Here is a 48,123-nt window from a genome sequence, read left to right as displayed (position 1 = left end):
GACGACACCAACGCCAAGATCCAGGCGCAGCTCAAGAGTGACCATCAGCACAGCCAGCTCAGCCTGGGCAACATCACGCGCATTGAAGACAATGCCGGCCGCAAGGATGCCAGGGGCGAGGGCTGGGAACTGAGAACCGACGGCCATGGCGTGGCGCGTTCAGCGAAAGGCATGCTGATCACGACGGAAGGCCGCGGCAGTGCGGCTTCGCACATGAAGGACATGGGCGAGACGGTGCAGCGCCTCACCTCGGCACGCGACCAGCACGAGACGCTGGCGGAGATGGCGCAGCAGGCGGGGGCGCAGGAGAAGCAGGGACAGCAGGCGGACATTGCGCAGATACTCAAGGCGCAGAACGAGGCGATCAAGGGCGGTGCTGCGCAGGAAGGCAGCTTCCCGGAACTGGCCCAGCCGCATCTGGTGCTGGCTAGTCCTGCCGGCATAGAAACCACCACCGCGCAATCGACGCATATTGCCAGCGATGAGCACACGGCCATCACTACCGGCAAGAGCCTGTCCATTGCCAGCGGAGACAGTCTGTTTGCCAGCATCACCAACACCTTCCGGCTGTTTGTGCAGAAGACGGGAATGAAGATGGTTGCCGCAGCTGGCGATATCGATGTGCAGACGCTTTCGGACAGTATCAACCTGCTGGCCAAACTCAATATTACGCAGACGGCCAACCGCATCACGATTTCAGCTAAAGAAGAGCTGGTGATCAATGGCGGCGGCAGTTACGTCAAATTCAACGCTGGCGGAATTGAAAAAGGCACCAACGGCAATTATGTTGCTCACGCCGCCTCGCACAGCTTGCCGGGGCCACAGTCCATGGGAGTCGATACGCGCGGTTTTCCTGCCGTCAAAGCGTACAACGAAACCTTCAGCTTGTTCGATCCGAGCGGCAAGCCAATGGGAAATATGAAATATAGCGTTACCGGCGCCAACGATGCGGCACATATAGCCGAAACCATGGCCCCTGGCAGTACTCCCAGAGTGCATACAGATGAGCCTGAAAAACTGAAGTTTTCGCTGAAGTGGGCCGACATATCAGCGATTGAAGCGCCGGACCAGGATGTATCCAACAATACCTCAAAGGATAACAATGGCTGATGCAACCACTGTTGAAGCAATGACCAATGACACACCGGAATCCTGTGTCAAGGTGACCTGCGATTGCAACACGATGTGGTCGTTGGCGCAGCAGTTCAGTTACCTGCGCTTGAGCACTCCTACGACACCTCATAAAGCCACGCTGGTGAACAACTATGCGATACGGGCACGACGTATCTCGGCTACCTACGCCAGATTTTATCTGGAACAGGAAGACGGAGGCCAGGCTGACAAGAAGGGTCGTTTTTACTGGATGGCACTAGGAGCGTTTGCGAGTAAAACCGTTGCCTGTACTCTGGAAGACTGGCGTGTCGGAACGCAAGCAGCTCTCCTGTCCAAGAAGACCAAGGAGGGTTTAGGCAAAGGTAATTTTTGGCTGTTCTGCGATATCAGTGGCTGGCATTGGTACTACAGCATGTACCCCGGTTCGTTTGATAGTTGCCTGGACAGCCGCAACAGTGACAACTTCGTCAGTGCTGTCAAGGCTCAGACCGAAAAGATGCCTTGGCAGGCGGAGGCTCTGCCTAAAATTAAACATTTGGCGGTCTCAAAAGAAATTAAAGCCGGCTTTGCAAAAGTGAAGAAGTTTGAAACCGAAACGGATGATGCAAAGCGCCGTGAAATCCAGTTGGCTCATTTGTTGGATATTGCCGACCACGAACAAGGCGTAATTTTGCAGCCGTTGATCTATGACGATCCTGACTTTACGTATTGGCTTTCGTTTCAACGTAAAACCTGGGTGCGTTGGGCTACGCCCAATTTGGAATTGGTGTTCAGCAGCGCCTGTTCAACTGATAAATCTGACCGAAAGTCCGTTGCTCCGGCTGACATCAAGCTGGAAGATTTCAAGAACAGAATGAAGTGGATTGGATCAGCTGCAGACAAATTTCATAAATTGATGGGGAAATTCCCGGAGCCTATGGAAGCTGAAATTCGCACAATGGCAAGCTGGGTCGATAAGGCAGATAAATGATTGGGGCGCACTTGTTTCGTTCGTTAAAATTTATTCTCGTTGGCTTGTTTCTATTGGCAGGCTGCGAGGAAAAAACAACCACATCCCCTGACAACATTGTAGAAAAGAAAGCTAACACCATGTCTCAACAAATCACGATCAAAATCGGCGAGCAGGGCTCGGACTTTTTAAAGCGTTACCCTGAGTTGGTCAAAGTTGAGCATCAGCCGGTAGGGATGGATTTTTACGAGATTGATTGGAATACTCTTCCGCATGGAGTTATTACGATTGAGCATGACAAGAATTCGTTTGTGATCGAAGACGTCTTGGGTATCTCTGCGGGTCAAGATTTGGGCGGCTTGGCAAATGAAGGGCTTTCAGAAATCGATATCAAGGGAGGCATCACGTCCTCTGATCTCATCGCGCATGACGAAGCACGAAGTAAAACCTATGCGCTGTTGCAGTCGTTGATAGGCAAGGGATGGCAGCCGATCACACCCATGAGCGATCCACGTCTAAAAGGCAAGGCGCGATTCGACTATGTGCTTGGCACAGATCAATTCATCGGGCTTGATCCGAGCTACACACCTACGTTAGATGAATGGATGCATATTGAGAGCAACACCTATTGGCGCTTTTATGCGAACCATGTTTACCTGACCGTGCGTTTTACCCGAGAGCGGACCTTGACCGATCCCGCCAAGCCTGGCGCCTACCTGCTTAGCTTTAACGTCAAAACTGACTTGGAAGAATTCCGAGGCTATGTGAAGCCCGAAGATCGCCAACACTGGAAAGAGCTGTTACCCGCTGTCCTGACGAAATTCGCTGCTACGCGTGCGCAAAAGGAAACTGAACTCAAGGCCAAAGGTATAGCAATTGACGAAACGTATCGAGATCCCCCGGTTCCGAATTGAAGCGGACGAACGCCGGGAACGGAGTAATCCCCCTTTGATGAGCAGCCCTATCAATGACGTTTAGAAAATTGCTTTCTAAAAATTGGATTCTTGGCGTATTGGCGCTATGGTTAATTGCCTCTGTGGCGACCGCATTCTGGCTTGTGTTTAATCCTCGGCGGAAAAATTCTTCGTAATATGCGCGCAGCCCTCTTAAAATTTCTACGTACGGCAGTTTTGATGCTGATCGCGTTTGGGATTTTTGCCGTAACGTATAAAGATCACGGTGAGAACTGGTTTTCACTATGGGTGGGGATACTTCTCATATTGAGTGCTTTCCTGCTTTTCGATTTTCGAGATATCGTGAAACTTCTTTTTTCGATTAATACTCCGGAAGGGGAATTCAAGATACTGGTACACACAGGCGCAATTTTCCTGGGGACTTTTTTTTATTTTGCAACCGCTTCATCAAAGGATTCAGCGTCCAAAATATCTCCTTGGGCCGCCGCGATTCTCGGACTGTTAACGGTGTATTTCTTTTCTTTTCTTTGGTGGCTGGTATTCGAACGTCCTTTTTCTGGCTCCAGCAAGAAGCGTAAGCCTCCAAAGAAGCGCAAGCCTCCAACCCCTTAGTCATACGGCGGCCCCTTGAGCTCAACCACATTCCCCTCCGGATCCGTGACATAAATCGACGGCCCTTCCCCTTCCGCTCCGTTTCTCGACGCAAGTTCGCCAGCCGCCACGCCATGGGCGGCAAGATGAGCGCGAATCGCCGCTTCATCGAAGGGCTCCACGCGAAAGCAGAAATGATCGAGGTTGCGCCCTTCCTTCCCCGGCGCCGCGCCGCCCGCGCTGCCAAGCTTGCCGCCGACCGGAATCAGGTCGAGCATGGCGCTGCCGGCGCGCAGCTGGACCAGGCCGATGTTGTCCAGGCGGCGGTCAACGGCGCAGCCGAGCGCATCGCAGTAAAAGTGCAGCATCTGATCAAGGTCGGTCACGCGCAATACAAGGTGGTCGATTTCACGGATGCGTATCATCTTGGCGCTCGCTCAAAAAACTTTATTGTAGATCTGCAGGCGATTTCACGCAGCTGCCGGTTTGCGGAACACCACCAGCTTCGACACGAACAGCTGCAGCACTTCGCTGCGCAGCTTGACCATGCCGCGGTCCGGGCGTGAGCGCGATGGCGTGATTTCGATGATTTCACTTTCCACGCGCAGGATATCGCCGGCGCGGGTGGGCTGCGGCCAGCTGATTTCGCCGCCGGCGCCGATGATGCCGTCCTGCAGCGGCATGCCGCTGGTGACCAGCAGGCGCATGGTGATGGCGGCGGTATGCCAGCCGCTGGCTGCCAGGCCGCCGAACAGGGTGTTCCTGGCGGCAGCGTCGCTCAGGTGGAAAGGCTGGGGGTCGAACTGGCGGGCGAACTCCAGGATCTGCTGTTCATCCAGCGCATGTTCGGCGCTGCTGAAGCGGTCGCCGGCTTTCAGGTCGTCCAGGTAGAGCCTGGGCTGCGGATTGGCGTTGTATTCGTTCATTGCGGATTCCTCTTGCTGTGATCAAGGCTTGCCGTCCTCAAGCGTCGGAGACAGGCAAGTAATTGCTGTTTGAATGTGTGCTACCGTACAGATGCAATCTTACATCCCGCCTAGAGTGAAACCATGATTGCGGATAATGATGCGCCGCAGCTTGGATGCCGCGGCGTCGCCTTCGTAGCGGCCGGTTCAACCAGGGATACCGTCAGGAGCTGGGAGGTCATGGAAGCTCAGTCAAAAATGCTGTTCATGCAGATGTCTTGCAACGCAATATACAATTCATAACGTTGTCCAATTATTATTTTTGATGGAGAAAAAAATGCAAAAAAAATCCTCATTCCCTTCCAAGGGCTTGGCAGCCGTTGCCGTCGCAATGGCCAGCCTGACATTCGCCGGTTGCACCACTACCATGCCGGGCAAGGACGCCAGTTCGCAAACCAGCCGCAACGACGTCAATGCCGGAGTGGATGCCACTTTGTCCAAACTGTATCAGACCGCGCCTGCTTCGCGTGAACTGGTAGCGCGCGCCAAGGGCGTCTTGGTATTCCCTGCAGTGCTGCAAGCCAGCTTTGTGATCGGCGGTGAATACGGCAAGGGCGCATTGCGCGTAGGCGGCCGCACTGAGGGTTATTACAGCACCACGGCCGGTTCCATCGGCTTCCAGGCCGGGGCGCAATCGAAAGCCATCGTGCTGCTGTTCATGACGCAGGACGCGCTCGATAAATTCCGCAACAGCAACGGCTGGACCGTCGGCGCCGATGCTACCGTCGCGCTGGCTAACATCGGCGCCAACGGCAGCATCGACACCAACACCGCGCAACAGCCGATCATCGGCTTCGTGACTACCAACGGCGGCCTGATCGCGGGCGTCTCGCTGCAAGGCGCCAAGATCGCCAAGATCTCGCTTTAATTCCCGCCTCTAACCTGGTTTGATACGGCATCTTCGGATGCCGTTTTTTTATCCCTTCACTGCGTCCGTACCGGATCGGCTAATCGCCCAGCAGTTCGGCGACCGGATGCATGCGGTCGACATGCTTGGCGATGACCTTGACGATGACGATGATCGGAATGCCCAGCAGCATTCCCCATACGCCCCACAGCCAGCCCCAGAACAGCAGCCCGATGAACACCGCCGCCGCATTCATCTTGGCGATGCGGCCGATCATCCAGGTCGTCACGAACGTGCCGATCAGGGTCGCAATGGCCAGTGTCGTGGCTGACACCAGCAGCAGCATCGAGAACGATTCGAACTGCATGAATGCGGTCAGGCCGGTAGCGACAGCGATCAGGAGCGGACCGAAGTACGGGATGACATGCAGGAAACCGCCCGCAACAGCCCAGGCGCCGGCGTTTTCAAGTCCAATCAGGCGAAACGCGATCCACATCAAGACCGCCAGCAAGCCATTCGTCACCAGCAGCATGAACATGTAGCTCTGGATCGACGTATTGATGTCGAACAGGATGTTGACGGCGATCTTCTTGTTGGAAAGCGACGGCCCGGTCAGCTTCACCAGCTTGCGCTTGAAGGTATCGCCCGACAACAGGAGAAAAAACACCAGGAAGATCACCATCACCACCTGGCCCAGGAACAGCATGGCACCCATCGAACTGGTCCATAGCCATTCGCCCAGCTGAAACGATGGCGGTGCGGGACTGGCTTGCCGTTTGGGATCCGGCTTTACGCCGGCAGCCTGGCCGGCGGCGGTCTGGATTTCGTTTGCCGCCGCCTGCATTTTCTGGATGGTGCTGGCCTGGCCTTGCGTCCTGGCCTGGATGCTGGCCATGGAGCGCGCCAGCTGATGGGCGGCGGTCGGCAAGCGCTCGACGATCGACTGGAACTCGCCGCGCAAAGAGTAGGCAACCTGCGCCAGACCAAGCAGCAAGGCCGCCATCACGATGCAAGTGCCGACCAGGCGCGGGATGCGGATGCGTTCCAGCGACGCCACCAGCGGATTGAGGGTGTAGGCGATGAAAATGCCGAATACCAGCGGAATCAGGAAACTCTGCGCCCATTGCAGCGCAAACACCAGCGCCAGGACGGTAAGCACCCTCAGGCACAGGTTACGTACATTGGTGGAACCGGTAGCGGAAAGCGGCGCCAGCGGCCCGGTCATCGGCGCATCCGCCGCCGTACTTGTTTCAGGAGCGGCGGCCGGGCTCGCGTCGGCGGGCATGATAGGTGGTTTCATGGGATATTTTCTGGCGCAGCTCTTCAAGGCAAGCCGATAAAAGCAGATTACCTGCCTGGACTGGAATGTTAAGTACGTCACCGCACAAAGCCCGTATTATTTTCTTCCAGTAGGTGCGAAACCGTGGCTCCATGCGTGATCATGCCGGCCTTCATTGCGATGGAAATGATCAGAAAGACAAGCAGGATTCCGGTCTTGCCGATGCAATTTCCCTGGCTATGGAAAAGAGGGTATTCTTTATTGTTAACGCAGCAAGAAGCGCAGCAATAACCATACAAAAAACAGCCTGCGCCGAGCGCATCTGCGCGCAGTCCCGATCCCACATCCTGGAGCTTCCTGCATGACCGAACCATCCGCGCCGAGCATCACCGGCTACCACGCCCACATCTACTTCGATGCCGGCACCCTGGCGCAGGCGCAAGCTTTGTGCGAAGAGGCGGCGCGCCGGTTTGCGCTGGCCATGGGCCGAGTCCACCAGCGCCCTGTCGGGCCGCATCCGGACTGGAGCTGCCAGCTGGCTTTCGATGCGCCGCTGTTTGGCGAAGTGATCCCATGGCTGGCCTTGCATCGCGCCGGCCTGGTGGTGTTCGTCCATCCGCTCACCGGCGACGACCTGCGCGATCATCGCGACCATGCGATCTGGATGGGGGCGGTGCGGCCATTGAAACTGTCGATATTTTCCGGGGAGCCGGAAGCGGCTCACGAACAATGAAGAGCGGCCTTATGAGTGATAGCCTGCAGCAATGCGTAGCGACGGCGCTGCTGGCCGCGCTGTTGATTCCCGGCATGAGCGCGGCGGCCGGGCGAGCCACCATGATCGCTCCCGATCGCGCCGACAAGCCGGGTTTCCTGGTGGTCATCGACGAACCCGGATATTACCGGCTGTCAGGCAACCTGAAAGTACCTGACGCCAACACCACCGCAATCGAGATCAACGCCGACAACGTGACGCTGGACCTCAACGGCCACGCCATCCAGGGACCGGTTCGCTGCCAGCAATTGCCGGCGCCGTGCTGGCCGGGCGGCAGCGGAAATGGTGTGCATGCGGTCAACCGCAGCGGCATCTCGGTCAGGAACGGCATCATCCAGGGCATGGGAAATTACGGCGTCTACCTGGAAACCAATGCGGCCAGCCTCGACCGGGTAGTGATGGCCAGGAACGGCCATGGCGGCGCGGTGCTGTTCGGCGGTTCGATCAGCAACAGCGTTGCCGAAGCGAATGGCGGCGACGGCATCTTCGGCGTCGATCTCAAGGTGCGCAACAGCATGATGCGCGGCAACCAGATGCTGGGACTGGCTGCATATGGCTATTCCACTTTCAGCAACAACCAGTTCAAGGGCAACAACGGCAACGCCGCGCAAACCAACCTGAAGCCAGCCGCCGCCGATCGCAATGTATGCAACGGAGCGGCCTGCCAGTAGATACTAACGGTCGACCCAGGCCATGCGTTCCTTGCTATAACGTTCCCCGGCCACCTGCTTCAAAGCGTCTTCCAGCAACGCGGTTTCGCTGGCGGACAGCATAACTTCGACCGCACCGGCGTTCTGCTCCAGGTAAGCGCGGCGCTTGGTGCCGGGAATCGGTACGATGTCGGCGCCCTGCTGCAGCACCCAGGCCAGCGCCACCTGGCTGCTGCTCGTCCCCTTCGCCGCGGCGATCTCGCCGACCACTTTTGCGGCCCGCATGTTGGCGTCGAAATTGTCGCCCTGCAGGCGTGGATCGCGATGGCGGAAATCGGATTCCGGATAACTCTCCGCGCGCTGCGCCGTGCCGCTCAGGAAGCCGCGGCCGAGCGGGCTGAACGGCACCAGGCCGATGCCGAGCTCGTGCAGGACTGGAAAAATATCGGCTTCCAGGTTGCGTTCCCATAGCGAGTATTCGCTTTGCAATGCGCTGATCGGATGCACCGCATGGGCTTTGCGGATATTCGCGGCGCCAGCCTCGGACAAGCCCAGGTAGCGCACCTTGCCTTCGCGCACCAGGTCAGCCATGACGCCGACCACGTCTTCAATCGGCACCGCCGGATCGACCCGGTGCTGGTACAGCAAATCGACGTAGTCGGTGCCGAGGCGGCGCAACGAACCTTCCACCGCGCGCCGTATATGGCTGAGCTCGCTGGTGATGCCGGTGGTGACGCCATTCTCAATCTTGAAGCCGAATTTGGTGGCCAGCACCACCTCATGCCGGCGGCTTTTGAAGACGCGTCCCAGCAGCGCTTCGTTTTCATAGGGGCCGTACTGCTCGGCGGTGTCGAAAAAATTGATGCCCAAGTCCAGCGCCCGTTCCAGCGTGGCGACAGATTCGGCTTCGTCGGCCGCGCCGTAGGCAGTGCTCATGCCCATGCAGCCAAGGCCGATCGCCGATACCGCCAGCCCGCTTGATCCCAGTTTCCGCTGCTTCATCGTGGTTCGCTCCGGATAGTGATAAATGATGCTTCCGGCCAGGACCAGTGCAGAGGCTTGACCGGGAAAAGCGCTACAAGTTAGTATAAGCGATGCTTACGTTATCCCTCTTCTCTCCCCGCTCCCGCGTCTGCGCACGTTGTTGCCGCTGCACGACGCCAATGCAGCGCGCCTGATTTTCCTCGCCCGCTGGCCTGTGCACGGCCAGGTTGTTTTTCCCTGGCGCCCTTAACTGGTTTTTAAAAAGAATCGCATGGAACTCCATCTGTACGATAGCTGGGAGCGCCGCGTCAGGCGCTTTGAAAGCATTGTCCCGGGGCGCGTCGGCTTGTACTGCTGCGGACCGACGGTCTACGATTACGCCCACATCGGCAATTTGCGCACCTATGTTTTCGAGGATTTGCTGCGCCGTACGCTGAGCTTTAACCATTACCGTGTGCAGCACGTGGTCAATATCACCGACGTCGGCCACCTGGTCTCGGATGCCGATGAAGGCGAAGACAAGATGGAAAAAGGCAGCCGGCGCAGCGGCAAGAGCGCGTGGGAAATAGCGGCGTTTTACAGCGCCGCATTCATGGCGGATTGCCGCGCCCTCAACCTGCTGGAGCCGGAGACCTGGTGCCGCGCCACCGAATACCTTCCCCAGCAGATTGCCTTTATCCAGGCGCTGGAAGAAAAAGGATATGCCTATCGCACCGGGGACGGCATCTATTTCGACACCAGCCGCCAAAGCGACTACGGCTACCTGGCCCGGCTCGACCGTGACGCCTTGCAGGCAGGCGTGCGCGTGGCGATAGGAGAAAAGCGCAGCCCGACCGACTTCGCCTTATGGAAATTCAGCCCTGCCGATGCCAGGCGCCAGATGGAGTGGGACAGTCCCTGGGGCCGCGGGTTTCCCGGCTGGCACATCGAATGCTCGGCGATGTCGGCGGCGCATCTCGGCAGCTGGTTCGATATCCATTGCGGCGGCGAAGACCATATCGCGGTCCATCACAGCAATGAGATAGCGCAGACGCAAGCCTGCCATGGCACGCGCCTGGCGAATTTCTGGATGCATGGTTATTTCCTGCAAACCGGTAGCGAAAAAATGTCCAAGTCGGGCGGCGATTTCCTGCGCCTCCAGTCGCTGGCCGAGCGCGGCATCGATCCGCTGGCCTACCGCTACCTGTGCCTGACGGCGCATTACCGCAGCCAGCTGGAATTCAGCTGGGACGGACTGCAGGCGGCGGCGACTGCCTTGCATCGCTTGCGGGAAGCGTACCATCGCTGGCCCGACGGGATGCAGCCTGACCAGGTTTTCCTGGAGCGCTTTCGCGATGCCGTCAACAGCGACCTAAATTCATCGCGTGCATTGACCGTCGTCTGGGAGCTGGTGCGCAGCGAGGGCGATGCCGCCGTGCGCAAAGCCACATTGCGCGCCATGGACCAGGTGCTGGGATTCGACCTGGACAACTGGCGTCCGTCCAGCCATGAAATTCCCGCAGCGGTAAAGGCGCTGGCCGGCCAGCGCCAGGCCGCGCGCGAAGCGCAGCAGTGGCAGGAAGCCGATCGCCTGCGCCAGGAAATCAAGGCGCAGGGATTTCAGGTGGAAGATGGCGTTTCGGACTGGGTGCTTAAGCCGGATAACAATTGAGCCGGAGCGCCGGCTGCCAGCCGCTCCGGGCAAGCCGGTTTACTTGGCCACCGGCATGGTGAACTCGGCGCCCTTGGCGATGCTGTCCGGCCAGCGCTGCATGATGCTCTTGTAGCGGGTATAGAAGCGGATCCCTTCCTCGCCGTAAGCATGGTGGTCGCCGAACAGCGAACGTTTCCAGCCGCCGAAGGAATGCCAGGCCATCGGCACCGGGATCGGCACGTTGATGCCGACCATGCCGACCTGGATCTGCCGTGAAAATGCGCGCGCCACGCCGCCGTCGCTGGTAAAGAGGGAAACGCCGTTGCCGAATTCGTGGGCATTGACCAGTTCTACCGCGCTGGCCAGGTCCGGCACCCGCACCACCGACAGCACCGGGCCGAAGATTTCTTCCTTGTAGATGGTCATTTCCGGGGTCACATGGTCGAACAGGGTGCCGCCGACGAAAAAACCGTTCTCGTGGCCGGCAACGCTGTGGCCGCGGCCATCGACCAGCAGCCTGGCGCCCTCTTCAACGCCCTTGGCGATATAAGCTTCGACCTTGGCCTTGTGCACGGCGGTGACCAGCGGCCCCATCTCGGAATCGGCCTGGTCGCCGTTGCCGATCTTGAGCGCGGCGGCGCGTTGCGCCAGCCGCTCCACCAGGCGGTCGGCGACGTCGCCCACCGCGACCGCCACCGAGATCGCCATGCAGCGCTCGCCGGCCGAACCGTAGGCGGCGCCGATCAAAGCATCGACCGCCTGTTCGAGATCGGCGTCCGGCATCACCACCAGGTGGTTCTTGGCGCCGCCCAGCGCCTGCACGCGTTTGCCGCGGCGTGCGCCTTCGGTGTAGATGTATTCCGCAATCGGGGTTGAACCGACAAACGACAACGCCTGTACATCGGGATGCGCCAGCAAGGCATCGACAGCCGTCTTGTCGCCTTGCACCACGTTGAAGACACCGTCCGGCAGGCCGGCTTGCTTGAGCAGGGCGGCGATCAGCAGGCTGGCCGAAGGATCGCGCTCGGACGGTTTCAGGATGAAGCAGTTGCCGCAGGCGATCGCCACCGGGAACATCCACATCGGCACCATCACCGGGAAGTTGAACGGCGTGATGCCGGCCACCACGCCCAGCGGCTGGCGCAGGTTCCAGTTGTCGATGCCGCCGCCGATATTGTCGGTGTGGCTGGTCTTCAGCAGGTGTGGAATGCCGCAAGCGAACTCCACCACTTCGATGCCGCGCACCACTTCGCCCTTGGCGTCGGAAAACACTTTGCCGTGTTCGCGCGTGATCAGGGCCGCCAGCTGGTCGTGATGCTGTTCCAGCAGTTCCTTGAACTTGAACATGATGCGGGCGCGGCGCAGCGGCGAGGTTTCGGCCCAGGCCGGGAACGCTGCGCGGGCGCTGGCGACGGCTTTGTCCACTTCCTGCGCCGAGGCCAGCGCAACCTGGGCGACCACGGCGCCGGTGGCCGGATTGTAGACGTCCGAATAACGCTCGGAGCGGCCGGCCGCCAACGCGCCGGAAATGAAGTGATTGACTTGAGGAGTGCTCATGGTAAGTCCCGATTATCTGGTTTCGTTGAGTGCTTCGCGCACTGTGCTGAACATGCGTTCGATTTCTTCCGGCTGGACGATCAGCGGCGGCGAGAAAGCCAGGATGTCGCCGGTGTAGCGCACCATCACGCCCTTTTCGTAACACTTGCGGAATACTTCGTAAGCGCGCGCGCCCGGCGCCTGCGGCCGCGGTTCCAGCTCGATCCCGGCCACCAGGCCGAGGTTGCGGATATCCTTGACGTGCGGCGCGCCGGCCACGCCATGGGCGGCTTTCTCGAACAGCGGCGACAATCCGCGCGCCCGCTCGAACAAGCCTTCGCTCTGGTACAAGTCGATGGCGGCAATGGCTGCGGCGGCGGCCACCGGATGGGCGGAATAGGTATAACCGTGCATCAGCTCGATGGCGCCGGCGGCGGCGGATTGCACCACGGCGTCGTGGATCTCGCGTTTCACCGCCACCGCGCCCATTGGAATGGCGGCGTTGTTGATGCCCTTGGCAAGCGTGATCAGGTCTGGCGTGACGCCGAAATAGGCGCTGGCGGTGGGCGCCCCGAGGCGGCCGAACCCGGTGATCACTTCATCGAAAATCAGCAGGATGCCGTGCTTGCTGCACAGCTCGCGCAAGCGCTCCAGGTAACCCGCCGGCGGAATCAGCACGCCGGTCGAACCGGCCAGCGGCTCGACGATGACCGCGGCGATGGTGGAGGCGTCGTGCAGCGTCACCAGCCGTTCCAGTTCATCCGCCAGGTGCCCGCCCCAAGCCGGCTGGCCGCGGCTGAAGCCGGCTTCGGCGATATTCAGGGTGTGCTGCAGGTGATCGACGCCGGGCATCAGGTTGCCCGAGAAGGCCTTACGGTTGCCGACGATGCCGCCGACCGAGATGCCGCCGAAACCGACGCCGTGATAACCGCGTTCGCGGCCGATGAAGCGCGTGCGCTGGCCGTCGCCGCGCGCGCGGTGGTAAGCCAGGGCAATCTTGAGTGCGCTGTCGACCGCTTCCGAACCGGAATTGGTGAAGAAAATCCGGTCCAGCCCGGCGGGCATCAGCCCTGCTACCTTGCGCGCGGCTTCAAACGCCAGCGGATGTCCCATCTGGAACGATGGCGCGTAATCCATGCTGCCGATCTGCCGCGTCACGGCGGCGGTGATCTCTGCGCGGCAATGGCCGGCGTTGACGCACCACAGGCCGGCGGTGGCGTCGAGTATCGGACGGCCGTCGTCGGTCTGGTAATACATGCCTTTGGCCGAGACGAACATGCGCGGCGCTTCCTTGAACTGGCGGTTGGCGGTGAATGGCATCCAGAATGCCGACAGGTCCTGATCCGATTGTTGTGTGTGCATGATGGGCTCGGTTGCGGTGATTGACGATGGTTGGCGAAGTTTCGCCATGGCGTCGATTATTGCAGCTACAATCCAGATTGTTAGATACACTTTGTACAAATTGCGGAAAGTGTACTGTTGCCGATAGCAATCTGTACTGAATACACTTGAGGGGCCTATGACTGACACCCAGGTTTCGCGTTTTCCCCCGCTGTTGCAGCCGCAGTCGGCGCTGAGCCTGGTCGAGCAGGTGGTGGCGGGCCTCGGCCGCATGATCGAAAACGGCAAGCTGCGGCCGGGCGAACGGCTGCCGTCGATCCGCCAGTTCGCGCTGCAGCAGGGAGTCAGCAACTCGACGATCGTCGAAGCTTATGAACGGCTGGTGGCCAACGGCTTGCTGATCGTGCGGCGCGGTTCCGGTTTTTTCATCGCCAAGCGCGAGCAGCCCGAGAGCAGCGGCATGCCTTCGATCATGCCCAATCCGGTGATCGATTCGGCCTGGCTGTTTTCCGAAGTGTTTGCCGACGAGCGGGTGCCGATCAAGGCCGGCTGCGGCTGGCTGCCAAGCAGCATGCTCGACGGCGAGGGTTTGCATGCGGCGGAGCGGCGCATCATCCGCTCGCCCGGCGCCCAGCAGGTGGGCTACGGCCATCCGTTCGGTTACGGCCCGCTGCGGCAGACGATCGCCAAATCGTTCGCCAACTGGTCGCTCGACATCGGCCCGGACCAGGTAATCACCACCCATGGCGTCACCCAGGCGCTGGACCTGATCATGCGCACCCTGGTGAAACCGGGCGACACCGTGTTCATCGAAGAGCCCGGTTATTGCAACCTGATCGCCATGCTGCGGCTGGCCGACATCCATGTGGTCGGCGTACCGCGCACCGTGAGCGGAGTCGACCTGGAGCGGCTGGAAGAGCTGGCGCAGATCCACCGGCCGAAGATTTTTTTCACCAACCCGGTACTGCAGAATCCGACCGGCACCACTTACACCCCGGCCTGTGCAATGCGGGTGCTGCAATCCGCCGAACGGCATGGCTTCTGGGTGGTGGAAGACGATCTGTACCGCGAGCTGGCGCAAGCCACCGATCCGATGCTGGCGGCGCTGGACGGTTTGCGGCGCGTGATCTATGTCAGCGGTTTTTCCAAGACCATCGCCCCCTCGCTGCGGCTGGGTTTCATCGCCTGCCAGGCGGACCTCGCCAAGGAATTTGCGCGCACCAAGATGGTCTTGACCCTGACCAATTCCGAAATCACCGAGCGGCTGGTGTACAACGCGCTGACCGAAGGCCATCACCGGCGGCACGTCGAGCGCCTGGCCAGCACCTTGCTCACCGCGCAGGCGCAGGTCAGCGCCAGGCTGGAGGAAGTCGGCCTGCTGCCGTTCGGCCCGCCGCGCGGCGGCATGTTTTATTGGGCCAGGATGCCGCATGCGGCGTTGAGCGCCAAGGCAATCGGCGACCTGGCCTTGCAGCAGGGCATCTGGCTGGCGCCGGGAGAATTCTTTTATGTATCGCAACCGGAACACGCCTGGTTCCGTTTCAATGTAGCTTTTTCGGACTTGCCCAAGCTGTCTGAGTTCTTCCGGAAACTGCCGGCCGGCGGTTAGCCGGCCCTTTTCGCCGACGGCCGAGGGCTAACCCGCCGCCGCTTCGCGTTTGCGGATGACGGTGACGCTTTCGCCGCCCGCGCCCCAGTTGTCGGTATCGACTTCATCGATGACGACGAAGGTGGTGGCCGGTTTCTTGTTGAGCACGCGCGCCAGTAACTCGGTGACGCCGGCAATCAGTTGCTGTTTCTGTTCCGCGGTGACTCCTTCGCGGGTGACGCGGATATTGACGTATGGCATGCTGGAACTCCTGGAGTAAATGGTTTGAGGGCGGGCATCGGCCCGCTTTTTTTTCGCCTGGAATTACCAGGTGCCGGCGGTGGCGCCGCCGTCCACCGGCAATGCTACGCCGGAAATGAAGCCGGCATCGGTCAGGTACAGCACGGCGTCGACCACGTCCTTGGTGCTGCCGGTGCGGCCTGAAGGCGACAGCGTGTTGAAGAAGGCCCGCGAATTTTCATAGTCGCCGTGCAGCGGCGTCTGGATGATGCCGGGCGCTACCGTGTTGACCTGCACGTTGGACGCCGCCAGTTCGATCGCCAGCGCCCGCGTGGCATTGATCAGGCCGCCCTTGATCAGCACCGGCAGCAATGCCGGCACTTTTACGGTCGGCTGCATTGCGATGTTGGCGCTGATGGTGACGATATGTCCGCTCTTGTTGGCGGCCATGTGTGCGGCAGCCTGCTGCGATGGATAGAAAAAGCCCTTCAGGTTGGTGCTTACCAGGGCATCGAGATCGTCCTCGGTATAGTCGCCGACCGGCTTGGCGATGAACACGCCGGCGTTGTTGACCAGGATGTCGACCTTGCCGAACGCCGCAATGGCGCGCTCGAACAGCGCTTTCGCCGTTGCCGGCCGGGCGATATCGCCGGCCACCGCCAGGAAATTGGGCGGATTGCCGAGTTTTTCGGCGGCCGCCAGCAGGCGCTCGATGGTGCGGGCGTTGCCGACCACGTTATAGCCGCGCTGCAGGTACGCCTCGGCCAGGGCGAAACCGATGCCGCTGGAGGCGCCGGTGATGATGACGGTTTTCCGGTTGCTGTTCATGGTGATACTCCTTGTGGTTAGGCGGGCTCTCTGGTCCCGATGTGATGCACTATACTTATGCGGTATTGGTAGATAAATACAGGTTTTCACAATTAACTTGATACACCATGTAATGAATAAGGCGCTTTCATGAAACGCAATTTCGACGACATCCTGCTGGGCAGCATCGAGCTGTTTTGCCTGGCCGCCGAACTGGGGAGTTTCACGGCGGCGGCGATGTCGGCCAGCGTCACGCCTGCGGCCGTGAGCCGGTCGGTGTCGCGGCTGGAGGAGAGATTGGGCGTGCGCCTGTTTGTGCGGACCACGCGCCAGATCCGCCTGACCGATAGCGGCCGCGTGTATTTCGAGCAGTGCCGCCAGGCTTTGTCGCAGCTGGTGGACGCGGAGCGCGAGGTGACCGGCGAGCAGGCGGCGCCGGCCGGGCTGCTGCGCATCAGCATGCCGACGCCGTTCGGCCACTATCGCCTGCTGCCCTTGCTGCCGCAGTTTCGCGCGCTATACCCGCAGGTGCGGATCGATGTCCACCTGAGCAACAGCAATATCGATTTTGCCGACGAAGGCTACGACCTGGCGATCCGCGGCCGTGCGCCGGAGGATTCCAACCTGATCGCGCGCAAGCTGGAAGACGCCGAGCTGGTGCTGGTGGCGGCGCCGTCTTACCTGCAGCGGTCGCCGGCGCTGCAGACGCTGGCCGACCTGGAGCGGCACGATTGCATCCAGTTCGAACGGCCCAGCACCGGCCGCCGCATTCCCTGGACTTTCATGGTCGACGGCAAGGAGGCCGATATCGTGACCGATGGCGGCTATTGCTGCTCGGAAGACGTGCTCGCCGTCGCCACCCTGGCGCGCGGCGGCGCGGGGCTGGTGCAAACTTACCGCTTCGTGGTCGAGCAGGCGCTGCAGCAGGGCGAACTGGTCGAACTGCTGCCGCAGTTCGGCGGCAGTACGCGGCCCTTCATCCTGCTGTATCCGCACGCCCGCCATCTGTCGCTGCGGGTGCGTACTTTCGTCGACTTCATGGTCAAGCACCTGGGCCGGACCTGAGGCTCCGGCACAAAAGCGGCGACAATAAAAAACCCGCGCACTCCTCATGAGGCGCGGGTTTTGTCATTTGCAACGCTCCCCGCATGCCGCCGGGAATGGACTGCATGCGATCAATTGCCTGTGTTTGTTTCAAGCGGATAGTTGGCGAAATTGATCAGGCCGGAGTTCCGGGCGTCAGCCAGTTCTGCGCGGACTTCAGCACGACTCTTGCCAGCAGTGCTGGAGACGGTGAACACGGGATATTGCGAACCGGCGAAATCGAGTTCTCCGGCAGCGCGGGCTTTTGCCAGTTCTGCCTGCACTTCAGCACGGGTTTTACCACTGGCTGTATTGCCAGTGGCCGAGCTTTGGGCGTTGGACGGCAGGAACACCGGATATTGCGAACCGGCGAAATCGAGTTGGCCGGCAGCACGGGCTTGGGCCAGTTCAGCCTGGACTTGAGCGCGGGTGAGCGGGGTGACGTTGTCGGAAGCGAATGAAGGAGCTGAAACAATTGCAGCCAGTGCCAATGCGGCGATCAGTTGGGTTTTCATGATGGTTCTTTCTTTTTAAGTGAATGACAAAGTGCCAAATGCAGCGGTCGCACAAGCGCATGAACTGACGGATAAGCATTGCTGCTGCACCGTCCTGGCTGCCGGCGAGGATTTGATTTGCATCTATCACTAGATAGATAAACCGGGAAAATAAAAAGCGTCTTTCATATTTGACGCTTTCCAGCCCACTAATCCACCGCCGGCAGTCCGGGCACGTCGTGCGATCCAGTTGTTGCTGAATAAAAACCAAACCTGGGTCGCTAACTGCTAAAAACAACGTGTCTGCAACTACTGTGATGTAACTATAGTTATCTACTGCTAGGTAGTCAAATAGAATTTAATAATAACGACAATTGATTTTCAAAAGGCAGGCAAGCCCATAAACGCCTTGATTATCTACCTTTCAGTAGATAATATATAGACGTAGCGTCTTTTTGATTTTAGATTCCACGTCCGTGCCGTCAGAAGTCAGAATATTGCCGGCCGGGGTATAAAAGACGTAGCATGGCAGCAGCAAGCGCGGCTGCCTGAAATCCGGCTGCCTTTGCCGGTATCGTGTATCGCTATCTCTTTATAGGTAAAAAAATCATGAAGGCCGTTTCCCCCGTACGCGAACAATTGCTGGAGCACACGCTGGTCTTGCTGGGTACGCGCGGCTATAACGGCTTCAGCTACCGCGACCTGGCCGAGCTGGTCGGCGTCAAGACTTCCAGCATCCACTATTATTTCCCGACCAAGGAAGACCTGGCGCTGGCCGCGGTGCAAGCCTACGCGGCCAATATCGGCGAAATCATGCGCGACATGGATGTCAATGGACCGCTCAAGGAGCAGGTCGAGAAATACCTGGCGCTGTGGCGCAAGAACCTCGGCACCGGCCGCGTCTGCCTGTGCGGCATGCTGGCGGCCGAAGCTACCAGCCTGCCGCAGAACGTGCTGACTGCCTTGCAGGCTTTCTACAGCATGCACGAAGCCTGGATCACCCAGCGGCTGGAACGCGCGGTCGCCGACAAGGGCGTCAAATTGCCCGCCGCGCCGTCGGTCTATGCCATGACGATCCTCGGCGCCCTGCAAAGCGGCCTGATTTCCGCGCGCCTGTTCGGCAAGCCTTGCCGGCTTGACGCGGCATCGGCAATGCTGCGCTCTGCCGTGACGCCGGAAAGCGGCAAACAGCAAGCGGCGACGGCTGACGCCGCCTTATCCTGATTCCAGGACGCCGTTCATGCAGATTGCCGTGAGCGGCGGCAAGTCTTCAGTTTTTTTCCGGATTTGCAATTTGGCATGTCTGCGGTTTGGCGCTGGCACAGGAATGTGTTTGCCGTAAATCCTTCGGCGTGTGGATGGTTATATTCAATAAAAACAAGCAAATGATTCAATGTCGCGCCTAATTATCAAAATCCTCGCTAGAACGGACAATGCCTCCATTGGTACACCGTTCAATCAACAGCGAGGATTTTTTCATGGCATCCGTACTTCTTCCCACCCGTCGCCTGCTGTCGGCCGCGGTCGCAGCACCGTTGTTCAGCCTGGCGGTTTGCAGCATGGCCGCCCAGGCCGACGACAGCAACCTGCCTGAACCGCATCATCTTGCCATCGCCGGCAATCCGGCCGACGCTGCGCCGCTGATCCTGGCGGCACGCCGCTACGCCGCTTTCTGGAACACCGGCGACGAGCGATATGCGCAGCTGGCGCTCGCTCCCGATTTCATCGACCGCACTTTGCCCGCCGGACGCCTGCAAGGCGTGGCCGGTCCGCTGCAGGCATCGCAAGGCTTCCGTAGCGCGGTGCCGGACTTGTCCATGGAGATCGACGACATGGTGGTCGCCGGCGACCGCGTCTCGCTCCACCTGCACTTCCGCGGCCATTTCAGCGGCCAGTTCGGCAAGCTCAAGGGCAAGGGCCAGGCAATCGATTTCCGGGCCTTCGACCTGTACCGGATAGCCGATGGCCGCATTGCCGACAACTGGCACCTGGAAGACAACCTGGCGCTGATGCAGCAATTCGGCGCAATCCAGCCTTGATCGCAGCATCGATCTTCACTTCTTACGGGAAATTTAATCATGTCTTCAGCAAACACTCTGTTCGACCCGGTGCAACTGGGCAGCCTGCAACTGGCCAACCGCATCGTGATGGCGCCCATGACGCGCGCCCGCAGTTCGCAGCCGGGCGATATACCGAATGCCATGATGGCCGAATATTATGCGCAGCGCGCCAGCGCCGGCCTGATCGTCAGCGAAGCGACCCAGATTTCGCGCCAGGGCCAGGGTTATTCCTTCACGCCCGGCATCTATGATGCGGCACAGGTGGCCGGCTGGCGGCTGGTCACCGATGCCGTGCATGCGGCGGGCGGCAAGATGTTCCTGCAGCTGTGGCATGTCGGCCGGGTCTCGCATGGCGTATTCCAGGACGGCGGCGCGCCGGTGGCGCCTTCGGCGATACAGCCGCGCGGTACCCAGGTCTGGATCGTCGGCGACGACGGCGTCGGCCGCATGGTCGATTGCCCGGTGCCGCGCGCGCTGTCGGTGGCGGAAATCCAGGATGTGATCGCCGATTTCCGGCAGGGCGCGGCAAACGCCATCGCCGCCGGTTTCGACGGCGTTGAAATCCATGGCGGCAACGGTTACCTGGTCGACCAGTTCTTGCGCACCGTCTCCAACCAGCGCGGCGACCAGTACGGCGGAACCATCGAAAACCGCACCCGCTTCCTGCTGGAACTGGCGGCCGCAGTGGCCGACGAAATCGGCGCGCACCGGCTCGGCATCAGGCTTGCGCCCTACATCACCTTCAAGGACATGGCCGATCCCGAAATCGTGCCGGCGATCCTGCACGCCGCCGCCGGCCTGGACCGCCTCGGCATCGCCTACATCCACCTGGCGGAAGCCGACTGGGATGATGCGCCCACCATTCCCGACCAGTTCCGCCACGACCTGCGCGCGGTGTTCAACGGCAGCCTGATCGTCGCCGGCCGCTACGACAGCGAACGTGCGGCGCGGATCCTGGAACAAGGCTTGGCGGACCTGGTGGCGTTCGGCCGGCCGTTTGTCGGCAATCCGGACCTGCCGCGGCGGCTGGCAGAGAAGCTGCCGCTGGCCGGCCACGATGGCGCTGCCCTGTTCGGCGGCGAGCGTGCCGGGTATACCGACTATCCGCCGGCTTCCGCCTGAGCCAAGCCAGTGGCGAAACGCTCCTGCAAAAACTCGATCAGCAGCTTGACCCGCGGCGGCTGGAAACTGCTGCGGTGATACAGCACGTTGAGCGGCGCGCTTTCGGTGAAAAATTCATCCAGCACCGTGATTAGCCGGCCAGCCCGCAAATCGGCGCTGATATCGAGCAGCGATTTGTAGGCATAACCGTGGCCGAGCAAAGCCCATTTGCGGATGATTTCGCCATCGTTGCTCTGCTGGTAGTGGCTGACCCGCACCGCTTTCGGCTTGCCGCCGGCACGGTAGCGCCATTCGTTCATCGGCCCGGCGGCGTTGAACAGCACCAGCGCCGGCAGGCCGGCCAGCTGCTCCGGCGTCTGCGGCAGGCCGACGCGCGCCGCGCATTCCGGCGCTACGCAGACCACGCGCCGGTTGGGCAGTAGCGGCCGCGCCACCATGGCGCTGTCGGGCGGCATGCCGTAGCGGATCGCCAGGTCGATATCGTCCTGCACCAGGTTGGCGGTGGAATCGGTCAGCGACAAGGCGAACTGCACCTGCGGATACTGGCGCTGGAATTCGTCGAGATAGCTGAGCAAGAGATTGCGCCCCAGGTCCGACGGCGCCGAAATCCTGACCGTGCCCTGCACCAGGCTCTTGCCCGCCTGCAGCATCTGCTCGGCCTGGTCCATCAGCTCCAGCGCCTGCTGGCTGTATTCCTTGTAGAGCTGGCCTTCCTCGGTCAGCCGCAGGCGGCGCGTGGTGCGTTCGAACAGCTTGACCCGCAACGTCGTTTCCAGGCGCTGGATGGCGGCGCTGGAGGCGGCCGGCGACAAGCCGTGCTTGCGCCCGGCGGCGGAAAAACTGCCTAGCGTCGAGGCATCGACAAACAATCTCATCACACTTAGTCGGTCCATGGCGTGGTCCTGGCTGGATGGTCGGCATCGGTTATGTAGCGGGAGACGCCGTTGGCCAAGGCGTCGAAGACGATCCGGCAGCGCTCGCTGGAACGCAGGTCTTCATGCATCACGATCCAGGTTTCGAGTTGGTCCCTGATCGTTTCCGGCAGCACCGGCGACAAATCCGGGTTGTGCCTGGCCAGCGGCGCCTGGCACATGCCGATGCCGTAACCGGCGCGGATCGCCGCCAGCTGCGCCAGCTGGTTGTCGGTGCACAGCGAAAACATGTCGCGCGACAGCGGCAGGCCGCGCTTTTGCATGGCGCGGATGTAGTTGGTTTCCTGGTCGAAGCCGATCAGCGTGTGCTGTTTCAGTGCGGCGATGCTAGCCGGCATGCCGGCCAGGTCCAGGTAGCGGCGATGCGCAAACAGGCGGAGCGGAATGGCGCCCACCCGGCGCGCGACCAGGGCCGCCTGGCTGGGCTGCACCATCCTTACGGCGATATCGGCGTCGCGCTGCAGCAGGTCCTGGGTCCGGTTCGACGCCACCAGTTCAATCTTGATGGCTGGGTGCGTTTCGCGCAGCGCGGTCAGGATCGGCGGCAAGACCTCGACGCAGACCACTTCCGGCGCCGTGACGCGCACCGTGCCGCCGCCGCCGGCGCCGGTCGAGGCGCGGCGCAAGGCGCTGGCGGTGGCGCGCAGGTTTTCAGCGAATGGCCGCAAGGTGAGCGCGATGTCGGTGGCGGCCAGCCCGGTTTGCGAACGGGTGAACAGTTTCACCCCCAGCGCGAGCTCCAGCGCTTCGATCTGGCGTCCCATGGTGGGCTGGGTCAACCCCAGGCTGCGGGCGCCGCCGGACAGCGAGCCTTCTTCCAGCACTGCCAGGAACGCCCGGTACAGGTCCCATCCAGGTTCTTGGATAGTCATACAAATATGTATAGAAGATATGTGAAGATAGCCAATTTTAAACTAATAGCTACACTGTTACGCTGGACTCCTACAACATTTTTTTAAAGGAGTGCACATCATGAAACAGCAAATCGCATTGGTGCTCGGCGCCACCGGCGGCATCGGCGGCGCCATGGCGAAAACACTGATGCAGCGCGGCTGGCAGGTGCGGGCGCTGCACCGGCGCGCCGACCAGATGGCCGCCGCCAGCCGCGGCAGCGGCATCGTCTGGCGCCAGGGCGACGCCATGCAGGAGCAGGATGTGGTGGCCGCCGCCGCCGGCGCCGCCATCATCGTCCATGCGGTCAACCCGCCTGGCTACCGCAACTGGGCCCAGCTGGTGATGCCGATGATAGAAAACAGCATCGCCGCGGCGCGCGCATCCGGCGCCCGCATCATCTTGCCCGGCACGGTGTACAACTACGGCACGGACGCCTTTCCCGACCTGCGCGAGACCTCGCCGCAAAACCCGAGCACCCGCAAAGGCGCGATCCGGGTGCAGATGGAGCGCCGGCTGCGCCAGGCCGCGCAGGACGGAGTACGTTCGCTGGTAGTGCGCGCGGGCGATTTTTTTGGACCGCACCTGGCCAATTCCTGGTTTTCGCAAGGCATGGTCAAGCCGGGCCGGCCGGTGACGGCGGTCACCTACCCCGGGCAGCGCGGCATCGGCCACCAGTGGGCTTACCTGCCGGACGTGGCCGAGACCATGATGCAATTGATCGAGCGCGAACAGTCGCTGGCTGCATTCGATACCTTCCACATGAACGGCCACTGGGACGCCGACGGCACTGAAATGGTGGCTGCCATCGGGCGGGTGGCCGGCCAGCCGGGCATGAAGATAAAACGCTTCCCCTGGTGGCTGCTGCCGCTGGCGTCGCCGTTTGTCACGGTTTTCCGCGAACTGCGCGAGGTCAGCTACCTGTGGCGCCAGCCTTTGCGCCTGGACAACCGGCGCCTGCTGCAGTTGCTCGGCAGCGAGCCGCATACCGAGCTGGACGTGGCGCTGGAGGCGACGCTTGCCGGCATGGGCTGCCTGAAAAAATGATCTGCGGGCAACAATATATTTTGCCGTGGGCCATGCCCAGCAAATCGTGTCGGGAGATAATGCGTACTGCAATCGATTCATAAACGGCTGCTGTTGCAATATGCAGCCATCATTATTGGAAGTAACGCATTTTGAACACGACAAGAACCAAACGCTGGACCGGCAAGATGGACTCCCTGACAACGGCATACCTGAAAGATGTCATGGGCAAGATGGAGGTATACGGCGACCGCGTGCAATTCGGACTGGCAAGCCCGGGGCCGCGTCCGTATTACCAGCTGACCAACAGCGCCGAAAAGAAAATGGCGTTCGACAGCAATAACCACCTGCTGCACCCGAAGGAAGATGAATTCACCGGCGCCAACGCCACGCCGGTATTCACGCTGGAACAAATCAAGGCAGCCATCGCCGCCGGCGGTTTCCGCTCCAGCACGGCCACCCGCAGCTCCGCCGGCGGCCGCGTCGTCAGCCGCAGCGGCGGCACGCGCGGAGGTGCGGTGGCGATGAAAGCCAAGGATCTGGTCGACGCTGCGCGCTATGAATATTTCCGCAGCAACCGCCAGGCGCTGCCGGACGGCATCGGCGAGCATACCGCCGAAATCACCGAGCTGATGCTCAAAGGCAGTTCCGCCGAAGAAGCATTCGGCGAAATAGTCAAACGGCATTTCTGATTGCCGTGCCGCGGCCTGGCGTCGACGCCGGGCCGCAATACCCATCGGCTCAAGTTACGTAGAGGGACGCCAGCATGATGCGTGCAGCCGTTTTCGCCATCGCCGCCAGCGCGGCCTTGCCGGCCTGGGCCGATTGCGCCGTGGCCGAAGCCTTGATCAGCCGTTACGGCATTTCCTTCTCAGGCTTCACCCAAGCGCTGCCGCGGGTGTCCGCGCCGGCCGAAGCGCCGGGCCAATCCCTGCTCGCCGTTGTCCTGCCGAACCGAAACGGCCACGTCGCCGACGGCTACAACCACCAGGCCTGGATCAACCAGGAACAGAAGCGCGCCTGGATCTTGCGCACCGGCGGTTTTGCCGGCGTCTACGAATGGTATGGCCCGGCCGCGTTGCCGAGCGCGGATTTTTCGGGCTGCGCCGCCGAACCGGGCCGCCTGCCGCAGCCGGCCGGCGCAGGCCGGCAAGGCTGACGCTGGGCTGGCAGCTTCACCGGCTTTTACCTGCTACCTCGTAATAAGCCAGGAACATGTCTATCGCGGAATCCACCACCTGCTGCTGCAGCTCAGCCGCCAGCGGCGGCTGCCCCAGCGTGACCTGCGGCCAGAACGCGAAAGTCTTCAGCAGGCCTTGCAGCTGGTGCGCGGCGAACGCGGGATCGGCCGGCTTCAGCCTGCCGTCGGCCTGGGCCGCGGCGATCCAGGTATTGACGCCTTCTTCGCGCTCGCCCAGCTTGGCGACCATGTCCTGGGTCCGCTCCGGCGAATGGATGGTGGCCGCAATCGCCACCCGCGCCAGGTCGAGGAAATTGCCGTCGCTGAGCATGCGCATCTTGGACTGCATCAGCTCCAGCAACTGCGGACGCAGCGGCTTATCATGGCGATAGCTGAGTGCATGCTGTTCTGCGCTGCTGGTCCATAACTGCATCAGGATTTCGGCGAACAGTTCCTCTTTGCCGGGAAAATGGTTATACACCGTGCGCTTGGACACCTCTGCCCGGGCGGCGATCTTGTCCATGCTGGTGGTTTCAAAACCGTTGGCGCGGAACTCGGCGATCGCTGCCTGGAGGATGGCATCGCGTTTGCGGTCGGTGAGGCGTTGGGCTGTAGCCATGGTGTGCTTCAAGATTGTGGATAAGCGAATTCTACACCTGTCAGTTTACTTTCTTGAAAATAGAAACTACACTGTGCAGTGTAATAAATTCATCGGATCGCCGTCAGCACTACAACAAGATCGGAACCTGCAATGAAAGTAATCCTGTTTGGCGCCAGCGGCATGGTCGGGCAAGGCGTGCTGCGCGAATGCCTGCTCGACGCCGAGGTTGAATCCGTGCTGGCCGTCGGCCGCAGCGCCAGCGTCGGCGCCTCCGGCAAATTGCAGGAACTGGTGGTTCCTGACCTGGCCCGTATCGCCGACCATGCCGAAGCATTGCAAGGTTACGACGCCTGCTTCTTCTGCCTCGGCGTATCGTCGGCCGGCATGTCGGAAGAACGCTATACCGAACTCACCTACGACCTCACCCTGGCCATCGCCAAGACGCTGGCGGCGGGCAATCCCGGCATGACCCTGACCTACGTGTCCGGCGCCGGCACCGATTCCAGCGAGCACGGCAGCAGCATGTGGGCGCGGGTCAAGGGCCGCACCGAAAATGCTTTGCTGCGCTTGCCGATCAAGGCCGCCTTCATGTTCCGTCCCGGCGTGATCCAGCCGCTGCACGGCGTGCGCTCCAAGACGCGGTCCTACCAGCTGTTCTATACGCTGGCGGCGCCGCTGCTGCCGCTGGCCAGGCGCCTGTTCCCCAGGCACGTCACCACCACCGAACAGATGGGACGCGCGATGATCAAGCTGGCGCGGCAAGGCGGACCGAAGCAGGTGCTCGAGACCGCCGACATCAACGCGGTCTAGTTTCCTGCGCCGCAAAAACCGCAAGTCAGGCTGCTGATCATGGTGCTGCCGGAGATCCGGCAAGTCCGGCGCGCCGCATGGCGACTGCGCTTTGCGGGCATCGGTCGACGGCGCCTTGCTCAAAATTTACGCATGAAGGCGTTCTTTTTTATCGTAAAACCGGATTTTTGTGCTACAGATACAACTGCCTGCAAACGGAATTTCAAAAGCAATTTGTCTCAATCCCGCGTTTGCGGTAGTCTACATCGCCGATTCCAAGCAAATACGGTGCTAGAATTTGCAACTCACCACTTTTTTTGAGGATTTAACGAAATGAACAAAACCGAATTGATCGACGCCATTGCCACTGATTGCGAAATTTCGAAGGCCGCTGCACAGCGCGCTTTGGAATCCGTTGTCGACAACGTGATCAAGGCCGTGACTAAAGGTAGTACTGTTCAGTTGATTGGATTTGGTTCGTTCTCTTCCGGCAAACGCGCTGCACGCACCGGTCGTAACCCGCGTACCGGCGAAGCAATCAAGATTGCCGCAGCCAAGACTGTCAAGTTCACAGCTGGTAAAGCATTCAAAGATGCAGTGAACAAGAAGAAGAAATGATGTAATAAAAAAGCCCCTTGGAGAAATTCAGGGGGCTTTTTTTTCGGCAGGAGAATTCTCGACTGTCCGCATTCCCATCTGTAGCACCCCGCGTAAATCATCAGCTTGCTGTTCATGGCAAACGCATCCTTTCCGGCGCCAGGTCCGCGCTCTCCCCAAACGCGGAACCGGATCTGTAATCCGCATCAGGATGCAGGCGTGAAATTCGATTGACACCATTCCGGCACTCGCGCTAAGGTCGGCAACGCATAAATTCTTTTCTCCCAGCAACAAAAGGATTCCATGAACGACACCCCCAATACTTTTTCGCGCCGCGAGCTGCTGCTGAGCGCATTGTCCGCCGCTGCCGTAGCCGTACTGCCTCGCATCGCCGGCGCCCAGGCCAAGGAAGCACTGCCGGCCGATGCGCAATTCTCCACCCTGCTGGCCGATTTTGCGGAAGAAATCCTGCGCCTGGCGCCGACTTCGGCGACCTCGCTAGGGCTCGATTCCGGCGCCCGCTCGGGGCTCAAATCGCGCTTGCCGGACGCCTCTCCCGCCGGCGACGCCGCGTGGGCGAGCCAGGTGAAATCGATGCTGGCTCGCCTGGCTCCGGTGGAACGCGCCAAACTCGGCGCCGATGCGCAAGTTCGCTACGACAGCGTGAAATATGCGGCAAGCGCAGGCGCGGAAGGTTTGCGCTTTTCCTACGGCGGCGCGGCCAGCGGCGTTAATGGCGGCACGGCGCCGTTTCCGGTGACCCAGCAGGATGGGGCGTTGACCGCGGTGCCTGAATTCCTCGATTCGCAGCACAAGATCGCCAACGCGGCCGATGCCGAAGCTTATCTTGAGCGCGTGAGCGCGATGGCGCGCGTGCTCGACCAGGAAAGCGCGCGCATCGCCGGACAAGCCGCCAAGGGCATCCTGCCGCCGGATTTCATCGCGCATACCGCGCTGGGCCAGCTGCGCAACTATCGCAAGACGCCGGCGGCGGCGCAAAAACTGGTGACCTCGATTGCCGGGCGCACCAGGAAACTCGGCATCGACGGAGACTGGGAAGCGCGCGCGACCAAGCTGGTGGATACGCTGGTGTATCCGGCGCTGGAACGGCAGATCGACACCTTCGCCAAAGCCACCGCCAAGGCTACCGATGTCGCCGGCGTGCATCGCCTGCCCGATGGCGCGGCGTATTATGAATGGGCGCTCAAGCTGGGAACCACCACCACCCGTGGCGCCAGCGAAATCCATGCGATCGGGCTGGAGCAGAACAAGATGCTGCAGGCGCGCATCGACGCCATCCTCAAGGCGCAGGGCATCACGCAAGGCACGGTCGGCGAACGCATATTGGGGCTGTCGAAAGACCCGAAGCGCTTCTATGCCGACGATGACCGCGGACGCGAGCAGCTGATCGCCTATTGCAATGAACGTGTCGCCGCCATCCGGACGCTGATGCCAAAAATTTCGCATCTCGACCTGAAGGCGCCGCTGGTGATCAAGCGCGTGCCGCCCGATATCGAAGCCGGCGCGGCGCTCGGCTACATGAACTTCGCGGCGCTGGATGGATCGCGGCCGGCGATTTATTACATCAACCTGAAATCGACCACGCTCTGGCCGAAATCCGAAATCGCCACGCTGACCGCGCACGAAGGGATACCCGGCCACACCTGGCAGGGCGCATACCTGGCCGAGCATCATGCGCAGATGCCGCTGATTACGTCGCTGATCGGCTTCAACGCCTTTGTCGAAGGCTGGGCGCTGTATGCCGAACAGCTGGTGGATGAATTCGGCTTGTACGCAACGGATCCGTTCAGCCAGGTCGGCTACCTGCAGGCACAGCAATTCCGCGCCTGCCGCCTGGTGGTCGACACCGGCTTGCACGCGATGAAATGGACACGGCAGCAGGCGATCCGGTTCCTGGTCGAAAACACCGGCCGCGGTACGGCCGCCATGACCAGCGAGATCGACCGCTATTGCGTGTCGCCGGGACAAGCTTGCGGCTACAAGATGGGGCACAACGAGATCCTGCGCCAGCGCGAACGGGCAAAAACGGCGCTGGGCAGCAGGTTCGACCTGGCCGGCTTCAATGACGCGCTGGTGAAATGCGGCGGCGTGCCGCTGACGGTGCTGCCGAGCGTGATCGATCGCTACATCGCTGGCTTGCGGACCGTATAAAAGGCGCAGCGTGGCTTGCTGAAACCGGCGCGCCGCCGTACGGTTTCAGCAAGCTGCTCCTTCCTTGTGCGCCAGTCAGTCCGGGCAAACCGCTTCGACGTTGTTACCGTCCGGATCGATCAGGAACGCACCGTAGTAAGTCGGACTGTACTCGGTGCGCAGGCCCGGCTTGCCGTTGTCGCGCCCGCCGGCCGCCAGGCCGGCCGCATGAAAACCGTTGACCTGCTTGTGGCCGGCGGCGCGGAAAGCGACATGGGTGGCTCCGGCCGGCGCATCCGCGGCAGCATATAACCAGAGCGCGGGCTGGTCCGGCGGACCGAAGCCGGCATAGCCGTCGCCCTCGGCGGCCAGGACATAGCCCAGGTGGTCCAGCGCAGCCTGGTAGAAGCGCACGCTGGCGTCCAGGTTCTTCACTTTCAATCCGATGTGGTCGAACATGATGGTCTCCTTGTCATCGCAGCCGGATGGATGCGTCAGGCAGCCATCATTTCAGATCGTATCCAGTTTTTCTTGGAAAATCTTGCGCTCGCCGCGCGCCACGCGCTGGAAATGCTTGGGCGAGACACCGGCGGCGCGATGGAAGGTGCGCACGAAATTGGATAAATCGTTGAAGCCGACGTCGTAGGCCGTGTCGGTGACCGAGCGGCCATCGGCCAGCAGGCGCGCCGCATTGCGCAGCCTTGAACGCAGCAGGTACTGGTGCGGCGTGACGCCGAGCGCGCGGCTGAACAGCCGCAGGAAATGGAAAGGACTCATGCCCGCCTCGCCGGCGGTGCGTTCGAGATCCATCTCTTCATGCGCATGCGCGGCAATCCACATGGCGGCATTGACCGCACGGCGCCGGTCCTGGCTGGTGGTCGGCGCCGGCGCCGAATGCTTGCCGGAGCCGAGTGCGACGAAACGCGCAGCCAGCATCAGCCCGATCTCTTCCAGCCCGACATCGCTGCGTCCCTCGGCCGCGGCCTGCCCCAGTTCGCCGAGCATGATGATGCCGTTCAGCGGCGGCAAGGCGCCGCTGCGCCAAAGCGATTCCTTGGCGCCGATCGATTCGATGCATTCCGGGGAAAACTGGAAAGACAGGCATTCGTCGCCGCACACATGATGGTCATGGGTGCAGCAATATTCATCGCCGGGGTGGCCGATCATCACTGACCCAGGCACCAGCTCATGCTGCACGCCGCGATAGCGCAGGCCGAAGCTGCCGCGCCGCACGTAGGACACCGAATGCCTGTGGTGCGATTCGGTGACCGGGCGGTCGCCCGGGCTGGCGCTGCAGCGGTAATCGATCACCGTGGCCGACGCGCTTTGCGAAAGAATCAGGGTATTCATCCGGCCAAGTCTACGCCAAATCGCGGCGGCGTGAGGCCGCCGCAACCTGTGTCAGGCGGCAAATCCGCCGTCGATAGTCAGGCTGGCGCCGGTGATGTACGCCGCCTCAGGGCTGGCCAGGTACGCCACAAAACCGGCGATTTCCTCGTCCGTGCCATAACGGCCGACCGGCATCATCGCTTTCAGGCTGGCGGCGAATTCGCTGCCGGCCGGATTCATCTCTGTATCGACCGGGCCCGGCTGCACGTTGTTGATGGTGATGCCGCGCGGGCCGAGGTCGCGCGCCAGGCCGCGGGTCAGGCCGACCAGCGCCGATTTGCTCATCGCATAGGGGCCGCCGCCGGCAAACGGCATGCGGTCGGCGTTGGTGCTGCCGATATTGATGATCCTGCCGCCTTCCACCATGTGCCGCGCCGCTTCCTGCGTCGCCACGAACACGCTGCGCACATTGATCGCCAGCGTGCGGTCGAAATCTTCCAGGCTGAATTCTGCCAGCGGCGCAATCGCCAGCACGCCCGCATTGTTGACCAGGATATCGAGCCGGCCGAAAGCGGCGACGGTTTGTCCGATCGCCGCCTTGATGGCGTCCGCATCGGCGCTGTCGGCGCGGATTGCCAGCGCGCGTCCGCCGGCGGCTTCGATGTCCTTGACCACTTGCGCGGCGCGTTCGGCCGAGCTGACATAGGTCAGGGCGACGGCAGCGCCGTTGCGGGCCAGCCGTTTGGCGATGGCGGCGCCGATGCCGCGTGAACCGCCTTGGACGAAAGCGACTTTATTGGCGAGGACTGTTGTTTCTTGATTGGTGGCCATGATATTTCTCCTTGTTGGTGGGGGCGCTTGCCGAAGTGGCTGGCGCCCGGTTGACAAGCGAAGTATCTGCCGATCATTATGTCGTTACTAGCCATTAATACTTATATTCAATTGATACTAAAGGTTTAAAATAATCCCATGGAAACGATGATTGGCATGCAATGTTTCGTCCGCAGCGCCGAGGCCGGCAGCTTTTCCGAAGCGGCGCGGCGGCTGGGCATGACCTCGGCGGCAGTCGGCAAGAACGTGGCGCGGCTGGAGGCGGGGCTGGGTGTGCGCCTGTTCCATCGCAGCACCCGCAGCCTGGCCCTGACCGAGGCCGGCGAAAGTTTTTTGCATGAAATCAGGGATGGGCTGACGTCGATCCAGTCAGCCGTCGACAACCTGGCCAGCGCCGGCGGGCAGCCGGCCGGCATGCTCAAGGTCAGCATGGGCACGGGTTTCGGCCGGGCCTACATGGTGCCGCTGCTGGCGCCGTTCCTGGCGAAATACCCGGCGATCTCGCCCGACTGGCATTTCGATAACCGCCAGGTCGACCTGATCGCGCAAGGTTTCGATGCCGCCATCGGCGGCGGTTTCGAACTGCCGCCCGGCGTCGTGGCGCGCGAACTCGGGCCGGCGCATCGTGTGCTGGTAGCCGCGCCAGGCTATTTCAGCGAGCGGCCGGCGCCGGCTTCGCCGGCAGACCTGCACGCATTCGACGGCATTTTCATCCGTTCGCCGCAAACCGGGCGGGTGCGCCCCTGGCCGCTGCGCAACCGCGCCAATCAACAAGCGCCGGTGACGCTGCGCATGCGCATGACCATGAGCGATCCCGAAGCTGCCTGCGAGAGCGCACAGATGGGCCTCGGCATCGCCCTGGTCAGCATGCCGAACGCGTTGCCGTTCCTGCGCAGCGGCGCCCTGGTGCGCGTGCTGCCGGACTGGTACGTCGACGGCGGCAGCTTGTCGCTCTACTTTGCCGCGCAAAAACTGCTGCCGGCCAAGACCCGGGTGTTTGTCGACTATGTGGTGGAACATTTCCGGGCGCAGGAACTGGCCAGGCATTTTTCGGCATTCTGAACCTGGTAAAGCGTAGGGCGTCAATAGCGCAGCGTATTGCGCCGCATGCATGAACGATGCGATCGCCTGCGAGTTGAGGTAACGGCTGGCGCTTAAAAGGGCGATATTTCCAATTGGAAACTGTGCTAATTTAACGTTGCACCTCCCTCATACCGATCGGGATGAACAATCATGCCAGCAAAGCTGATGCAAACACCCAAGACGGCGGCCGACAGCCAGCATCAGATATCGATTGCTCCAGTCTTGCCGCCTGCGATGGCGTCCAATGCCAATTATCTGAGTGCAATGGAAAACTACAGCTACGCAAGCAGCGCGATACAGCGCAGGGAAACGCCGGCGGACCGGCCCGGGAGCCGGTCCGGCGCCGAAGCTGGCAGCACCGGACTGCCGGACAAGCTCAAGTCCGGTGTCGAAGCGTTGTCCGGCATGTCGCTGGACAACGTCCGGGTCCACTACAACTCGGCGCAACCGGCGCGCCTCCACGCGTTAGCCTTTACCCAAGGCACAGATATATTTATCGCCCCCGGACAGGAACGCCATCTTGCGCATGAGGCATGGCATGTGGTGCAGCAGGCGCAGGGCCGCGTAAAACCAACCATGCAGATGAAGGGCGGCGCGCGGGTGAACAACGACGCCGGGCTGGAGCATGAAGCCGACGCAATGGGAGCGAGGGCCATGGCGGAAAATCCCGCTACCGGACCCTTGCATCTGGACGGTAGAGCGATTGCACGGAGACGAGGCGACGGCGCCGTACAACGCATGGGCGAGGATGAACTGGCGCAGCTCGATCCAGGCGAATTGAGTATCTACCGGGACTGGATAGAATGGGCCAAGGTGTATGGCGGTGCGAGAAAATCGGAGGCGCAAGTCCTCGACGAATATACGGTAGCAGGTCTCGAAGGCGCCCTTTCCGAATACACGACCAACCCATGGCGTCGTTACATCCGGCTGTTTGCAAGCATGGCCCGGACCGGAAATATTCCTCTGGAGATGTACCAGGTGATGATCTTCGACGACATCGCCCAGGTCAAAGCCCCCGAATTGGCGTTAGACCTGACGCGCCTGGCCGGCATCAAAGGACTGGGCCTGGATGAGCTGGTGGCGCATCTCAATGCGTGGAAAGATGTTGTCGAACCGAGGGGGTATCCATTTCCGTTCGCCAGCCTAGAGAACTTTGACCGCTTCAAGGCAAGAATTGGTGCATTGGTGGAAGCCCTGGGGATCCACCCAACTGCGATCCGGGTGCAGGGCTCGAGCTTGCGCAATCCGGCTCCGGGCGACATCGACATAGGCGTGATGGTGGACCAGGCGGAGTACACGCGGCTCGGCGTCATTTTGAGCGCGGCGGAAACCTCGACCCGTGCGCAGAAGCAGACTGCGAAGGCGCTGGCCAAAGGTAAAATTGATCCTCGCCAGCTTTCATTCCTGAACAAGAGCGCTGACAATGTCATCCGGGTTTTTGAGCTGGCCAAGGCAGCAGCCGTTGCCGGCGGGGTGGATTTAAAGGTACAGGTATCCGTCATCCTGATTGGCTCAGGCTTCGACAGCGCGCCATTTTTAAATTTCTGATGCGAGAGCTCCATGGTGCAGCGCCGTTTTTTCCCTGATCAGTCACTGAGTCCCGGGACTGAGCTCAAGCCCGAAGACCTGTCCCTGAGGTCTGCTTATGTGGCGGCGGTACATGATCACGCCGGTGCGCCAGGCCGGCTTGAAATCGTCGTTGAAGGCCAGATCAGGCAAGTCGTCTATCACGGCGCGCATATCCCGGAAAACCTGTTCAAGGTCCACCATGAAGAATATCCCGCCAGCGGAATGATCATCAAAATGCTGCAAGGCTCTGCGGACGGCGGCGAGATCGAAGAAACCTCGCGCTATTCAGCACAAGGCGAGCTGCTGGAGATCATCCGCGAGTATCACAAAAATGCTGTCATCACCTTGGTTGAATATCGCGACGGCGAGGGGAAATTATTTCGGAAAGACGTTTTTGAATACAAGAACGGCCAGCTGCTGCAAGTTCAAGTGCTCGACGCAGACGGGAAACTGCTGCATGTGCAGGTCTATTGAGACAACTCCAGCAGTACGTCCGCGGCATTTGCAATGCGCGCCCCACGCGCCGCCATATCCGCGATGAATTCACGACGCTGTTCCTCGAACCCGGTCACCGGACTCATGCAATCGGTAACCAGCACCAGTTTCCCCATATTTTCCGGGCCGAAATGGTCGGCGATGTGTTCGGTGGTGGCTTTGACGCAATGGCTGCCCGCTTCGCCGGTGATGTAGATGCAGTCGGCCTGGGCCAGGCTGTCCAGGAATGCCTGGTTCGATTGCGTCAGCACGTCGTCCGGGTCGGGCACCTCGGCCTGCACCGCGGAATAGTGCTCGGTCCACGGATTGCTGCCTTTGCTGACCTTGCCGACGCTGCGCAAGGTCTGTTCTTCCCAGCGGTTGTAGGCGGCGCGCACATCGGCGTGGACATTGTGGCCCCATGAACCGATTTCGCAATGGACCGGCCACACCATCAGCCGGTAGCGCCCTGCCGCTTCCAGCTGGTCCAGGTAATGCAATGCCCGCGGCAATGCTGCGGGCAGCCGCGGCAGGTAGCTGCCGGCGCGCACTTCGGCTGCCGAGATCTGGGTGAACGGCGTAACGTCGTTGCCGGCCGCAGTGGTCCAGAATCCAGGATGGGCGATATCGAGCCGGTGATGCGAATCGAGCGTGATGCTGATGGCGTCGATGCCGCCGCCGCCGCGGTTGATCAGGTCCGCCACGCGCAGCATGTCGGCGTGGGCGCCGGGCACCGGCAGCGCTGCCGCCATTTTGCCGCCGCCGGCCGGGTTATCGGGCAGGTAAGCGGCAGGCAGGTCGCAAAAATCGTTTTGCGGATCGATGATCAATAGGTGCAGGTTGCGGCGCATCTGTCTCTCCGGTGCTGGCTGAACGGTTTGCCGGTTGCGCTTACAGCGCCGCCAGCATGGTTTTCAGTGCATCCTGCGTTGCCGGATCGCTCAGGCCCAGGCTGCCTTTGGTCTCCAGCAGGCGGTCGCGGCAGGCGGCCGGCCAGCCGAAGGCGTCGTCGTCCAGCGCCAGCCAGCTGGTCGGCTTGCGGCGTTCGACGTCGCGCCAGACCTGCATGCCGCGCGGCATGGTGTCGAATTCCGCAGGCGTCAGCTTGGGGTGGTGGAAGGTGGAGCCGATCACGCGTTCGCGCAGGCTCTCCGAGAGCTCCTGCCGGGTGGCGTCGAAACCGAGCGCCCTGACCCAGCTGGTGGAGAGCACGATCTTGACTTCCGGATAGGGCGCCAGCAATTCTTCCAGGATCGGCATCCATTCGAAGAATGCCCGGTCCGGGGTGGCGATGTAGAGGCCGCGCTGGCGGTTGCGGATTACCTTGGCGTCATGCAGGACGCCGTTGTAGTCCAGGTAGAGAATTTTCATAAAACGTCAATTTTCAAAGTTGAATCGCAAGGTTGAATCGAGATTTCGCTCTCGGATTGGCGGCAAAGGCGGGTCATGGCCGACTCATGCCAGGCACGGGAATGGCGCTATTAGACCATCAAGTTTACTCCAAGGGAATCGCGGCAGCCTCCGGATCCTGAGGCGGGCGGCAAAACGGCGCTCGGCCAGCAGGCTTAAAGCGCTGCGGATATACTCAAAAACCGCAAGCTGAACAAGGAAGTCGCTGTGATCCCAATTTCAATTCTGGACCTGGTCCGCATCCGCCAAGGCAGCGATGCGCGCAACGCGCTCGACCATGCGCGCGATCTGGCGTTGCATGCCGAGGGCTGGAACTACCGCCGTTTCTGGATGGCGGAACATCATAATATGCGCGGCATCGCCAGCGCCGCCACCTCGGTGGCGATCGGCCATGTGGCGGCCGGCACCAGCACCATCCGGGTAGGCGCCGGCGGCGTCATGCTGCCGAACCACGCGCCGCTGGTGATCGCCGAACAGTTCGGCACGCTCGCCGCGCTGTTTCCGGGCCGTATCGACCTCGGCCTGGGGCGCGCGCCCGGCACTGACCAGATCACCACGCGGGCGCTGCGGCGCGATCCGGCCAGCGCCGAATCGTTTCCGCAGGACGTGCTGGAACTGCAGGCTTTCCTGGCGCCGGCCGAGCCGGACCAGCGCATCGTCGCCGTGCCCGGCCACGGCAGCAAGGTGCCGCTATGGATCCTGGGATCGAGCACCTTCGGTTCCCGCTTGGCGGCGGAATTCGGTCTGCCCTATGCTTTTGCCTCGCATTTCGCGCCCGATTCGCTGGAAATGGCGCTGCAGCTGTACCGCGCCCAGTTCAAGCCGTCCGAGCAGCAGGCCCGGCCGCATGCCATGGTCGGCGTCAACATCATCGCCGCCGACACCGACGCCGAAGCGCGCCGCCTGGCGACTACCCAGCAGATGTCCTTCACCGACATGCATCGCGGCGTACGCGGCCTGAGCAAGCCGCCTATCGACGATATCGAAACCTACTGGTCGCCGCTGGAAAAGGCCCAGGCTTCGCACATGCTGGCGTGTTCCATCATCGGTTCGCCGGAAACCGTGCGCGAAGGGCTGGAAAGATTCCTGCTGCGCACCGGCGCCGACGAGTTGATGATTGTCTCGGACATCTTCGAGCACAAGGCGCGGCTACACTCCTACGAGATCATCGCTGACGTGGCGCGCAGCGTGGAACCGATCCCGATGTCGCTCTGACGTGCAGCTGCCCGGCCCGCCTTCGCCTTGCCAACTGCTGGAAAGCACGGCCTTCCTCGGGCGCGAAATCTGGGTCAAGCGCGACGACCTGCTGCATGGCGAGGTCTCGGGGAATAAATTCCGCAAGCTCAAATACCAGCTATCGGCATTGCAAGGGAAGCCGGCAACGCTGGTGACCATGGGCGGCCCGTGGTCCAATCATTTGCACGCGCTGGCCCATGCCGCAGCCTTGGGCGGCTGGCCGGCCATCGGCCTGGTGCGCGGTGCGGCGGGGCTGGACAGCGCGACGCTGGACGATTGCCGGCGCCTGGGCATGCGCATCCAGTTTGTGTCGCGCGAGGATTACCGGCAGTTGCGCGAGGACCCGCAAGCCTGGCGCCGGCATATGGCTGCCCCCAGCGATAGCCATGTCTGGCTGCCTGAAGGCGGCAGCGCGCCGGCGGCCTTGCGCGGCGTCGCCGAGCTGGTGGACGAGCTGGCAACCGGGCTCCCTTTCAATCCCGATGTGGTCATGGTCGCTTGCGGCACCGGCGCCACGCTGGCCGGCATCCTGGCCGGATTGCAGGGCCGGGGCCGGGTGATCGGCGTCGCGGTCCTGAAGAATGCCGGTTACCTGCATCAGGAGATAACCCGCTTGCTGCTGCAGGCGGGTTACCCTGCCTACCGGAATTACGAATTGATCACTGACGCCCATCACGGCGGCTACGGCAAGGCGCCGCCCGAGCTGCGCCAGTTCTGCCGCGATTTTTCACGAGAATTCGCGGTGCCGATAGAACCGGTTTATACGGGCAAGCTGTTTCACGCTCTCAGGCGCTCGCAGCAGGCGCAGGCTTTCCATCCAGGTGAGCGAGTGCTCGCTGTGCATACCGGAGGCATGCAAGGAGCGCGCGGGTTTGCCGGCTAGCCCGGGTGGCAATCAATAAATCGTATCCCGGCGCACCTGCTCGCGCGGCTGCACGGAGTCGATATAACCGATGTCGCGCAGCAGGTGGTCGCTCAGGTCGCGGATATTCAGCACATGTCTTGCCTTCACCTCGGCTGGCGGCGCCGCGGCAGGCTGTGGCGGGACCAGGCGTTGCTGCCACCAGCCGCCAGTGTTTTTAACGGCCTGGAACAGTCCACCCAGCAAGCCTTGCGGGCGTGGCAATGTTGTCGCGATTTGGTCCGGTGTCGATACGCAGTTCATGGCAAGCTCACAAGTTGGTTGTAAGGAATATTCGCAGCGCTTTCAATACTGGTCAGAATATCGAACCACAGTCACTTAGGGAAACGACTTGTTCTAACCATCTTGGTCAGCTATGCTTACCATCATGAGCCGACTCCCATTGCATACCCTGCCCGTCTTCCGCACCGCCGCCCGCCTGCAGAACCTGCGTGCCACCGCGGTCGAAATGCACCTGACCCACAGCGCCGTCAGCCAGCAGATCGGCGTGCTCGAGCAGCAGCTCGGTTTCGCGCTGTTCGAGCGGCGTGGCCGCCGCATCGTGCTGAACCCGGCGGGCCAAGCGCTGCTGTGCAGCGTCGAATCGGCGCTGGCGCAGCTCGATGTCGGCGTGCTGGCCGCCGCCGCCACCGCTACCGGCGTCGCGCAGCGGCTGCGGCTGACGGTGATGCCGTCTTTCCTGCAGCGCTGGCTGCTGCCGCGCATGCAGCGCTGGCGCGAGCGTCATCCCGATATCGCGCTGGAGCTGCACTCTTCGCAACAGGTGATGGATCTGCAGCGTGACGGTTTCCATGCGGCGCTGCGCCAGGGGCGCGGCGGCTGGCCGGGGCTGAGCGATGAACGCCTGTTCGACAGTCCGCTGGTGGTGGTGGCTTCGCCGGCTACCGCGCGCCGTTTGCAAGGAGGCGGCGCTGCCGCCCTGGTGCATGAGGCGCTGCTGGGCGATGCCGACCAGTGGGATCTCTGGTTCAGCGAAAGCGGGCTGACCGTGAGGACCAATCCGGTGGCTAGCTTCAACGACGCCGGCCTGATGCTGCAGGCCGCCGAACAAGGCCTGGGGATCGCGCTGGGACGCGAATTCATGGTGGCCGACGCCTTGCGCGACGGCTTGCTGGTGCAGTTGTCGGAACAACGGCTGGCGCCGGATGCCGACTTCGCTTCTTACTTCCTGGTCTATCCGCCCGCATTGTGCGACTGGACGCCGTTGCAGGCTTTGCGCAGCTGGCTGCATGACGAAGTCTGCGCCTTGCAGGCGCCGGCTGTTGTGGCGGCGGAGGAATCGCCGGCGCCCGGCCGGCGCCGCAAGAAGGCGCTATAGCGGAAATGGCAACAGGTAAAATCATGGCTGTTGCACATGCCATCCTCTCATGACGCCGCCGGACCACATCAAACGCCTTGCATGTTCCAGGTGCCTGCGCCCGCAGCGCAGCTGCATTTGCGGCTGGATCACGCCGCTTGAACCCGCGGTTGAAGTACTGATCCTGCAGCACCCGCTGGAAGTCGCCAATGCAAAAAACAGCGCCCGCCTGCTCCAGCTGAGTTTGGCGGGCAGCCGGTTGGTTGTCGGCGAGATCTTTGAGGAGCAGGCATTGCGGGCGCTGCTTGATGCATCGGCCGCTCGCCATTCCATCTTGCTGTACCCGGAAAGTCCCGGTGACAAGGGATTGGGTTTGGCGACACCGCCCGCGCTGGACCTGGCCCTGCTGAATGCGCCGGCGCAATTGCGGCTGGTGGTGCTGGACGGCACCTGGCGCAAGAGCCGCAAGATGCTCTACCTGAATCCCTTGCTGCAGCAGCTGCCGCGGCTGTCGCTGCACAATCCGCCGGCATCGCGCTACCTGATCCGCAAGGCCCACGGCCCGGGGCAGCTGTCCACGCTGGAGGCGACTTGCCATGCCTTGATGCAGCTGGAGCATAATGAGGACGGATACCTGCCGTTGCTGACCGCGTTCGATGGTTTCGTGGCACAGCAGCTGGCCTATGGGCGAGGCTAGTAAAAAACGTGGTTTTCCGGCCACGCACGGCATCGACTTCCTGCGCCCGCTCGTGTATCCTCCGCAGACTCTTCCAAAGTGTTTGTGTCTTTTCGGCAATAAACGCTTACCCCGCAAGCAATCCATCAGCAACAAGACGACGGCCGCCAGTGGCCGGCAACGCCAACGTGTGAGGACGCATGAAGGATTATTACGCCGTTCTCGGCATAGACAGCGATGCAACGGCCGGCGCCCTGAAAACCGCTTACCGCAAGAAGGCCGCGGAATTCCATCCCGACCGCAATGCCGCGCCCGACGCGCCCGCGCGGTTCCGCGATATCCAGGAAGCTTACGACCTGCTGTTGGATGCGGTGAAGCGCCAGGAATACGACGAAAACCGGCGCCGCAGCTTGCTGGAAAACCCGCTTGAGACCGCCCAGCAAATCTGGACTACCTATATGAACAAGGTTCTGCAATGATGCTTTCCGCTTTTTTTGAAGATTTGACCAAGGCTTACCAGGCTGAGCTGGAGGATTTGCAAAGCGATTCCGAAGGCAACGACATCCTGGCCTCGCGCCTGAAAAGCAAGCGCGCGCAGTTTGCCCTGATGATGCCGATGATAGAAACCGATCCGGAAATGGTGGCGGTGGCTTTCCACGGCGGCGTCGACTTTACCAATCCGCAGGCGCTCACCATGCTGCTGGGCGAAGAGCCGGACGATTTCCCCTCCTGGACAGAAGTCGCCGACGCCGTGCAGTTCGAGCCGTGGGCGCAAAAGCTGGCCGAGGTCGCCTTGCAAGAACCGGGCGGCGAGCGTTTCCTGATCACCACCATTTGCCTTGAATACCTGCATGAGAAAAGCAACGGCAGCTACCAAGGCACATATAGCCAGGCCGATTCGGATGATGCGGTGGATGAAGTCGAGGGCGACGACGAGGACGACGGCCGCGACCTGGAAATCGAAGGCGCCGACTGGCTCGCGGAGCAAGGCTTCGAACGCCTGGGCTAAGCAATCCCAGGCCTGGATATTTTTTGACATAGTGACTCCATGACAAACGCGCTAGTAGTAAAAGCTGCAAACCTGATCCGCAACGGCGATATCGCCGGCGCCGAATTCGCCCTGGTCAGCCTGGCTGAAACCGAGGGCGATTACGCGCTGGTGGCGGCGCTCGATACGCTGCCGCCGAAGGACCTGCTGGCGGTTATCCGCGAATACGACACATCGAAAGAATCGGTGGTCAACCTGCTGGTGACGCCGGAGCAGTTTGCGCGCGCCGTAGTCATGGAGCGGCTGTATGGCGACCATAGCCATGTGCGCTTGCGCGGCATGGTGAACGCGGTGCTGTTCCGCGACGATAGCCAGACCGGCGAATTCCTGGAAGCGATCGGCGATGTCGACGGCGGCTGCGAAGCGCTGATCGATTACTTGTCGGACCGCGATGAAGAAGTTGTGCACTTCGTCACCTATGACACGTTCAACGTCAACCGGACCGAAGAGGGCGATGAAGTCGACAAGTCGGAAGTCAGCGACCGCGACTGGAAAGAGCTGGCCTGGCTGCTCAAGCACGAGCACCCCGACATGTTCGAGCAGATCTGGCCGGTGCTGAAAAAACGCATGAAGGAACGCCTGCGGCGCGAAGCAGAACTGGAGCTGCAGGAGCAGAAAAACCTCGAATCGCAGGATCGTCCGGCGGCTGCAACCCAGCCGGTTGCCGTTGCCGACCCGGGCGAAGAGTCGGCGCTCTAGGCACACGCCGTTTTCACTGTTGCAGGAACCCACGCATCCCATGTCCGACAAGCACCGGAATATAGAAGTCGTCGACAAGCGTCCTTTCTTTGAAAAGACGCTTGGTTTTGGCCTCAAGAACCGCATCCTGGACCAGGAAAAATGCCGCGCGATGATCGCCGACGCCGCCAAGGGCACGGTGCAGGTCGCGGCATTCTTCGGCACCAGCCACCTGCATACCGATCTTGAGAATGCGCGGCAGCGCATCGTCAACCTGGTCAGCCTTTACCTGGAACACACGTTCAGCGGCGACCTGCAAAAAGCGGCGCAGTCCTTGCGCGACAATACTTTCCTGTCGCATTCGCGCGGCGGCAACGAGATGCTCAAGGCTTTGCATGCCTTGCCTGACTCTACCGTTTTCGGCGATACCAAGGGCCAGGGACTCAAGGAGTTCCAGGACGAGCGCACGCTGGCCAAGCCGTTTTCCCTCAACGCCTACCGGAAAGAGTGCAAGGCGCGCGAAGAATGCGCGGCGGTGATCGCCGCGGCGCTGTGGTTTGCCGGGGACCTGGGCCTGGAGCGTTCGGAGCTTGAATTCGCGGGGGCGGAAACGGTGATTCGCACGGCCTTGCTGGTGCGTCTCGGCGGCGGCGAGGAGTTTCCCGACCGGCTCGGTTTTGCCAGGCTGATCGCGGCGGTGCGCGGCAGTAGCGGCGCCGGCGGCTCGGGGAAATTGAAGATTTCGAAAAAGCTGCTGGATGATGTGCCGCTGGAATATCGCGGCGTTGCGGACAAGGTCCGGCGCGATATCGAGAAGCAGGATGGGCTGGCCGATCCTGCGCTGGCGCTTGATTCCTTGCTTAATCTTGTCGAGTTGCGTTACTTCGTGCGGGAGGGCGGGCTGGAGGATGTGGAGGGGTTTGATGCGCTGGTGTCGAAGGAGTGGCACAAGGTTACCAAGGGCAAGGAAGATCCGTATTCGCGGCTGACGGTTTTCATGTGTATTGCTGTTGGTGCGAAACCGAAGACCACGGTGTCTGAGACGGAGGCGCGGGCCATGGTCCGGAAGGTGCGCAAGGATGGATTTGATAGCGGGGCGGTTTTGGCCTTTATCAGGGATTCGGCGCCGTTCGAGATCAAGGACAACCTGGTGTCTTTGTGGGAGGAGGAATTCCTGCCGGAGGCGGAGCAGTACCTGGTCGACGACGACGATCTCAAATACACGCGGGCCATGAAGTTCCTGAAAGAGAACTGCAACATCAAAGTCAAAAGCAGTTAAATGGGGTCGGAGTTTTTTTTCGGCAGTTTTATCGCCGAAAATTACTCTGACCCCATTTAACGGGCTACGGAGTACGTTCGGCGGCATGCGATGGCCTTCGTTCGTCGTTACCTAAAACGTTTTCTACTCCGTGGATGCAAGCCGGGGGCGGCCCGGCAGCCGCTCACTTTCTTTTGCTTCGCCTTACGCGGCCCGGCCAAAAGAAAGTAAGCAAAGAAAAGGCGACCGCAAAGCCGTTGCCCTCCCTTCGGTCGGGTCCCCAAATGAGCCAGCGGTCAGCCGGGTGGGAAGACAAACTCGCTTCGCTCAAACATGTCTTCCCACAATTCCCGGCTGACCGCTGTCTCATTTGGCAACGTCTCAATGCGGAATTCAAAAGCAACTTCAACCCCAACGTCAAAATCAACTACAACGTCAAAAGCCACAGCCTTGTCTATTTGCCGGATGCGGTGACAAACTGGTTTTTGGAATCGCGACCGGCTGCATTTTCGTTATTGCGCAATCATTCGTTGTTCAATAGAATCGTCGCTGGAGCGCCAATCCGTTCCAACGTCGCTCGGACGGTTCCGGGCGCTAACGTGAAAGTACAAGCCATGTCTGAATCCGCAACTCCGCGCAGGTTTTCGCGCATCGATCGTCTTCCCCCTTACGTTTTTAATATCACCGCCGAGCTGAAAATGGCGGCGCGCCGGCGCGGGGAGGATATCGTCGATATGTCGATGGGCAATCCCGACGGCGCTACGCCGCAGCACATCGTCGACAAGCTGGTCGAAGTATCGCAGCGGCCCGACACCCACGGTTATTCCGCATCCAAGGGCATCCCCCGGCTGCGGCGGGCGATCAGCCATTGGTACAAGAAGCGCTACGACGTCGAATTCAACCCGGATACCGAAGCGATCGTCACCATCGGTTCCAAGGAAGGGCTGGCGCACCTGATGCTGGCGACGCTGGATCGCGGCGATACGGTGCTGGTGCCGAATCCGAGTTATCCGATCCACATCTACGGCGCAGTGATCGCCGGCGCCGACATCCGTTCGGTCCGCATGGGCCCGGGCGTGGATTTTTTCGCCGAGCTGGAGCGGGCGATACGGGAAAGTTATCCGAAACCGAAAATGATGGTGCTGGGCTTTCCGTCCAACCCGACCGCCCAGTGCGTCGAACTGGAATTTTTCGAGCGCGTGGTCAAGCTGGCCAAGGAACACAACATCCTGGTGGTGCACGACCTGGCATACGCCGACATCGTCTTCGACGGCTGGCAAGCGCCGTCGATCATGCAGGTGCCCGGCGCGCGCGATGTCGCGGTGGAGTTTTTCACGCTGTCGAAGAGCTACAACATGGCCGGCTGGCGCATCGGCTTCATGGTCGGCAACAAGGAGCTGGTGGCGGCGCTGGCGCGCATCAAGAGTTACCACGACTACGGCAGTTTCACGCCGGTGCAGGTGGCGGCGATTGCGGCGCTGGAAGGCGACCAGCAGTGCGTCAAGGATATCTGCGCCAAGTACCAGAGCCGGCGCGATGTGCTGGCCAAGGGCTTGCATGAGGCCGGCTGGATGGTCGATATCCCGAAGGCGTCGATGTACATCTGGGCGCGCATACCGGAAGCCTACCGCCACCTGGGATCGCTGGAGTTTGCCAAGCAGCTGCTGGAAAAAGCCAAGGTGTGCGTTTCGCCCGGCATCGGCTTCGGCGAATACGGCGATGAATACGTGCGCTTTGCGCTGATCGAAAACGAAGCTCGGATCCGCCAGGCGGTGCGCGGCATCAAGGCCATGCTGCGCCAGTCCTGAGGACATTCGCTCCTCCTTGCGGACAGGGCGGCGCCCTGTCCCGCAATTTCCAGACCTGCGCCCCTTTCCTGCGCCCCTTTTCTCGATCCCGGCCCTGGCTGACAGAAAATGTCACCACGGATGACAAGAGAGGGCAGTTTTGCAGGTTGAAAACCATCGAATTACCAGGTTTTTCGGGCTTCTCAGGCCGTTTCCGGCAGGCATTTCTTGGGCATGGAACTTGCAGCCAGGCATGCCATGATTCTCTCAGGCTTTTTGCGCCAGGCCAGGTGCAGCTGGAAACCCACCCGATGATAAAAATTAGTGTCATTTCTTACAACAATGTGGCGCCTGAATTACCTCTGTCGGCCGTGTTCGGGCGCGAGCCGAGGACCTTGGGGCGCAGCGATGAAAACCACTTCGTGCTGGCCGATCCCCGCAATTTTGTATCGCGCATCCAGGCGGCGATCAAAAGCGACGGCATCCGCCAGACCATCACCAATCTCAGCCGCGCCAATCCGATCCTGCTGAACGGGCAAGAGATCGACGCCGAGCGCGAATACGATTTGCAGATAGGCGATGAAATCCAGATCGGACTGTACTTATTGCGCGCCGAGGCGCAGCTCAACTTGATGAAAGATAATCCTGACATGACCAATCAGCCAGGCCAGCCACCGGCCAATCCGGTGAAACGGGTAAATGGCGGCAAACCGCTGCTGAGCGTATCCGAGACCCGCCTGGCGGCGCTCGCGCAATTGAACCTGGAACTGGCGGCGACCGCCAATTCGGCATTGCCGACTTCGCCGGTGCCGATGCCGGCGGCGCCGGTGCGTCCCGTGAGCGCGGTGACCCGGCCCGCCGCGAATCCGGCGCCGGCCGATGCCGGCGAAGAGAGCCAGGCCGAGCCATCCGCATCCAGCGAAGCGCTGGTGCTGGCGTTCATGAAGGGCGCCGGCCTGCCGGCCGGGACCCTGGCGCCGGAACTGACGGCGGAAATGATGGAAACCGTCGGCAAGCTGCTGGCGACGGCAGTGCAGGGCACGATCGACCTGAACGCATCGCGCGCGCTGGTAAAGCGCGAAGCGCATGCGGACGTGACCAAGGTAGTGGTCCGCAACAATAATCCGTTGAAATTCTTTGCCGACAGCCAGACCGTGCTGATCCAGATGCTGCGCAAGAAAATGCCGGGTTTCATGGGCGCCACCGAAGCAATGCAAGACGCTTACCAGGATTTGCAGGCGCACCAGGTGGGCGTGGTTTCCGGCATGCGTGCGACCATGAACGAGATGCTGCAGCGTTTCAACCCTGAAGTCATGGAGAAGCGCGCCAAAAAAGGCGGCGTGCTTGAGGCGCTGCTGCCGGCGAAGCGTAAGGCACGGTTATGGGATGCCTATGCCGAACGCTACCAGCGGATCATCGCGGAAGCCGCGCAGGACGATTTCCAGACCCTGTTTGGCAAGGCTTTCTTGCAGGCTTACGAAAGAAAAGTAGAGAAGCAGAAACGAGAGACGCAGCATGCCTGAGCAATCGCTGCTCAGCGACACGGCGGTTCCGGTGGTCCTGAGCCTGGCGCAGCTGAGCCATGCCGGCGGGCGGCAGGTTAACCAGGATTCCTGGGGCAGCGTGCTGCAGGAAGACCTGGCTTGCGTGATTGTCGCTGACGGCGTCGGCGGCCAGTACGGCGGCGAGATCGCCTCGAATATCGTGGTCCATTCGATCATGGAAATGTTCGTGGAAGAAGCTTCTTTCGGTCCGCGTGCGCTGCAGTCTTATATCGAACACGCGATAGCCCAGCTGACCCGGCGCCAGGCGCAGATCCCGCGCCTGAAAGACATGAGCTCGACCGTGGCGGTGCTGCTGATCGACCAGAAGAACCGTTGCGCGCTGTGGGGCCACATGGGCGACACCCGGCTCTACCTTTTCCGCCGCGGCAAGCTGTTGAGCGCCACCAAGGACCACAGCCTGATCCAGCAATTCGTCGACGCCGGCCATTGTTCGCCCGAGCAGCTGCGCCGCCATCCGCGCCGCAGCATCCTGTGCGCCGCGGTCGGCGTCGAGGGCAGCGCGCCGGCGGACATCACGCAGGACGTGACTCAGCTGCAAGGGGGTGATACCTTCCTGGTCTGCAGCGACGGTTTCTGGGAGTGGATCAGCGAGGCGGAAATGGAGCAGGCGGCGCTGCGGGCCGGTTCTGCCCAGGAATGGCTGGACCTCATGCACGCGATTGTCGAAAAGAACGGCAAGGCATCCAATATCCCGCTTGATAACTGTACTGCGTTTACGATTTATGTCGCCGAACCTTAACCCTTGGCGAATTGCTAGAGACGTGTTGATAGCTGTCCAGAATAATATAACTAACGTCGAATCCAGAGAATATGCAAAACGCCAAGCCGATTGACCAGCACGAAACGACGGCTGTCGAAAACTGCTTGCCCAAGGGTACGCGCCTGGCCGATTTTGAAATCATCGGCGTCATCGGCGAAGGCGGTTTTGGCATTGTCTACTTTGCGTTCGACCGGTCGCTGCGGCGCATGGTGGCGATCAAGGAATACATGCCGGGCGCGTTCGCCGGGCGCGGGCCGGATAAAAAAGTCGTGGTGCGCTCGCAGCGGCACCGCGAGACGTTCACCATCGGCCTCAAAAGCTTCATCAAGGAGGCGCGCCTGCTGGCGCAATTCGACCATCCCGCGCTGATCAAGGTCTACCGTTTCTGGGAACAGAACAATACCGCCTACATGGCGATGCGCTACTACGAAGGCCGCACGCTGAAAAGCGTGGTGCAGAATTCGCCGGCGCAGGTGACCGAAGCCTGGCTGAAAAGCATGCTCAAGCCGATGCTGGAAGCGCTCGACGCCATGTACCGGGTGCAGATACTGCATCGCGACATCTCGCCCGACAACATCATGATCCAGAAGAGCGGCGAGGCGGTATTGCTGGACTTCGGCGCGGCGCGGCAGATCATCGGCGACATGACCCATTCGCTGACCGTGATCCTGAAGCCGGGTTACGCGCCGATCGAACAGTACGCCGACGACGCCCTGATGAAGCAGGGGCCATGGACCGATATCTATTCGCTGTCGGCGGTAATCTATTTTGCCATCGTCAAGAGCGCGCCGCCGACTTCGGTGGCGCGCATGATCAAGGATCCCATAGAGTGCCTGCAGGAAGGCGAGTACAGCGGCTTCAGCAAGGAATTCCTGGCGGCCATCGACAAGGGCCTGGCGGTCAAGCCGGACGACCGGCCGCAATCGATAGAAGAATTCCGCAAGCTGCTGGACCTGGAGCTGTCGGTGCCGATGCCGATGCCTGACAATGAAGCCAGCGCCCCGGTCGCATTCCGCCTGCCCGACCGCAAGAAGCCGGGCGACGAACCGACGATCGGCGATGAGC

General features: G+C 61.2%; 53 protein-coding genes (1 of these 53 cut by a window edge). 35 read left to right on the top strand and 18 right to left on the bottom strand.

Annotation, left to right across the window (positions count from 1 at the left end):
* The 4 genes from AC07RZ_RS17345 to AC07RZ_RS17330 all read left to right on the top strand — a co-directional run.
* On the top strand, nt 1–1,110 hold a 1,110-nt coding region (locus tag AC07RZ_RS17345; protein ID WP_494668868.1), incomplete at its 5' end, for a DUF2345 domain-containing protein.
* On the top strand, nt 1,103–2,083 hold the full coding sequence (locus AC07RZ_RS17340) for a DUF2515 family protein (RefSeq protein ID WP_494668867.1): 981 nt from the start codon (nt 1,103–1,105) through the stop codon (nt 2,081–2,083). The genes AC07RZ_RS17345 and AC07RZ_RS17340, both read left to right, overlap by 8 nt.
* Nucleotides 2,080–2,976, top strand: a complete 897-nt coding sequence (locus AC07RZ_RS17335) for a hypothetical protein (RefSeq protein ID WP_494668866.1) — start codon at nt 2,080–2,082, stop codon at nt 2,974–2,976. The genes AC07RZ_RS17340 and AC07RZ_RS17335 overlap by 4 nt, the downstream gene beginning before the upstream one ends.
* Before the next feature lie 177 nt (nt 2,977–3,153).
* On the top strand, nt 3,154–3,588 hold the full coding sequence (locus AC07RZ_RS17330; RefSeq protein ID WP_494668865.1) for a hypothetical protein: 435 nt from the start codon (nt 3,154–3,156) through the stop codon (nt 3,586–3,588).
* On the opposite strand, the gene AC07RZ_RS17325 is transcribed toward AC07RZ_RS17330, so the two are convergent.
* The gene (locus AC07RZ_RS17325) at nt 3,585–3,992 is read right to left on the bottom strand and encodes a VOC family protein (protein WP_494668864.1); all 408 of its coding nucleotides are present in this window, start codon (nt 3,990–3,992) and stop codon (nt 3,585–3,587) included. The genes AC07RZ_RS17330 and AC07RZ_RS17325 overlap by 4 nt on opposite strands.
* 45 nt (nt 3,993–4,037) lie before the next feature.
* The gene (locus tag AC07RZ_RS17320; protein WP_494668863.1) at nt 4,038–4,493 is read right to left on the bottom strand and encodes a MaoC family dehydratase; all 456 of its coding nucleotides are present in this window, start codon (nt 4,491–4,493) and stop codon (nt 4,038–4,040) included.
* Between the two features lie 316 nt (nt 4,494–4,809).
* On the opposite strand from AC07RZ_RS17320, the gene AC07RZ_RS17315 reads away from it, so the two are divergent.
* A complete protein-coding gene (locus AC07RZ_RS17315; RefSeq protein ID WP_494668862.1) occupies nt 4,810–5,400 on the top strand; it encodes a BPSL1445 family SYLF domain-containing lipoprotein in 591 nt (196 codons plus the stop codon).
* A gap of 79 nt (nt 5,401–5,479) precedes the next feature.
* On the opposite strand, the gene AC07RZ_RS17310 is transcribed toward AC07RZ_RS17315, so the two are convergent.
* The gene (locus AC07RZ_RS17310) at nt 5,480–6,679 is read right to left on the bottom strand and encodes an AI-2E family transporter (RefSeq protein WP_494668861.1); all 1,200 of its coding nucleotides are present in this window, start codon (nt 6,677–6,679) and stop codon (nt 5,480–5,482) included.
* Nucleotides 6,680–6,810: 131 nt separating this feature from the next.
* Between AC07RZ_RS17310 and AC07RZ_RS17305 the strand changes: the two genes are divergently transcribed.
* Genes AC07RZ_RS17305 through AC07RZ_RS17295 form a run of 3 tightly spaced genes read left to right on the top strand, consistent with a single transcriptional unit; the run spans nt 6,811 to nt 8,101 of the window.
* The gene (locus tag AC07RZ_RS17305; protein WP_494668860.1) at nt 6,811–7,023 is read left to right on the top strand and encodes a hypothetical protein; all 213 of its coding nucleotides are present in this window, start codon (nt 6,811–6,813) and stop codon (nt 7,021–7,023) included.
* On the top strand, nt 7,020–7,391 hold the full coding sequence (locus tag AC07RZ_RS17300) for a DOPA 4,5-dioxygenase family protein (protein ID WP_494668859.1): 372 nt from the start codon (nt 7,020–7,022) through the stop codon (nt 7,389–7,391). Before AC07RZ_RS17305 ends, AC07RZ_RS17300 begins: the two co-directional genes overlap by 4 nt.
* Nucleotides 7,392–7,402: 11 nt before the next feature.
* On the top strand, nt 7,403–8,101 hold the full coding sequence (locus tag AC07RZ_RS17295) for a right-handed parallel beta-helix repeat-containing protein (protein WP_494668858.1): 699 nt from the start codon (nt 7,403–7,405) through the stop codon (nt 8,099–8,101).
* A gap of 3 nt (nt 8,102–8,104) precedes the next feature.
* Here AC07RZ_RS17295 and AC07RZ_RS17290 read toward each other — a convergent pair whose 3' ends face one another.
* A complete protein-coding gene (locus tag AC07RZ_RS17290) occupies nt 8,105–9,082 on the bottom strand; it encodes an aldo/keto reductase (protein ID WP_342831621.1) in 978 nt (325 codons plus the stop codon).
* Between the two features lie 253 nt (nt 9,083–9,335).
* On the opposite strand from AC07RZ_RS17290, the gene cysS reads away from it, so the two are divergent.
* Complete coding sequence (gene cysS, locus AC07RZ_RS17285) at nt 9,336–10,715, top strand: cysteine--tRNA ligase (protein WP_494668857.1); 1,380 nt, start codon at nt 9,336–9,338, stop codon at nt 10,713–10,715.
* A 39-nt stretch (nt 10,716–10,754) separates the two neighbouring features.
* Here cysS and AC07RZ_RS17280 read toward each other — a convergent pair whose 3' ends face one another.
* Nucleotides 10,755–12,254, bottom strand: coding sequence for a CoA-acylating methylmalonate-semialdehyde dehydrogenase (locus AC07RZ_RS17280; protein WP_144738132.1), 1,500 nt, complete (start codon nt 12,252–12,254; stop codon nt 10,755–10,757).
* A 12-nt stretch (nt 12,255–12,266) separates the two neighbouring features.
* Entirely contained in the window at nt 12,267–13,595 is a 1,329-nt protein-coding gene (aptA, locus tag AC07RZ_RS17275; RefSeq protein ID WP_494668856.1) for an omega-aminotransferase AptA, read from the bottom strand.
* Between the two features lie 157 nt (nt 13,596–13,752).
* On the opposite strand from aptA, the gene AC07RZ_RS17270 reads away from it, so the two are divergent.
* Entirely contained in the window at nt 13,753–15,183 is a 1,431-nt protein-coding gene (locus AC07RZ_RS17270; RefSeq protein ID WP_494668855.1) for an aminotransferase-like domain-containing protein, read from the top strand.
* A gap of 27 nt (nt 15,184–15,210) precedes the next feature.
* Here the strand turns inward: AC07RZ_RS17270 and AC07RZ_RS17265 are convergent, their stop codons facing one another.
* Together AC07RZ_RS17265 and AC07RZ_RS17260 are read right to left on the bottom strand one after the other, a co-directional pair.
* Nucleotides 15,211–15,444: a tautomerase family protein gene (locus AC07RZ_RS17265; protein WP_494668872.1), complete on the bottom strand. Its 234-nt coding sequence runs from the start codon at nt 15,442–15,444 to the stop codon at nt 15,211–15,213.
* A gap of 42 nt (nt 15,445–15,486) precedes the next feature.
* The gene (locus AC07RZ_RS17260) at nt 15,487–16,230 is read right to left on the bottom strand and encodes an SDR family NAD(P)-dependent oxidoreductase (protein ID WP_494668854.1); all 744 of its coding nucleotides are present in this window, start codon (nt 16,228–16,230) and stop codon (nt 15,487–15,489) included.
* A 129-nt stretch (nt 16,231–16,359) separates the two neighbouring features.
* Here AC07RZ_RS17260 and AC07RZ_RS17255 point away from each other — a divergent pair, with 129 nt between their 5' ends.
* Nucleotides 16,360–17,274, top strand: a complete 915-nt coding sequence (locus tag AC07RZ_RS17255) for a LysR family transcriptional regulator (protein WP_494668853.1) — start codon at nt 16,360–16,362, stop codon at nt 17,272–17,274.
* 110 nt (nt 17,275–17,384) lie between these two features.
* Here the strand turns inward: AC07RZ_RS17255 and AC07RZ_RS17250 are convergent, their stop codons facing one another.
* Nucleotides 17,385–17,807 carry a DUF4148 domain-containing protein gene (locus AC07RZ_RS17250; RefSeq protein ID WP_494668852.1) on the bottom strand — a complete coding sequence of 141 codons (423 nt, stop codon included), beginning with the start codon at nt 17,805–17,807 and terminating at the stop codon, nt 17,385–17,387.
* A gap of 588 nt (nt 17,808–18,395) precedes the next feature.
* Between AC07RZ_RS17250 and AC07RZ_RS17245 the strand changes: the two genes are divergently transcribed.
* The 3 genes from AC07RZ_RS17245 to AC07RZ_RS17235 all read left to right on the top strand — a co-directional run bounded on the left by AC07RZ_RS17245 (nt 18,396) and on the right by AC07RZ_RS17235 (nt 20,968).
* Nucleotides 18,396–19,010, top strand: a complete 615-nt coding sequence (locus AC07RZ_RS17245) for a TetR/AcrR family transcriptional regulator (RefSeq protein WP_494668851.1) — start codon at nt 18,396–18,398, stop codon at nt 19,008–19,010.
* Between the two features lie 254 nt (nt 19,011–19,264).
* On the top strand, nt 19,265–19,825 hold the full coding sequence (locus tag AC07RZ_RS17240) for an ester cyclase (RefSeq protein ID WP_494668850.1): 561 nt from the start codon (nt 19,265–19,267) through the stop codon (nt 19,823–19,825).
* A 39-nt stretch (nt 19,826–19,864) separates the two neighbouring features.
* Complete coding sequence (locus tag AC07RZ_RS17235) at nt 19,865–20,968, top strand: alkene reductase (RefSeq protein ID WP_494668849.1); 1,104 nt, start codon at nt 19,865–19,867, stop codon at nt 20,966–20,968.
* Here AC07RZ_RS17235 and AC07RZ_RS17230 read toward each other — a convergent pair.
* Together AC07RZ_RS17230 and AC07RZ_RS17225 are read right to left on the bottom strand one after the other, a co-directional pair.
* On the bottom strand, nt 20,947–21,861 hold the full coding sequence (locus AC07RZ_RS17230) for a LysR family transcriptional regulator (protein ID WP_494668848.1): 915 nt from the start codon (nt 21,859–21,861) through the stop codon (nt 20,947–20,949). The two genes, AC07RZ_RS17235 and AC07RZ_RS17230, sit on opposite strands and share 22 nt — an antisense overlap.
* Nucleotides 21,849–22,772, bottom strand: coding sequence for a LysR family transcriptional regulator (locus AC07RZ_RS17225; protein WP_494668847.1), 924 nt, complete (start codon nt 22,770–22,772; stop codon nt 21,849–21,851). Before AC07RZ_RS17225 ends, AC07RZ_RS17230 begins: the two co-directional genes overlap by 13 nt.
* Nucleotides 22,773–22,872: 100 nt before the next feature.
* Between AC07RZ_RS17225 and AC07RZ_RS17220 the strand changes: the two genes are divergently transcribed.
* The 3 genes from AC07RZ_RS17220 (at nt 22,873) to AC07RZ_RS17210 (ending at nt 24,976) form a co-directional block, all read left to right on the top strand.
* The gene (locus AC07RZ_RS17220) at nt 22,873–23,838 is read left to right on the top strand and encodes an SDR family NAD(P)-dependent oxidoreductase (RefSeq protein ID WP_494668846.1); all 966 of its coding nucleotides are present in this window, start codon (nt 22,873–22,875) and stop codon (nt 23,836–23,838) included.
* Nucleotides 23,839–24,005: 167 nt separating this feature from the next.
* The gene (locus AC07RZ_RS17215; protein WP_494668845.1) at nt 24,006–24,509 is read left to right on the top strand and encodes a hypothetical protein; all 504 of its coding nucleotides are present in this window, start codon (nt 24,006–24,008) and stop codon (nt 24,507–24,509) included.
* 74 nt (nt 24,510–24,583) lie between these two features.
* The gene (locus tag AC07RZ_RS17210; RefSeq protein WP_494668844.1) at nt 24,584–24,976 is read left to right on the top strand and encodes a hypothetical protein; all 393 of its coding nucleotides are present in this window, start codon (nt 24,584–24,586) and stop codon (nt 24,974–24,976) included.
* A 16-nt stretch (nt 24,977–24,992) separates the two neighbouring features.
* Here the strand turns inward: AC07RZ_RS17210 and AC07RZ_RS17205 are convergent, their stop codons facing one another.
* Nucleotides 24,993–25,616, bottom strand: a complete 624-nt coding sequence (locus AC07RZ_RS17205) for a TetR/AcrR family transcriptional regulator (RefSeq protein ID WP_494668843.1) — start codon at nt 25,614–25,616, stop codon at nt 24,993–24,995.
* Between the two features lie 132 nt (nt 25,617–25,748).
* Here AC07RZ_RS17205 and AC07RZ_RS17200 point away from each other — a divergent pair, with 132 nt between their 5' ends.
* The 3 genes from AC07RZ_RS17200 to AC07RZ_RS17190 all read left to right on the top strand — a co-directional run bounded on the left by AC07RZ_RS17200 (nt 25,749) and on the right by AC07RZ_RS17190 (nt 29,156).
* Nucleotides 25,749–26,408, top strand: coding sequence for a Rossmann-fold NAD(P)-binding domain-containing protein (locus tag AC07RZ_RS17200; RefSeq protein ID WP_494668842.1), 660 nt, complete (start codon nt 25,749–25,751; stop codon nt 26,406–26,408).
* 312 nt (nt 26,409–26,720) lie between these two features.
* On the top strand, nt 26,721–27,005 hold the full coding sequence (locus AC07RZ_RS17195) for an HU family DNA-binding protein (RefSeq protein ID WP_014004094.1): 285 nt from the start codon (nt 26,721–26,723) through the stop codon (nt 27,003–27,005).
* Nucleotides 27,006–27,287: 282 nt separating this feature from the next.
* On the top strand, nt 27,288–29,156 hold the full coding sequence (locus AC07RZ_RS17190) for a DUF885 domain-containing protein (RefSeq protein ID WP_494668841.1): 1,869 nt from the start codon (nt 27,288–27,290) through the stop codon (nt 29,154–29,156).
* Nucleotides 29,157–29,231: 75 nt separating this feature from the next.
* On the opposite strand, the gene AC07RZ_RS17185 is transcribed toward AC07RZ_RS17190, so the two are convergent.
* From AC07RZ_RS17185 to AC07RZ_RS17175, 3 genes are read right to left on the bottom strand one after another with little or no spacing between them, the layout of a single operon-like run.
* Nucleotides 29,232–29,594, bottom strand: coding sequence for a VOC family protein (locus AC07RZ_RS17185; protein ID WP_092400606.1), 363 nt, complete (start codon nt 29,592–29,594; stop codon nt 29,232–29,234).
* A 51-nt stretch (nt 29,595–29,645) separates the two neighbouring features.
* Nucleotides 29,646–30,485, bottom strand: a complete 840-nt coding sequence (locus AC07RZ_RS17180; protein WP_494668840.1) for a helix-turn-helix transcriptional regulator — start codon at nt 30,483–30,485, stop codon at nt 29,646–29,648.
* Between the two features lie 51 nt (nt 30,486–30,536).
* Nucleotides 30,537–31,295: a 3-oxoacyl-ACP reductase family protein gene (locus AC07RZ_RS17175; protein ID WP_494668839.1), complete on the bottom strand. Its 759-nt coding sequence runs from the start codon at nt 31,293–31,295 to the stop codon at nt 30,537–30,539.
* A 138-nt stretch (nt 31,296–31,433) separates the two neighbouring features.
* On the opposite strand from AC07RZ_RS17175, the gene AC07RZ_RS17170 reads away from it, so the two are divergent.
* The 3 genes from AC07RZ_RS17170 (at nt 31,434) to AC07RZ_RS17160 (ending at nt 34,421) form a co-directional block, all read left to right on the top strand.
* Nucleotides 31,434–32,357 (top strand): LysR family transcriptional regulator, encoded by a 924-nt coding sequence (locus tag AC07RZ_RS17170; RefSeq protein WP_494668838.1) that lies wholly within the window; start codon nt 31,434–31,436, stop codon nt 32,355–32,357.
* Between the two features lie 171 nt (nt 32,358–32,528).
* Complete coding sequence (locus AC07RZ_RS17165) at nt 32,529–33,926, top strand: eCIS core domain-containing protein (protein ID WP_494668837.1); 1,398 nt, start codon at nt 32,529–32,531, stop codon at nt 33,924–33,926.
* A 12-nt stretch (nt 33,927–33,938) separates the two neighbouring features.
* Nucleotides 33,939–34,421: a hypothetical protein gene (locus tag AC07RZ_RS17160; protein WP_494668836.1), complete on the top strand. Its 483-nt coding sequence runs from the start codon at nt 33,939–33,941 to the stop codon at nt 34,419–34,421.
* On the opposite strand, the gene AC07RZ_RS17155 is transcribed toward AC07RZ_RS17160, so the two are convergent.
* Both AC07RZ_RS17155 and AC07RZ_RS17150 read right to left on the bottom strand, forming a co-directional pair.
* Nucleotides 34,415–35,272, bottom strand: a complete 858-nt coding sequence (locus tag AC07RZ_RS17155) for a cysteine hydrolase family protein (protein WP_494668835.1) — start codon at nt 35,270–35,272, stop codon at nt 34,415–34,417. The genes AC07RZ_RS17160 and AC07RZ_RS17155 overlap by 7 nt on opposite strands.
* Before the next feature lie 40 nt (nt 35,273–35,312).
* Entirely contained in the window at nt 35,313–35,792 is a 480-nt protein-coding gene (locus tag AC07RZ_RS17150; protein ID WP_092400620.1) for an HAD domain-containing protein, read from the bottom strand.
* A gap of 246 nt (nt 35,793–36,038) precedes the next feature.
* Between AC07RZ_RS17150 and AC07RZ_RS17145 the strand changes: the two genes are divergently transcribed.
* Both AC07RZ_RS17145 and AC07RZ_RS17140 read left to right on the top strand, forming a co-directional pair.
* The gene (locus tag AC07RZ_RS17145) at nt 36,039–37,046 is read left to right on the top strand and encodes an LLM class flavin-dependent oxidoreductase (RefSeq protein ID WP_092400622.1); all 1,008 of its coding nucleotides are present in this window, start codon (nt 36,039–36,041) and stop codon (nt 37,044–37,046) included.
* Between the two features lies 1 nt (nt 37,047).
* Complete coding sequence (locus AC07RZ_RS17140; RefSeq protein ID WP_494668834.1) at nt 37,048–37,950, top strand: 1-aminocyclopropane-1-carboxylate deaminase/D-cysteine desulfhydrase; 903 nt, start codon at nt 37,048–37,050, stop codon at nt 37,948–37,950.
* Between the two features lie 12 nt (nt 37,951–37,962).
* Here AC07RZ_RS17140 and AC07RZ_RS17135 read toward each other — a convergent pair whose 3' ends face one another.
* Nucleotides 37,963–38,193: a hypothetical protein gene (locus AC07RZ_RS17135; RefSeq protein ID WP_494668833.1), complete on the bottom strand. Its 231-nt coding sequence runs from the start codon at nt 38,191–38,193 to the stop codon at nt 37,963–37,965.
* A 151-nt stretch (nt 38,194–38,344) separates the two neighbouring features.
* Between AC07RZ_RS17135 and AC07RZ_RS17130 the strand changes: the two genes are divergently transcribed.
* The 10 genes from AC07RZ_RS17130 to AC07RZ_RS17085 form a co-directional block, all read left to right on the top strand.
* A complete protein-coding gene (locus tag AC07RZ_RS17130) occupies nt 38,345–39,307 on the top strand; it encodes a LysR substrate-binding domain-containing protein (RefSeq protein WP_494668832.1) in 963 nt (320 codons plus the stop codon).
* A 49-nt stretch (nt 39,308–39,356) separates the two neighbouring features.
* The gene (locus AC07RZ_RS17125) at nt 39,357–39,983 is read left to right on the top strand and encodes a tRNA-uridine aminocarboxypropyltransferase (protein WP_494668831.1); all 627 of its coding nucleotides are present in this window, start codon (nt 39,357–39,359) and stop codon (nt 39,981–39,983) included.
* A gap of 179 nt (nt 39,984–40,162) precedes the next feature.
* Complete coding sequence (locus tag AC07RZ_RS17120) at nt 40,163–40,441, top strand: DnaJ domain-containing protein (RefSeq protein ID WP_494668830.1); 279 nt, start codon at nt 40,163–40,165, stop codon at nt 40,439–40,441.
* Entirely contained in the window at nt 40,438–40,971 is a 534-nt protein-coding gene (locus tag AC07RZ_RS17115; protein ID WP_092400649.1) for a hypothetical protein, read from the top strand. The genes AC07RZ_RS17120 and AC07RZ_RS17115 overlap by 4 nt, the downstream gene beginning before the upstream one ends.
* Nucleotides 40,972–41,010: 39 nt before the next feature.
* Entirely contained in the window at nt 41,011–41,709 is a 699-nt protein-coding gene (locus tag AC07RZ_RS17110) for a hypothetical protein (protein WP_494668829.1), read from the top strand.
* 40 nt (nt 41,710–41,749) lie between these two features.
* Entirely contained in the window at nt 41,750–42,967 is a 1,218-nt protein-coding gene (locus tag AC07RZ_RS17105) for a hypothetical protein (protein WP_494668828.1), read from the top strand.
* A 593-nt stretch (nt 42,968–43,560) separates the two neighbouring features.
* A complete protein-coding gene (alaC, locus tag AC07RZ_RS17100) occupies nt 43,561–44,754 on the top strand; it encodes an alanine transaminase (RefSeq protein ID WP_494668827.1) in 1,194 nt (397 codons plus the stop codon).
* Between the two features lie 290 nt (nt 44,755–45,044).
* A complete protein-coding gene (tagH, locus tag AC07RZ_RS17095; protein WP_144738103.1) occupies nt 45,045–46,256 on the top strand; it encodes a type VI secretion system-associated FHA domain protein TagH in 1,212 nt (403 codons plus the stop codon).
* A complete protein-coding gene (locus tag AC07RZ_RS17090; RefSeq protein WP_494668826.1) occupies nt 46,249–47,037 on the top strand; it encodes a PP2C family protein-serine/threonine phosphatase in 789 nt (262 codons plus the stop codon). Before tagH ends, AC07RZ_RS17090 begins: the two co-directional genes overlap by 8 nt.
* A gap of 71 nt (nt 47,038–47,108) precedes the next feature.
* On the top strand, nt 47,109–48,123 hold the 5' portion of the coding sequence (locus tag AC07RZ_RS17085) for a serine/threonine protein kinase (RefSeq protein ID WP_494668825.1). Its footprint extends 653 nt past the window's final position; 1,015 of the gene's 1,668 nt are visible here — the first part of the coding sequence; its start codon is at nt 47,109–47,111; its stop codon lies off the right edge, out of view.

The organism is Collimonas sp. GW821-FHT07E08, from assembly GCF_059418905.1.
This window is presented reverse-complemented; position numbering and strand designations above follow the sequence as displayed.

What these genes read in the sequence shown, in the direction of transcription:
- AC07RZ_RS17310 (WP_494668861.1), bottom strand. Translation starts at nt 6,679, where the DNA reads ATGAAACCACCTATCATGCCCGCCGACGCGAGCCCGGCCGCCGCTCCT.
- AC07RZ_RS17165 (WP_494668837.1), top strand. Translation starts at nt 32,529, where the DNA reads ATGCCAGCAAAGCTGATGCAAACACCCAAGACGGCGGCCGACAGCCAG.
- AC07RZ_RS17090 (WP_494668826.1), top strand. Translation starts at nt 46,249, where the DNA reads ATGCCTGAGCAATCGCTGCTCAGCGACACGGCGGTTCCGGTGGTCCTG.
- cysS (WP_494668857.1), top strand. Translation starts at nt 9,336, where the DNA reads ATGGAACTCCATCTGTACGATAGCTGGGAGCGCCGCGTCAGGCGCTTT.
- AC07RZ_RS17215 (WP_494668845.1), top strand. Translation starts at nt 24,006, where the DNA reads ATGGACTCCCTGACAACGGCATACCTGAAAGATGTCATGGGCAAGATG.
- AC07RZ_RS17220 (WP_494668846.1), top strand. Translation starts at nt 22,873, where the DNA reads ATGAAACAGCAAATCGCATTGGTGCTCGGCGCCACCGGCGGCATCGGC.
- tagH (WP_144738103.1), top strand. Translation starts at nt 45,045, where the DNA reads ATGATAAAAATTAGTGTCATTTCTTACAACAATGTGGCGCCTGAATTA.
- AC07RZ_RS17255 (WP_494668853.1), top strand. Translation starts at nt 16,360, where the DNA reads ATGAAACGCAATTTCGACGACATCCTGCTGGGCAGCATCGAGCTGTTT.
- AC07RZ_RS17335 (WP_494668866.1), top strand. Translation starts at nt 2,080, where the DNA reads ATGATTGGGGCGCACTTGTTTCGTTCGTTAAAATTTATTCTCGTTGGC.
- AC07RZ_RS17210 (WP_494668844.1), top strand. Translation starts at nt 24,584, where the DNA reads ATGATGCGTGCAGCCGTTTTCGCCATCGCCGCCAGCGCGGCCTTGCCG.
- AC07RZ_RS17315 (WP_494668862.1), top strand. Translation starts at nt 4,810, where the DNA reads ATGCAAAAAAAATCCTCATTCCCTTCCAAGGGCTTGGCAGCCGTTGCC.
- AC07RZ_RS17125 (WP_494668831.1), top strand. Translation starts at nt 39,357, where the DNA reads ATGACGCCGCCGGACCACATCAAACGCCTTGCATGTTCCAGGTGCCTG.
- AC07RZ_RS17115 (WP_092400649.1), top strand. Translation starts at nt 40,438, where the DNA reads ATGATGCTTTCCGCTTTTTTTGAAGATTTGACCAAGGCTTACCAGGCT.
- AC07RZ_RS17110 (WP_494668829.1), top strand. Translation starts at nt 41,011, where the DNA reads ATGACAAACGCGCTAGTAGTAAAAGCTGCAAACCTGATCCGCAACGGC.
- AC07RZ_RS17245 (WP_494668851.1), top strand. Translation starts at nt 18,396, where the DNA reads ATGAAGGCCGTTTCCCCCGTACGCGAACAATTGCTGGAGCACACGCTG.
- AC07RZ_RS17325 (WP_494668864.1), bottom strand. Translation starts at nt 3,992, where the DNA reads ATGATACGCATCCGTGAAATCGACCACCTTGTATTGCGCGTGACCGAC.
- aptA (WP_494668856.1), bottom strand. Translation starts at nt 13,595, where the DNA reads ATGCACACACAACAATCGGATCAGGACCTGTCGGCATTCTGGATGCCA.
- AC07RZ_RS17320 (WP_494668863.1), bottom strand. Translation starts at nt 4,493, where the DNA reads ATGAACGAATACAACGCCAATCCGCAGCCCAGGCTCTACCTGGACGAC.
- AC07RZ_RS17195 (WP_014004094.1), top strand. Translation starts at nt 26,721, where the DNA reads ATGAACAAAACCGAATTGATCGACGCCATTGCCACTGATTGCGAAATT.
- AC07RZ_RS17235 (WP_494668849.1), top strand. Translation starts at nt 19,865, where the DNA reads ATGTCTTCAGCAAACACTCTGTTCGACCCGGTGCAACTGGGCAGCCTG.
- AC07RZ_RS17240 (WP_494668850.1), top strand. Translation starts at nt 19,265, where the DNA reads ATGGCATCCGTACTTCTTCCCACCCGTCGCCTGCTGTCGGCCGCGGTC.
- AC07RZ_RS17205 (WP_494668843.1), bottom strand. Translation starts at nt 25,616, where the DNA reads ATGGCTACAGCCCAACGCCTCACCGACCGCAAACGCGATGCCATCCTC.
- AC07RZ_RS17260 (WP_494668854.1), bottom strand. Translation starts at nt 16,230, where the DNA reads ATGAACAGCAACCGGAAAACCGTCATCATCACCGGCGCCTCCAGCGGC.
- AC07RZ_RS17170 (WP_494668838.1), top strand. Translation starts at nt 31,434, where the DNA reads ATGGAAACGATGATTGGCATGCAATGTTTCGTCCGCAGCGCCGAGGCC.
- alaC (WP_494668827.1), top strand. Translation starts at nt 43,561, where the DNA reads ATGTCTGAATCCGCAACTCCGCGCAGGTTTTCGCGCATCGATCGTCTT.
- AC07RZ_RS17155 (WP_494668835.1), bottom strand. Translation starts at nt 35,272, where the DNA reads ATGCGCCGCAACCTGCACCTATTGATCATCGATCCGCAAAACGATTTT.
- AC07RZ_RS17330 (WP_494668865.1), top strand. Translation starts at nt 3,154, where the DNA reads ATGCGCGCAGCCCTCTTAAAATTTCTACGTACGGCAGTTTTGATGCTG.
- AC07RZ_RS17340 (WP_494668867.1), top strand. Translation starts at nt 1,103, where the DNA reads ATGGCTGATGCAACCACTGTTGAAGCAATGACCAATGACACACCGGAA.
- AC07RZ_RS17150 (WP_092400620.1), bottom strand. Translation starts at nt 35,792, where the DNA reads ATGAAAATTCTCTACCTGGACTACAACGGCGTCCTGCATGACGCCAAG.
- AC07RZ_RS17225 (WP_494668847.1), bottom strand. Translation starts at nt 22,772, where the DNA reads ATGACTATCCAAGAACCTGGATGGGACCTGTACCGGGCGTTCCTGGCA.
- AC07RZ_RS17185 (WP_092400606.1), bottom strand. Translation starts at nt 29,594, where the DNA reads ATGTTCGACCACATCGGATTGAAAGTGAAGAACCTGGACGCCAGCGTG.
- AC07RZ_RS17130 (WP_494668832.1), top strand. Translation starts at nt 38,345, where the DNA reads ATGCTTACCATCATGAGCCGACTCCCATTGCATACCCTGCCCGTCTTC.
- AC07RZ_RS17250 (WP_494668852.1), bottom strand. Translation starts at nt 17,807, where the DNA reads ATGAAAACCCAACTGATCGCCGCATTGGCACTGGCTGCAATTGTTTCA.
- AC07RZ_RS17270 (WP_494668855.1), top strand. Translation starts at nt 13,753, where the DNA reads ATGACTGACACCCAGGTTTCGCGTTTTCCCCCGCTGTTGCAGCCGCAG.
- AC07RZ_RS17180 (WP_494668840.1), bottom strand. Translation starts at nt 30,485, where the DNA reads ATGAATACCCTGATTCTTTCGCAAAGCGCGTCGGCCACGGTGATCGAT.
- AC07RZ_RS17175 (WP_494668839.1), bottom strand. Translation starts at nt 31,295, where the DNA reads ATGGCCACCAATCAAGAAACAACAGTCCTCGCCAATAAAGTCGCTTTC.
- AC07RZ_RS17300 (WP_494668859.1), top strand. Translation starts at nt 7,020, where the DNA reads ATGACCGAACCATCCGCGCCGAGCATCACCGGCTACCACGCCCACATC.
- AC07RZ_RS17230 (WP_494668848.1), bottom strand. Translation starts at nt 21,861, where the DNA reads ATGGACCGACTAAGTGTGATGAGATTGTTTGTCGATGCCTCGACGCTA.
- AC07RZ_RS17160 (WP_494668836.1), top strand. Translation starts at nt 33,939, where the DNA reads ATGGTGCAGCGCCGTTTTTTCCCTGATCAGTCACTGAGTCCCGGGACT.
- AC07RZ_RS17280 (WP_144738132.1), bottom strand. Translation starts at nt 12,254, where the DNA reads ATGAGCACTCCTCAAGTCAATCACTTCATTTCCGGCGCGTTGGCGGCC.
- AC07RZ_RS17105 (WP_494668828.1), top strand. Translation starts at nt 41,750, where the DNA reads ATGTCCGACAAGCACCGGAATATAGAAGTCGTCGACAAGCGTCCTTTC.
- AC07RZ_RS17190 (WP_494668841.1), top strand. Translation starts at nt 27,288, where the DNA reads ATGAACGACACCCCCAATACTTTTTCGCGCCGCGAGCTGCTGCTGAGC.
- AC07RZ_RS17200 (WP_494668842.1), top strand. Translation starts at nt 25,749, where the DNA reads ATGAAAGTAATCCTGTTTGGCGCCAGCGGCATGGTCGGGCAAGGCGTG.
- AC07RZ_RS17120 (WP_494668830.1), top strand. Translation starts at nt 40,163, where the DNA reads ATGAAGGATTATTACGCCGTTCTCGGCATAGACAGCGATGCAACGGCC.
- AC07RZ_RS17305 (WP_494668860.1), top strand. Translation starts at nt 6,811, where the DNA reads ATGCGTGATCATGCCGGCCTTCATTGCGATGGAAATGATCAGAAAGAC.
- AC07RZ_RS17290 (WP_342831621.1), bottom strand. Translation starts at nt 9,082, where the DNA reads ATGAAGCAGCGGAAACTGGGATCAAGCGGGCTGGCGGTATCGGCGATC.
- AC07RZ_RS17295 (WP_494668858.1), top strand. Translation starts at nt 7,403, where the DNA reads ATGAGTGATAGCCTGCAGCAATGCGTAGCGACGGCGCTGCTGGCCGCG.